Genomic DNA, 56,449 nt, shown 5'->3' on the forward strand with positions numbered 1-56,449 from the left:
AAAAAAGCATTGCTTGGCGCGGCCCGCTGGGCAACGCACCAGGCTGAGCGGCCTATCGGCAATATAGGGCAGCATGGCATCGACCACCGCCGCGTAATAGGCGGCGAGGCGCGCCTTGGTCACCCCCTGCTCGGGAAACAGCACCTTGTCAGGGCTGGAAAGCTTGACGCCGGCCTTTGCGGCGGCGGCGATGCCGTCTTCATCCGAAAGCGTCATGGACTTGCCTCCCTTGAGCTTGGCGGGCCGCTCCAGCGCGATGTTTCTGGCCGGCTTGTCCTCGCGCAAACCGAGAAACGAAGGATGCCGCAGCGCGCCGTCCGGTGTGATTTCAGTATAGGCGATTTCGGCAAGATGGCGCGGGGAAACCCAGCGGGCGCCACGCGACATAGGCCGGGGAACGCCCGTCAACGGCGCTGTCTTGCGCGCGTCGGCTTCGAGCATTTTCTGCAATTGAGCGCGCAGATCATCCGAAAAGCCGGTCCCCACCCTGCCCCGATAGACCAGCTTGCCGTTTTCTTGCGTCGCCAGCAGCAGCGAGGCGAAGGCGCCCCGGCGCTTTTCAGAGGGCGTCCAGCCCACGATGATGAACTCCTGGCGGAGCGTGCATTTGATCTTGAGCCAGGATTTTCCGCGCCCCGGGCGATACGCCGCATCGGCGCGCTTGGCGATGACGCCCTCATGGCCTGCCTTACAGATGGCATTGAACACCTCCTCGCCCTTGCCGGCGATGTCGGGCGAAAGCTGGATCGGATCGTGCCGCGTTCGCCCGCCCAAAAGGCCTTCGAGCTCCTTCTTGCGCTCGGAAAGCGGCTGGGAGCGCAGGGATTTGCCGTCGAGTTCGAAAAGATCGAAGGCAAAATAGATCAGCGGACCGCCTTCGGAGAGGTGCTTTTTGAGCGTCGAGAAGCTGGTCTTGCCGTCTCCATCGAACGCGCAGATCTCGCCATCGATCAGCGCGCTCGACTTGGTGAGGCCGGAGAATGGCGCGACCAGGGGCGCGAATTTGTCGGTCCAGTCGAGACCATTGCGGGTGTAGAGTCGGACGGTGTCGCGGGAGACGGCGGCAAGGCAGCGATACCCGTCATATTTCATCTCGAACAGCCAGTCCCTGCCCGAGGGTACGGTATCGACAAGTGTCGCGAGCTGCGGTTCGGCGAATTTCGGCAGCGGCTTGTCGCTCTTGCGCGGTTTCGTGGCCGGAGGCTTTCCGGCGGCGATGGCGTCCATGGCGCGGCCGGTGGAAACGCTTTTGTCGGCCTTGAGAATCCCTTCCCCGTCGCCGGTCGCGTATTCGTCGTGCTCCTTGATGAGCAGCCAATTTTCGCCCTTCTCGCCCGGCCGGGGCTTCATGCGCACCAGGGCCCAGCCGCCCTTCATCCGCTCGCCGTCGAGGCGGATCTTGAGCTTGCCGGACTTGAAACCCTTCCTGGGGTCCTCGATGGGCTCCCAGGTGCCGAAATCCCAAAGCATCACCGTGCCGCCGCCATACTGACCCTTGGGAATGGTGCCCTCGAAGGTCGCGTAATCGAGCGGATGATCCTCGGTGCGGACGGCGAGGCGTTTGTCGGCGGGGTCGGTGCTGGGGCCGCGGGTCACGGCCCAGCTTTTGAGCACGCCTTCATATTCGAGGCGGAAATCGTAATGCAGCCGGGTCGCATCGTGCTTTTGCACAACGAATATGTTGCCCGAAGCCGAGCGCGCACCACCGGAGGGTTCGCTGGTCTTGGTGAAATCACGCTTGGCGCGGTATTCGTCGAGCAGGTCGCGGGCACGCGCCATAACTAGCTGGCTTTCTTGCGCGGCGAAGATTTCGCGGTTTTCGACGCGGCCTTGGATTTCGAACGGCTGCCGGTTCCTTCAAGGCTCGATTTCAACGCGTCCATGAGGTCGATGACGTTGGTCTTACTCTGGGCGGCCGTCGGCTCGTCGGTGTCGGTGGTGATCTTCTTGCGGCTCTTGGATTTGAGCTTCTTGTCCACGAGAGCCCGCAAGGCATCGGTGTAATGATCCTTGAACTTGCCGGCCTCGAAGGGTGCTGTCTTGCGCTCGATCAATTGCGTTGCGACGTCGAGCAAATCCTTTTCCGCCTTGGCTTTCGAAATGCCGGAAAAGAACGGGTCGGCTTTTCGGATTTCATCTTCGTAGTGAAGAGTTTCCAATAATAGACCGGTTCCACAGGGTTTTATCGCGCAGATATATTCGCGCCCGCGCATGGCGATCTGTCCCAGGCCGATTTTTTCGGAGGCCCGGAGCGCGTCGCGCACGACGCGGAATGCGTCTTCGGACAGTTCGTCCTGGGGGACGACGTAATAGGATTTGTCGAAATAGATGGGATCGATCTCGCATCCGCCGACGAACTGGACGAGTTCCAGCGTCTTGCGCGTTTCGAGCTTTACCGCGTCGATCTCCTCATCATCGAGCAGCACGTAATCGTCCTTCTCGTATTCGAAGCCCTTGAGAATGTCGTCGGCATTGACCGGGCCGATGCCGGGCACGACCTTTTCGTATTTGACGGGCTTGCCCGAAGGCTCGTGAATCTGCCGGAACGAAAGCCGCGCGCCGGATTTGGAGGCCGAATAAAGTTCCACCGGAATGGCCACGAGCGACAGTCTGATCTGGCCCTTCCAGACGGGGCGAGCTGAAGGCATGGAACGGTCCTTGAAACGCGAATGACTGGTGGAGACTCAATTCACTTCCGAGACCGCCGGTTCCCTGCGTTCGGACGCCCCGTGCAGCGCGATATTGATGCACGACACTTCCGGAACGGAGACCGCTTGTTCGAGTTGATCTGAAAGTGCAGTCGAGGAGGTCAACATGGACACCGCACGCGAAGACACCATCCGCAAAAGAGCGCATCAAATCTGGGAAAACGAAGGACGCCCCGACGGGCGCGACCACGCGCATTGGGAAGAAGCCGAGCGGGAAATGGCCGATGGCCGCCTGAATGGTCAGCCGGACACGGGCAACGATCTCCAAAACGATCCCGACATTGGCTACGCCGGTGGGGCATCCGCCCTGGAAGGCGACGTGATGAACGACCCCGAGCCCGACGGCAGCGTCAATCCCGGCCGCCGAGGGCGGACGAACAAGTAGATCAGCCGGAGTCCGCCGTATTTAACCTATGTTAATGCGGCGGACTTTTCATGCTATAAGCTCCTTGGACACAAGGAGCCGCGCAATGGAAATCCGTAAGACTGTCGCGCAATCAGTGCGCGAGGAAGTGGATCGGCATAAACGGCGGTTGCTCAAGCTCGAAGAGAGCACCACCCGTATAGCCGGCACCCACAATTGCCCCGATCCCAGCCTGATCAGGCTGGCCCTGCTGCGCCGGAGCATGGCTTCGCGGACGGTCGTCAAGCTTTAGAGCGCCCGTTGGCGAATTGCGCCAGCCATCGGGCGGCGATACATTCCTCCGTATCGAGGCCAACCCGACGCGGCCGCTTTTCGCGGATCAATGCCATATCCTGGGCAAGACTGCCCTGCTCCCAGCGCTCGAACACGGCTGGATGGATGTAGCAGGCGCGGCATACGGCGCGCGTGTTGCCCAGCTTGGCCGAAACTGCGTCGATGACCGCGTTGAGCGCCTTGGCACGGCCCGATTTGGTTTCGGGAACCTCGGTTTTCGCCAATAGGGTCAGCGCCCGCATCGTGCCGCCCCAGGTTCGGAAATCCTTGGAGCTGAACCGCTCGCCGATCGTGGCGCGGATATAGGCGTTGACGTCGTTCGAGCCGACATCGTGCAGGGCACCCTCCTCGTCGCGATAGCGGAACAATCTCTGGCCCGGCAAGTCCTCAACGGTCTTAAGGATCTTCGCCATCCGGCGGTCCGCGCCCCCGACATCCCAGGTCTTGCCCGATTTGCCGTTGAACCGGAACCGCAGCCGGGACCCGGAAATATCCAGATGCCGGTCGCGCAGGGTGGTGAGCCCGAAGCTCTTGTTGTCCTTGACGTAGCTGTCGTTGCCGACCCGGATCATCGTGTTGTCCAGCAGCCAGACGATGCTGGCCACGACTTTTTCGCGCGGAACGCCGCGAAGGCGCAGATCGGCATCGACGGCCTTGCGGATCTTGGGGAGACTGTCGGCGAAATCGGCCAGAAGGGTATATTTGGCCATGCCGCGATCAGCATGCCATTGGTCGTGATAGCGATATTGCTTTCGCCCCTTCTGGTCCCGGCCCGTCGCCTGAATATGCCCTTCTGGATCGGGGCAAATCCATACATCGGTCCACGCCGGGGGAATGGCGAGCGCCTTTATCCGCGCAATATCGCTCGCCCGGTTGACCGAACGCCCGCTGTCGCGAACATAGCTGAAGCCCTTTCCGTGACGGCGCCGGGCGATGCCCGGCTCGTCATCGTTCACATAGCGGAGGCGGCCATTGGAAAGACCGGGATCAATCGTGGTCATTTACGGTCAGCTGCTCGGGAACTCACCACCATCCACATGGATAGTCTGGCCGGTCATGAAGCGGCTGTCCTCGGTGGCCAGCAGCAAAAAGGCCGGCGCGACCTCGTTGGGCTGGCCGGCGCGCCCCAGCGGCGTCGATGCGCCGAACTCCTTGACCTGCTCTGGTGGGAAGCTGGCCGGGATCAGCGGCGTCCAGATCGGCCCCGGCGCGACCGCGTTGACGAGGATGCCCTTATCGGCGAACCGGGCGGCAAGGGAACGGGTGAGAGCGACGATAGCACCCTTGGTCATCGCGTAGTCCACCAGTTGCGGATGTCCGCGATAGGCGACGATGGAGGCCGTGTTGATGATCCTCGCTCCGCTTTCGAAATGGTCGATCACCGCCTGCACCATCTGGAAATAGCCATAGATATTGGTTTCGAACACGTGCTTCATGGCTTCGGTGTCGAGCTCGGCGATATCGTCGCGAACGTGCTGTTCGGCGGCGTTGTTGACGAGGATGTCGACGCGACCATAGGCGGTGAGCGTGCGCTCGGCGACGTCCTTGCAGAAATCGGGATCGCCGACGTCGCCGGCGATCAGCAGCGCTTCGCTGCCTTCGTCCTCGACGAGCGCCCGCGTCGCGTCGGCGTCTTCATGCTCTTCGAGATAGACGATAACCACCTTGGCGCCTTCGCGCGCAAACAACACACTGACGGCGCGCCCGATACCGGAATCGCCGCCCGTGATGATGGCCACCTTGCCCTCCAGCCGTCCGCTGCCGGGATAGAACGGCATGTATTCGGGCTCGGGATGCATCTTGTCTTCACGGCCCGGTTGCCGAGTCTGGCGCTGGGCGGGCTGATTGGCCATCGGTCGTTCTCCATCGCGAGAATATCTCGTGCTGGCAATGCGCTGGCGATGGGTTCGTTCCTCGCCTTGCGGTACGTCAATGGGCCCGGCGGAACCCCGCGTCGGCCAATTCCGTTGCCCAGTCGAAAATCTTGAGGAGTGCAACGATGACCGACGGGGCCATGAGCAATTTCGATCTCGAAGGCCGGCTGGCCGCCCAACGGCAGGTGCTGCAATGGCTGCTCGAGCGGCACGTCCGATCGCCCGAGGATTTGCGCGATCTCAAGGCCCATATCGATGATTCCATTCCGCCGCGCGACCATCAGGAAGACCCCGGCGCGGTGCTCACCGAAGGCTATGTTGCGCTGACGGCGGCGGGAATCGAGGTGCGCTCGCTGCTGGAGCCGTTCGAAGCGCGGTTTGGGCGTGGGGCGAAGATTGGGGAGTGAGCGGCGTTGCCACAAACCCAACTTGTCATTCCGGGATTTATTCCCGGAATCCAACGCAGCGAAGGCTACGCGCTTCTGGGATTGGCGCTTGCATCGCGGGCAGCCACCCGGGAAAGCAGGTAATCGACCTCTTCCTGCGCCTTTGCGGTCAATACGCCAGCCGGCTTGCGCTGGAAGTCGGTGGACATCAATCCGCGCTTATGGAGCACATATTTGCGCACGGCGAGGCCGACGCCCTGCTGCTGCTCGTAGCGGATCAGCGGCAGATGGGCGTCGAACAGGTCGTGGGCGGCATCGCGATTGCCGGCAGCTTGGAGACGGACGATATCGGCGAGCGCGTCGGTGAAGGCATAGCCGGTCATCGCCCCGTCGGCGCCGCGCTCCATCTCGAAATCGAGGAACAGGCCGCCGTTGCCGCAGAGGATCGAAATCTCCCGCATGCCGCTTTCGCTTTGGAATTTGCGCAGGGCGCTGATCTTTTCCAGCCCCGGCCAATCCTCATGCTTGAGCATGACGCACGACGGATGGGCGTTGACGATGTCGCGGATCACCCCGGGGGTCATGACCACGGTGAGCGTCAGCGGGTAATCCTGAAGGACGAAGGGAATGTCCTCGCCGATCGCCTCGACGGCGGAAGCGTAGTAGCCCCTGATCTGGTCGTCGGTACGCAGGTTCGACGGCGGCGCGATCATCACGCCGGCAGCGCCAAAATCCATGGACTCGCGGGCCAGGCGCCGCATGGCGGCAAAGCCGGGAGCGGACACGCCGACGACGATAGGCAGGTCCGAGCGCCCGACCACCTGCCGCACGATCCCAACCGATTCCTCATATTCGAGCTTGGGCGCCTCGCCCATTATACCCAGAATGGTGATGCCGGTGGCTCCCGCCTCGGCGTAGAAATCGGTGAGCCGGTCGACCGATTTGATGTCGACCGATAAATCGTCGAGAAAGGGCGTCGTGGCGATCGCATAGACGCCCTTGGCGGTGTGGTCGAGCGGCATGGTCAGGACTGGGCCTTGAAGGTTTCGTAGCGCTTTTTGGTCTCTTCGTTCATCGGATAAAGCCCCGGCAGCGGCACGCCGCGATCGACCTCGGTCATGATCCAGGCTTCCATGGCTTCCTGCTCGGGCGCTTCGGCCAGCACCTCGTCGAGCAGCGCCTGGGGGATGACGACCGCGCCATCATCATCAACAACTATCGTGTCTCCGGGGATGACGGCAACCCCGCCGCAGCCGATCGTCTCCTGCCAGCCAACGAAGGTGAGGCCCGCGACCGAAGGTGGCGCGGAAATACCGTTGCACCAGACAGGCAGATTGGTGGAGTGGACCCCGGCGGCGTCGCGCACCATGCCGTCGGTGATGAGCGCAGCAACGCCCTTCTTGGCCATGCGGAAGCAGAGAATGTCGCCAAAGATGCCGGCATCGGAAACGCCCATGGCATCGGCAACGACCACGGCGCCCTCCGGCATGTCCTCGATAGCAGATCGGGTGGAGATGGGCGAACCCCAGCTTGCCGGCGTAGCCAGATCCTCGCGCGCTGGAACGAAGCGCAGGGTGAAGGCGGGACCGACGATACGCGGCAATCCCGACCGGATCGGCCTGGCGTTGCGTATCCACACATTACGCAGGCCCTTTTTGAGCAGGACGGTAGTGAGAGTTGCCGTCGACACGCCCTTGAGCGTTTCGATGGCCTTGGGGTCCAAGGTCATTTTGTTTCTCCTAAATACTGGCGATCAGCCCGCCATCGACCCGGATCACCGAGCCCGTGAGGTACGAAGCGCGCTTGCTGGCGAGGAACGCGACCACATCGCCATATTCGGCGGGATCGCCATAGCGGCCGAGCGGGATGGAGCCGGTGCTTTCGGCGGAGACGTCCTCGACCGCCCTGCCCTCGCGCTTGGCCTTCTGCTCGTCGAGGAATTTGATCCGTCCCGTCGCGATGCGGCCCGGCAGGACGATATTGGCAGTGATGCCGTCGCGCCCGACCTCGCGAGCCAGCGTCTTGGACCAGCCGACCAGCGACAGGCGCAGGGCGTTCGAAATGCCGAGGTTGGGAATGGGTGCGACGACGCCCGAGGAGGTCGAGGTGACGACGCGGCCCCATTTGCGCTCCCGCATGCCGGGCAGCACCGCATCAGTGATGGCGATGACCGAAACCACCATGGCGCGGAAGTATTTCTCCCAATCCTCAGGGGGTTGACCGGACGCTGGTGTGGGCGGAGGCCCGCCCGTGTTGTTGACCAGAATATCGATCGGGCCGAGATCAGCTTCGATTTTCCCGATATTGGCGGCAATAATCGAAAGATCGGCCATATCCCATATCAAGGCTTTCGCAGTGCCGCCGGTCGCGACAATAGCGTCGACGGTTGCCTGCGCCGCCTCGGCATTGATATCGGCCACCGCGACCTTGGCGCCCTCGGCTGCCAGCGAACGGGCGATGGCACCACCCAACCCGCCGCCCGCGCCGAACACCAACGCGGTCTTGTCTGAAATTGATAGGTCCATGGACTCCCTCCGTGTGATGCGCATCTTGCCCGAGCGAGAGCTGAAGAAAACAAGCGCAAGGCTTGATTGAGAACAAAGAAATTATTTGTTTTGAGCCGATTTGGCGGGAACGGATTCCACGGCCTCTATGACCACGTCGATAAGGCGGCCAGCAGGAGAACTTTGCGGCCAGAGCATGCCGATAGCCCGCGCGGAGCGTGGTCGGGGGACTGGAAGCCGGATGAGAGAGCCGGTTTCGTCCCAGGGCACGGACCAGTCGGGCACGAGCGAAACGCCGAGCCCCGAACGAACCATTACGGCGATCGCATCGAGGGAATCGAGTTCGAAACGCTCCCTGGGTTTTATGCCCGCATCGCGAAGATACTGGTCGGGCAGCCGCCCACCCCAATTGTTGCGGTCGTAGCGGATCAAGGGTTCGGTTTTCAAAAGCGCGAGCGGGTTGGCGTCGGCGTGTTCCGGGCGGCAAAGAACCACCAGGGGTTCGCTCCGCAACGTTTTCCAGCGCAGCGATTTGGCGACCTCGAAGGGCGGCTGGACCAACAGCGCGGCATCGATCTTGCCATCGAGCAGCGCGCGGTAAAGATCGTTCGAGGTACCGGGGAGTAGGAAGGCGTTGACGTCGGGAGCGGTTGCGCTCAGCGCCCGCAACGCTTCGGGCAGAATGCCCGTCAGCGCCGTGGAGATTGCGCCGAGACGGATATCGCCCGCGACGTTGTCGAGCTGGGCGAGGCTGGAAAGCGAGCGAATATCGACCAGAATCTGGCGACCTTTTTCGAGGATAGCGTACCCGGCCTGCGTAGGTTTCACCCGACGCCCGGCGCGGATGAGCAATTGGGCGCCCACTTCGTCTTCGAGCGCCTGCATACGCTGGGCGACGGCGACCGGGGTTATGCCCAGCCGGCGGGACGCCTCGGCCAGCGAACCGAGTTCGGCCACCAGAACGAACGTTTCAAGAAACCGCGTTTCCATGCCCCTCACCCTCGCGCACTCCATGCAGCCGATCGACGATCATCGATGCAATCGGCATTGCCGACGTGGCGGCCGGTGAGGGTGCGTTGCAGACATGGAGCATACGCCGCGATTGCAGAAACAGAAAATCATGGACAAGCGTGCCATCGTCGAGAATGGCCTGGGCGCGGATGCCGGCACCCGGTTCGCCTAAATCGTCGAGCGTTAGGCTTGGGCAGTATTTGCGGCATTCTTCGAGGTAATGGCGGCGAAATAGTGAATTGCGGAATTCGGTGACCCCCGATTTGAGATTCTTGACCGCCATGCGCCAGAAACCGAGATGGCTGGCGAGGGAGACGATGTCGGTGAGGTTGGCGCTTCCCTTTTTGTAACCCTCGCGTGAAAAGCCGAGCACCGCATTGGGGCCCACCGTCACGCGGCCATCGATGGTGCGGGTGAGATGGATGCCCAGGAACGGCAGGTCGGGATCGGGCACGGGGTAGATGAGGTGCTTGACGATATCCGATTTCGAACGCGGCAGGGTGTAATATTCGCCCCGGAACGGCACGATCCTGTGCTTTACGTCCATGCCGGCGAGACGGGCGATCCGGTCGGATTGGAGCCCCGCACAACCGATGAGCATACTGGCCGTGATTGTGGCGCCTTCCTGCGTACGAACATGAACGGACGGTCCCTCTTCGGCGATACCGACCACCTGGGCGCCGAACCTGATCTCGCAAGCCCGGTCGGCGAGTTTGCGCGCCATCGCCTCGCAAACCTGCCGGTAATCGACGATGCCGGTGGCGTGGACCAGAAGCGCGCCGAGACCGGCAATGTTGGGTTCGAGTTCGCGCAAACGTGCCGCTGAGACGCTCTCATAGGCGATGTCATTGTCCCGCGCCCGCTTTTCGAGACCGGAAAGCCGTTCCAGTTCGAGCGGATTGGTCGCGACAAGCAGCTTGCCGCAGGTTTCGAACGGTATGCCGTTCGCCTCGCAGAAGGCCTTGGTGGCCTCTGCGCCGGCGCGGCAAAGACGGGCCTTGAGCGAGCCGGGTTGATAGTAGATGCCCGCATGTATCACGCCGGAGTTGTGGCCGGTCTGGTGCGTTGCAACCGCCCTCTCCTTTTCCAGAACCACGATCCGGGCGGACGGATCGCGCTCGCTGAGTTCGAGCGCGGTCGCGAGCCCGACGATGCCGCCGCCGATGACGCAATATGTATAGTCCATAATTCACCGTTCGGTAGTGAGGGACCGCTCAGGATGAAGACGACTCTTCGAGCAGTGCATTAGATTTTCCTCCCATCATCTTGCGGACGATCGGAAGCGCGATGACGAGGATGGTGAGTATGAAAAGCGCCAGAGCAATGGGTCGTTCGATGAACACCAGAAGATCGCCCTGCGACTGGATCATCGTTCGGCGAATATTGCGCTCCAGCATCGGGCCCAGGATGAGACCGAGGACCAGAGGGACCGGGGGATAATCGAGCTTGAGAAGGATCAAGCCGAAAATGCCGGCCAACAGTGCGATGGCGAGGCCGGACATCGAATAGTCGATGGCAAAGACGCCGAAGACGATGATCGCGAAGACGATAGGATAGAGAATGGCTGTTGCGATGAAGAGCAGTGCGGCCAGCATTGGGGTGAGCAGCAGGGTGAGGAACACTAGCATCAGATTGCCGATCCAGAAGCTGCCGAAGACGGCCCAGATGAAATCGCCATTATTGACGAACAGCAGGGGTCCGGGCTGGAGGCCCAGCATCAGCAGCCCTGCCATCATCACCGCTGTTGTCGCCGAACCGGGGATGCCCAGGGTGAAGAGCGGGATCATGGAAGCGTAGGAAGCGCTGTTGTTGGCCGATTCGGGCGCGGCGATGCCCTGGACGAGACCCGTTCCGTATTTTTCCGGCGTCTTGGACATGCGCTTGGAAGTGGCATAGGCCATCATGGTGGCGGCCGTGGCGCCGATGCCCGGAAGCACGCCGACGAAAAAGCCGGTGACCGAGCCCTGGAGCAGATCTTTCCAGGACAGAACCGCATCCTTGATGCGCGGGAAGAGGCTCGAGAACTTGAACTTCGCCAGCCCCGAGGTGACGTTCTCGTTGAGGCTGGTGAACATGGCGGTGAGACCGAACAGGCCGACCGCGACCACCGAAAAATCGACGCCGTCGAACAGATCCATGGAGCCGAAGGTGAAGCGGATGGGACCCGCGATCGGGTCGAGCCCAATCATCCCCACCCAGAAGCCGATGGCCAGCGCGACGAAGCCCTTGATCGGGTTCCGTCCACCTAAAACGCTGACGAGCGACAGGGCGAAGATCATCATTGCGGTCATTTCCGTTGGACCGAAGGCTAACGCGGCGCTGGCGATGGGGACCGAAAGGGTCACGAGGCCGATGAGACCGACCAATCCCCCGATGAAAGAGGCAAAGACGCTCATGCCCAGTGCGCGCCCCGCCTCGCCATTCTTAGCCATGGGATAGCCGTCCATTACGGTCATCACCGAGGGCGGATCGCCGGGAATTCCGAGCAGGATCGAGGTAACGGCGCCACCGAACATCGAGCCGTAATAGATGCCTGCAAGACAGGCCAATGCGGGCACGCCCCCCAGACTGATGGCCACCGGCAACATTATGGCGACACCCGCCGAAGGACCCAACCCCGGCAGAGCACCGATCAGCAAACCGATGACGACGCCGAATAGGGTGGCCAGCAAGGTGGTGGGGGTAACGGCCTGAATGATGCCGTCGAAAAGGAGCGAAAAGACTTCCATGACAACCTCCCTACCCTAGAGTCCGAATGGCCCGGTCGGCACCGGGATGCGCAGCCACACGCCAAAGGCCAGGCGTAGAAAAAGGGGAAACAGGACCGCGACGGGGATTAGACGGAGGAGAAATTTCGGCTCGAGCGTGGGGCGGATGATGAAGCCGGCGGCCAGCATGAAAGCGATGACCGACAGGGTCAGCCCCAGATAGGGGGTCGCCACGATGACCAGCGCCAGGGCGGCGGAGATCAGCACGATCTTGACGATGTCCCGTCTGTCCACGCCTCCTGAAAGGGTCTCGCTGCCCCGCAGGTTTCTCACGAGGTTGACCACGCTGAGAACGACGATGGCACTCCCGATCAGAACGGGAAAAAAGCCGGCGCCGGGCGTGGTTCCGTTCATGTAGCCATAGTCGAAGCCCGACCAGACAATGTAACAGCCGAACGCGATGAGAAAGATCGCAAAGAGCTGATCGACACGCGTGATGGACATTATTCGGTTCCTCCCAGATCGATAGGCTCGGCCATATGCCGAGCCCCAAGGGGACCGGGCGCGCGTCCGCACCCGGCCGGCGGATCAGATGATGCCAAGCTCGGTCATTATTGTTTCATAGCGCTGATGCGTCTGTTCGATCAGGGCTCCGAACTCCTCGGAACTGAGGAAGGCGGGGGAATCGTGATAGCGCTCGATATACTGCTCTCGCCACTCGTCGCTCGTGGCCACCTGTTCGAGGATGTTTTCCCAATAGGCGACGACGTCTTCCCCCACATTATCGGGCATGACGAGGCCGCGTAGCTGAACGTGCTCGATGTCATGACCGAGCTCGACGAAGGTCGGAACGTCGGGGAAAGCGTCGACGCGTTCGGCCGAGCTTATGGCCAGCGGACGCAGCGCGCCTGCCTCGGTTTGAGCCATCAATTCACTCGGGTTCATGAAGACCAGATCCACATGACCGCCCAAAACGGCCGCCAGCGCTTCACCTTCGCCATCGAAGGGGACTGCATCGATCTGAACGTTGAGGGCATTGGACACCATATTGGCCAGCAGCGCGGCATCGGAAACGACGCCGACGGTAGCGGTGGTCAACCGATCGGCCCCGGCAATATCCTCAAAGCTCTCATAAGGCGAGTTCGCCGGCACGGCCAGGATATAGGGCGAATAGGAAATGGCCGCGAGCGGGGTGAAATTTTCATAGCTCACCGGCGAAGCGCCCAAGAGCGGCGTCGTGAAAAAACTCACGCTAACCGTGGCCAGCACATAGGGGTTGCCATCTTCCTGAGCGACCGAGCCGTAACCGACGGCGCCGGAACCGCCCGGGCGGTTCTCGGGCAGAATTTGGACCGGAAGCAGATCCATCTCACCGATGACGCTAGCGATGGTGCGGGCAAGCGTATCGCTGCCGCCACCAACCCCGAACGGAATGATCATCTGAATGTCGCGTTCGGGGTATTCCTGGGCCACGACGGAGCCCGTCAGCGCACCAAAAGCCACGATAGCGGTCGCGGCCAGACGGTGCCTATTGCTAAAGATCCTCATATTGGTTCCTCCTTGTGCGGGTGGCCGGAATGGCTGCCCTTCCTCCATGGCGCGGACCATTTCAGCCGCGCCCTACAAGCCCGTGAACGGGCAAGAAGACGCCGCCCTCCCCGGCGGCATCTTCCTTTTTTGGTCATGCGCTTTTTTGCGCCTCAATGGCTTCGCGCAGCAGATAGCCGTGAGCATCGCGCCCCTTGAGGCGGCTGTCTTCGGGGTTCTTGACCTCCCCATCGCGAAGCGCGTCGTAATTGGGTGTAAAGCCCAAGCCCGGACGGTCGGGGATGGTCATCTTGCCATTGATCGGATCGGGGGTGCCTTCGAAGAAGTGCTTGCCGGTCATCCACATGCCGTAGTGGAATTCGACGGGGCCGCCGTTCATGACACCGGCGAGGATGTGCATGTTAAAGATCGGCCAGCCGCCGCCATTGGCCATGGGCAGGTTGAACGCCTGAGCCAGATGGGCCGCCTTAAGGGCTTCGGTGTAGCCGCCATTGTAGAGAACATTAGGCTGAAGCACGTCGACGGCGTGGTGCATGACAAGCTCACGGAAGCGCCAGCGCCAGCCTTCCATCTGCCCTGCGGCGATAGGCACCTGCACGCGGGAGCGCAGATCGGCCAGCGCGCGGGCATCGTTCTGCTGGATCGGTTCTTCGAACCATTTGAGATTGCAGTCTTCAACCGCCTTGGCGAGCATGAACGCGTCGTGCGGGTTAAACCAGCAATTGGCATCGATCATCAGATCGACATCGGGGCCGATGGCATCGCGCGCTGCCTGCACGCGGCGAACGTCATCCTTCCAGGTGCGGGTGGGCTCGCCTCCGACCACCATCTTGAGCATGGTGTGCCCATCGGCCAGGAATTTCTTGGCGTAATCGGCGATCTGCTGTTCGTCGAAGAAAGGGTAGCCGAACGTGGCGTAAGTGTAAGCCTCGCGCGAATAGCCGCCCAGAAGTTCGGAAATCGACTGGTTGGCATCCTTGCCGCGCAAATCCCAGCAGGCGATGTCGATGGCCGAAAGCGCATTGACGATGACGCCGGTATAGGCGCGGTTGTTGAGCTGCTTCCAGACCTTTGAATGGATCGCCTCGGTATGGCGCACGTCCATGCCCTTGATGAGCGGGAAGATGTGCTCGCGGATGCAGGGCATTGTCGCCCAAGGCAGGAACGAGCCGGTGACGCCCATGCCCTTACGGCCATCCTCGAGTTCGATTTCGACGAAAACGAACATGCGGGTTTCAATCGATTCCCCGATGCCGGGCAGGTCAATTTCGTGCCGGTGCAGGCTCGTGGTTATATTGGCGATCTTCAAAGTCGGTCTCCTCTCATTTTTGTATTTCTTCTTCAAGTGAAGCCAGCCAGCGTCGCTTGCCGTGATTCACGTGTTCCTCACCCAGCCGGCGCGCCCCTTCGGCATCGCGCCCGGCGATTGCCTCAACGATTGCGCGGTGTTCTTCATTGGTTTGGGCCGGTGCATGCAGCGAGCGGCGCAGGAAATGCGTCTCGCGGATCAGATCGTCGTAGATGCGGCTCGAGCAGGCATGGTCGGCCATCTGAGCGATGAGATTGTGGAATTCGAGATTGGCCTTGTAGTAGGCGACTATCGCATGCCGCCCGATCGCTTCGTCCATCCGCAGGATCAACCTGTTGAGTTCGGCAACGGAAGTATCGGTGGCCCGCTCGGCAGCGCGGGCGCACATGAGCCCGGTCAATAGCGCCCGCACATCGTAATTTTCGCCGATTTCAGTGTGTGACATCTCCCGCACGAAAACCCCTCGCGCCGGAATGGCGACCAGCAGGCCCGCCTGCACCAGTGCCCTTGTCGCCTCGCGAACCGGAGCGCGGCTCACGCCGAGTTGCTCGGCGAGACCATATTCATTGATCCGGATTCCCGGTTCGAGCTGCCCCGAAAGCACGAGACGCTCGATTTCGCGATAGACCTGAGAAGCCAGGCTTTCAGCGCGCTGCACGCGTTGAACGGATTTTGTAGTCATTTATACCATCCAATCCGTCGCCAATATACTGTCGACAATTTTTCATTGGATGATGAAACGCCTGCGGTTGTCAACATTTAGCCCGCCCTGCTCATCGCTCGGCGAAAGTGCCAGCGGGCGCCGGACTCCTCGGCGATCTCTTTGAGCCTGCGATGAAGTCCCGGCCCGATCGGGATGCCCTCCGCGCTGCGCTTCGCCTTGACCGCCCTCTCCGGATCGCCCGCGACCAGCACCGGTCGATCGGAATCCACCGCAGGGGTCGCGCGCAAATCGTCGCTGAACCGGCCGACAGAGGCTTTGAATTCGTCCAAGGGCCGAAAGAGTTCCGGATCGAGCGCCAGAAAGAAATGCCCCACATCGAGGCCGTATGGCTGCCTGGAGTGCATGGGATCGGTGATGAGCGTCGAGCCCGAAAGGCACGCGGACAGAATGTTGACCATAGCTGCCAGGCCATACCCCTTGTATCCCGCGCTTTCGGCGGCTCCGCCGAGCGGAGACAGAAACCCGCCATTCATCACTTCGGAGGGATCGAGCGTGGGACGTCCTGAGGGATCGAAGCCCCAGCCGGGAGGCATCTGCTGGCCTTCGACGATCTTGTTGCGCACCTTTCCCGAAGCAACGGTGGTGGTGGCCATATCGAGCACGAAATGCCGCCCATCGGCGCTGGGCGCGGCGAAGGACCAGGGATCGGTGCCAAGGCGGGCCTGCGAACCTCCGGTCGGCGGCACCCTCACCCCAAACACCGTGGTGGTCGCCATGGCGATCAGGCCGCGATCGGCGGCGCGCGTCGTATAGAACCCCAGCGCGCCGAAATGTCCGGAATTGCGGACAGAAACCACGCCGACGCCATTGGACGCCGCCTTGTCGATGGCGATGTCTATGGCCTGGGTGGCCGTCGCATGCCCCAGCCCGCCGTCGCCGTCGAGCAGCGCGCTGATGGCAGTTTCCTTGATGATCCGGGGCGCCGGCGCGAAGTTGATGGGCCGGCTTTTGCGTCTTTCGTCATATTCGACGAGCATCGCGATGCCGTGGCTTTCTATGCCGTGGAGATCGGCCCAAGCCAGAACGCTGGCCGACGCCCGAGCACGCTCGGCGGACATCCCCCACGCCTGGAAAATGGCAGCGGCCTGATCCTCGTGCGTCTGGTAGTCGTGAACGATCACCCGTAGTTCTCCCCGCCGTTATTCGGCTTTTATGGCGGGAACGGTGCCTCAGCCCAAAGCTAAGGAAAAGAATGGCCGGGATTAGTTCAAAACTAAGTCAGACTTAGCTCTCATTGGGATCGCGCAGGATGAGGTTTTCCTTGAGGGGGACGATCTGGCGTTCGATCATCCGGTGCACATATGGGGGTTCGCTGCCGCGGTGGAGGGCGCGGAGTAGGACGGCATTTTCGGCGTCGGCCTTGGTGCGGCGCTGCTGGTGGCGGACGTAGTCGATCCAGGTCGGGACGTGGTAGGATTCCACCCAGATCTCCGGCCGTTCGAGATCGCGCAGCAGGCCCCATTGGCGGGCGCCGTCGCGAATGCGGATGCGGCGCCGGTCGGCCATCAGGGACAGGAACTGGCCGATATCGGCCTCGTCGATCTCATAGTCGATCATCACCATGATCGGCCCGCTGCGCGGCTGGAGATGAAGTTTCAGAAGCGGCTCATTGAAGGAATTGAGCGGGGAGAGGTCGCGCGATTCGAATTTGGGGAGCGGCAGGAGAAGGCCGATGAGGGCGCATACGGCCAGGACGCCACCGGCCATCACCAGCGCCCATGAAAGATCGGACGCGTCGGCGATCTTGCCCCAGCACCAGCTTCCCGCCGCCATGCCGCCAAAAGTGGCGGTCTGATAGAGCGCCAGCGCCCGCCCGACCACCCAGCGCGGGGTCGAGAGCTGGATGGAGACGTTGAAGAGCGACAGGGTCAGAACCCAGCACGCGCCTGCCGGAAGCAGGGCAAGATGGCTGAGAAGGACATTGCTGCTCAACCCCAGGGTGACGCAGCTTATCGCGAACCCGATACAGGCGGCGCGGACGATGGTTTCGTTGGAAAAGCGCGCCCTGATTCTGGCATTGACGAAAGCACCGCCGATCGCGCCGAGGCCGAAACTGCCCAACAGCGTGCCATAAATCAGCGGCCCGCCATCCACATAGGTCGCGGCCAACGACGGCAGGAGGGCGAGGATGGCAACGGCGGCAAAGCCGAAAAGCGCGCCGCGCAGCAGGACGACAGTGAGATTGGGCGAAAGCCACACATAGCGCAATCCGGCCCACACGGCGCTGCCCAGCCGTTCGCGCGGCAATGGATTGGCCAGCGCCGGCCTCTGCCAGCGGAACAGTGCCCAGATCAGGGGCAGATACGATATCGCGTTGACCGCGAAGGCGGCCGCCGCGCCGGCCACCGCGACGATCAGGCCGCCCACCGCCGGGCCGACGCTGCGCATCATATTGAAGCCCAGCGAATTGAGGGTGACCGCGCCCGGCAAATCCTTGCGGGGCACGATATCGCCCACCGAAGCCTGCCATGAAGGATTGAACAGCGCCGTACCCGCGCCGATGAGGAAGGTGAACGTCAGCAGCAGCCAGGGATTGAGCAGCCCCATGAACGCAAGAACGGCCAGAGCGAGGGAGACGACCACCATGCCGATCTGGGCCACGATCATGATGATCCGCCGGTCGAAATTATCGGCCAGTGCACCGGCAACGAGCGAAAAGAGCATGACCGGCAGGGTGACCGAAGCCTGGACCAGGGCGACCATGTCGTGGGATTCGGTGAGCTCGGTCATGAGCCACCCTGCCCCCACCGACTGCACCAGACCGCCCAGATTGGAGGCCAACGTCGCGATCCACAAGATCCGGTAGGTCTCGTGACGAAAAGGCGCGAGAACCGAATTATCCCTTATCCGAGGCTGGGGCTTCTCAACGTCCGGCGCCGACACGCTAAATCTCCATACATGATCGTTCCGCGCCCGCGTGATCCGGACGCTTTGTCAATTCAATCGCTTGCAGGGCAGTTCCCAGCCTCCCCTTACGGGATTGCGCATCTTTGTGCGCAAGGCAAGGCATATCGATGGTCGGCGCGGGTAACGCTGCTATCAATTTGCCGGAGCGTTCTCCAGAAGGCTTTGGGCGTTGACCGAATCCGTGACGAGAACCGTTGCGAAACCCTGAGCGAGCACGGCGCGCACGATATCGATCTTATGACTGCCGCCGCCGGCGATGACCCGGTGCCGGATGCGGGCGAAATCGCCCAGATCGGGGGAGAGAACCTGATCGTTGATCGGATGATCGATGGCGTCGCCACTGGCGTCGAGATAGCGGCCGGCCAGATCGCCCACCGCACCTCGGGCCCGCAACTCCTTTGCCGTGACCCCATCGGGCAGACCGTAGCGGACTTGCAGCGAGCGTTCGGATACGTCGCCAACGCTGAGATAGGCCATGTCCACGTTGCAGAGCGTATCGAACATACGGCGAAACACGGTCTGCGAGATGATCGCCTCGCGCGATTCCGCCGATTCCGCGTAGATCGGCGCGACGAGGTATTGGCAGCGACCCGAAAATACCTTGGCAAAGCCGCGCACGATTTCGAAGGTGTTGATTTCCGAGCCGTGCGTCAGCCCGCCCATCATTGAATGGATTTCCATGTGCGGGCGATTGACCGGCGTCATGAAATGGACGGTTTCGCGCAGCGTCGATCCCCAGCCCACGCCCAGCGAGCCGATGTCTTTCGCCCCGATGAATCGATCGAGCCATTGTGCCGCCGCGCGGCCCAAAATGGTGTGCAATTGCTCCATATCGGCCGGCGTGGGCACGACGATGGCGTCCTCAAGCCCGAAGCGCTTGCAGAGCTGGTTTTCGAGCGCGGCGCAATCGGCCAGGACGCCGTTGAACGACACGGTGACCAGCCGCTCGTGCAGGGCCGTGGCCAGCATCTCGTTGACCCGGCGTCGCGTGAGATTGAGCTGATCGGCGATCTGCGCCTGGGTAAGCCCTTCCATGTGATAGAGCCAGGCGGCGCGCGCCATGAGTTCGTCCTGCATCGAGCCTTCCACGATCCGCCGTAACAAATGTCACGCACGTGTTACAAATGTGAACTACGTCCTCAGTGTCGCCGCCGCGAGAGGAAATGGCAAGCCGGTTCGATCGGCAGCAGCCAGCCCAGACTCACCCGGCCCAGCTTTGCCCATCGAGGATCACATAACCATGAATTTTCTCAAGAACATGCTTGCCGGGACCGCCCTCGGCTCCGTTCTCGTCCTTGCCGCCGGCCCGGCACTGGCCCAGGACCGGGTGCAGATCGAATGGTGGCACGCGCTCAGCGGACGGCTGGGTGAAATAACCCAGCAGACCATCGACAATTTCAACGCCTCCCAGGACCAGTACGAAGTGGTCGGCGTCCACAAAGGCGGTTACGAGGAAACCATGGCGGCAATGGTCGCCGCCTACCGCGTCGGCCAGCAGCCCACCCTGCTCCAGGCCGCCGAGCGCGGCTTCATGACCATGCTCAATTCCGGCGCCGTCGTTCCGGTCAACCAAGTGATGGCCAGCCAGGGTTACGATACCGATTGGGGCGATTTCATCGCACCTGTCGCCAGCTTCTATGTGGTCGACGGCGAGCCTGCCGCCCTGCCCTTCAATTCGTCCACTCCGATCTTCTGGTTCAATCAGGATATCTTCACCCAGGCCGGTTTCGACGCCCCCGGCGAGACCTGGCAAGAGGTCGACGAACAGCTTTACGCCATCAAGCAACAGGGCCTCTCCGATTGCCCGATGGCGCTGCCGAGCGATTTCCAGTGGAGCCTTCTGGAGAATTATTCCGCCGTCAACGACATGCCGTTCGGCACCAGCGCCAATGGCTTCGACGGGCTGGACACCGAATTCGTCTATAACACCACCGGTCTTGTCGAACATGCCGAGCGGATGGCCCGTTGGGTAGAAGACGGCATCCTGCACCCAGCCGGCGAGGGCATGAGCTCGACCCAGATGTTCGTTTCGGGCACCTGCGCCACGCTCATCTCCTCCACCGCCAGCCACGCCTCAGTGGAATCGGGTGCCCAGTTCGATTGGAACGCCACCTTCATGCCCCATGAAGAGGGTGTCGAACCCATGAACAGCACCATTGGCGGTGCCGCCCTGTGGGTGGTCGACGGCAAATCCGACGAAGAATATGCCGCCGCTGCCGCGTTCCTCGACTATGTCGCCAGCACCGAAAATCAGGTCTGGTGGAGCGAGCAGACCGGCTATGTGCCCGTGACCACCGCCGCTTACGAGCAGATGGTCTCCAACGGCTATTTCGAAGAGCATCCGACCCGCGAAATCGCCATCCTCCAGCTCTCGCGCGGCGAACCCAACGAAAACTCTCGCGGATTCCGCTTCGGCAACCACAACCAGACCACCGCCATTCTGATCGAGGAGATCGAAGCGATCTTCACCGGCCAGAAGAGCGTACAGGAAGCGCTCGACTCCTCGGTGAACCGTGGCAACGACATCCTGCGCCAGTACGAGCAGCTTCATGCTGGTCAGTAGCGACAGCAAGTCCTTTGGGGGTGGCGCGCGCCTGCGCCTCCCCTTCCCTGCCTTTACCCGGCTGGGAGCGCGCCTTCTTGCGTCCTCGAGCGAAGGCCTCAAGGCGGCCCATTATGGCCGCACGTGGTCTGCGCTGGGCCTGCTTGCACCGCAGATCCTGATCCTGCTGTTTTTCTTCTATATCCCCGCCTACAAGGCGCTTTCGCTGGCATTCGTGCAGACCGACCCTTTCGGCCTGACGACGATTTTCGTGGGCCTCGACAATTTCGCCCGCCTGTTCGCCAGCCCGCAATATCGCTTCAGCGCCGGGCTGACGCTGGTCTTCACGATCGTCCAGAGCCTCATCACCCTCAGCTTCGCCGCGCTGCTGGCCTTTGCCACCGACCGGATCGTGCGCGGCAAGACACTGTTCAAGGGCATCATCCTGCTCCCTTACGCCATCGCGCCTGTCGCCTCGGGCACGATCTTTGCGTTTATGTTCAACGCTAATGTCGGCCCTGTCGCCCATTTCCTCCACGATATGGGCCTGCCCTGGAACCCAGCGCTCCGTCCGCTCGATGCGCAGATTCTCGTGGTCCTCGCGGCGGTCTGGAACCACATCTGCTATGATTACATCTTCCTGGTCGCCGCCATGCTCGCGGTGCCCTCTTCGCTGATGGAAGCGGCGGCGCTCGATGGCGCCCGGCCCGTAAGGCGGTTCTTTACCATCACCCTGCCGCTCATCATGCCCACCTTCTTCTTTCTGATGATCATGAACCTGATCTACGGGCTGTTCGATACCTTTGGGCTCATCGACACCATGACGCGCGGCGGCCCGGCGGCCTCGACCAGCACGCTCGTGTACAAGGTCTATCAGGACGGTTTCGTGCAGCTCAATCTCGGGTCCTCGGCCGCCCAGTCGGTGGTGCTGATGGCCATAGCCGTGCTGTTCACCGTGCTTCAGTTCCGCGCGGTCGAGCGCCGCGTCAACTACGGAGTGTAGCCATGGTCGAACGCAGCCCCTGGCTCACCGCATTCTGCTATCTGGTTCTCATCATCGGCGCGGCTATGGTCTGCGTGCCGCTCTACATGTCGTTCGTCGCCGGATCGCTCGATTACGTGCGGCTGCAGCAGACGCCCTTCCCGGTGCTGCCGGGCAGCCACTTCATCGAAAACATCGTCACCGCCTGGAACCGGGTGGATTTCTCCCGGCTCTATTTCAATTCCATTGTCGTCACCGTGGGCATCGTGGCGGGCAAAATCGTCATTTCGCTGATCGCGGCCTTTGCCATCACATATTTCCGCTTTCCCTTCCGCATGACGATGTTCTGGCTGATCTTTGTCTCGCTGATGCTGCCCATCGAAGCGCGGATCATCCCCACCTATGAGGCCATCGCCGATGTAGGTGGGCCGCTGCGCGAGCTGTTTCGCGTCATCGGTATTTCCTGGCTGGTCGAGACGATGACCGGCTATCGCGTGGACATGGCGCTGAACTGGAATTTCATCAACTCCTATCCGGGGCTGATCCTGCCGTTGATCGCCTCGGCCTCGGCGACTTTCCTGTTCCGGCAGTTCTTCCTCACCATTCCCGATGAATTGTGCGAAGCGGCAAAGCTCGACAATGCCGACCCGTTCAAATTCTTCAAGGACGTCCTGCTCCCGCTCTCGACCACCAATATCGCTGCCTTGGCGGTGATCCTCTTCATCGGCAACTGGAACCAGTATCTCTGGCCGCTGCTGTTCACCACCGATCCCGAAATGCGCACGGTGGTGCTGGGCCTGCGCCAGCTCGTGCCCGGACCCGACGAACCGCCGGCATGGAATCTGTCCATGGCCGCCGCCTTCTTCGTGATGCTGCCCCCCGCCTGCGTCGTCATCTTCCTGCAGCGCTGGCTCACGCGCGGCATGATCGACGCCGGAAAATAATCTTTATCTTCAAGGATTTCTCCAATGACTCTCATCATCGGCCATCGCGGCGCCCGCAATCTCTGGGCGGAAAATTCGCTCTCCGGCTTTGAAAACCTCCGAGAGATGCCCGTCGAAGGCGTCGAGTTCGACCTGCATCTCGACGCGGCCGGAGATGTCATCGTCATCCATGACGCGACGCTCGACCGCACGACCGAGGGGACCGGTCCGGTGAACGCTTTGGCGCGCGGCGCGCATCGTGCCATAAATCTCAAGGGTAGCGAGAGGGGCGACGTCATCCCCACGCTCGATGAGGTGCTCGAGATTTATGCGGGGACCGATTTCGAACTGCATGTGGAACTCAAGGCAGACGGCAATGGCATGCCCTATCCCGGCCTCGAAGCCAAAGCGGCAGCGGCGATCGACAGGTTCGGTCTCGCCCAACGCAGCTTTCTCACCAGCTTTTCGGTTTCCGTTCTGGCGCGGGCGCGCGAGGTCGCGCCCCATATCCGCACGCTTTGCTCCTACCACGGCCCCGATGCGGAACGCGAAGGGGTTCTGGCCGGGCTGCGGGCTCGTCTCGCGGTCGCCGATGTGATCGCTGTCGAAAAGAAGCTCCTCGCCGATTATTGGGACCTGATCACCGCCAACGCGCCGCTCGACCGCCTCGGAGCCTGGGTTCCTAACCAGCGTGCCGATCTCGACCGCTGGCTTGATTGCGGCCTGCGGCAGGTCACCACCGACAATCCCGACATCGCCCTTGTCGCTCGCGAGGCCCTGAACCATGCTCCTGCGTCCTAACCGCCGCCGTTTTCTCCAGGCGGGTCTGGCAGCCGCCGCCGTCTGGCCCATGCTCGGCACCGTCCGCGCGGCGACCTTCGAGGCCGATCCGTTCGCTCTCGGGGTTGCGTCGGGCTGTCCGCGCGCCGACAGCGTCGTGCTCTGGACCCGGCTCATTTTCCCCGACACCGAGCCCGACCCCTTCGTCAATCCGTTCACCTTCGTAGAAAGACCACAGCATCCGCCGCTGGAGGTGGCCTGGGAGATTGCCCATGACGAGGCGTTCACCCGGCCCGCTCTTTCGGGGATCGATATGGCGGTGCCCGAATTCGCCCATTCGGTGCACGTCGAAGCGCGCGGGCTGGAACCCGACCGCTGGTATTTCTACCGTTTCCGCTGCGGCGATGCGGTGAGCCCTGTTGGTCGTACACGGACGGCGCCGGCGGCGGATGCCGACAATGGCCGATTCAGCTTTGCGTTCGCCTCGTGCCAGCAATTCGAACAAGGCTGGTACACGGCCTATCGTGACATGGCCGAACGCGACCTCGATCTCGTCGTCCATCTGGGCGATTACATCTACGAGGTGAGCTATGGCGCCCAGCATGTGCGGAGCCATGGAGGTGGCAACCCCAGCCTGCTCTACGAATACCGCGACCGCCACGCGCTCTATAAATCGGACCCCGACCTGCAACGCGCCCATGCGAATTTTCCCTGGCTGGCGATCTGGGACGATCATGAGGTGGTCAACAATTACGGCGGGTCGCTCTCGCCCACGGACCGTTACGCTCCGGCCTTCCTGCGCCGCCGGGCGGCCGCCTATCAGGCCTGGTACGAGCATATGCCGGTGCCGCCGATCGCCGCCGCCAATTTCGACGAGTTCAGGATCTACGGACATTTCGGTTTCGGCAGCCTGCTCGACATGACGCTTCTCGACGCCCGGCAATACCGTTCGCCAGAACCGGGAGAAGAGGTCCTCGAGGCGGTAACGATGTTGGGCGCGGCCCAGGAGCAATGGTTCGATACGACGATGGCCGCTTCGCGCGCCAAATGGTCGGTCATCGGGCAGCCGACGCTGATTGCTGAACGCGACCTCGAGCCGGGGCCGGACACGCGCTATGCGATGGACGCCTGGGACGGATACCGCGAGGGCCGCGAACGGTTGATCGATACGCTCAAACGCGAGGATATCCGCAATCCGGTGGTGATCGGCGGCGATCTGCATGCGTTCTTTGCCGCCGATCTGCACGAGCGGGCGGGCACCGATAGGGGCCGGGTGATCGCAACCGAATTCGTCACCGGATCGATCACCTCGAACCCTCCGGACTCCGAAGCGCTCGATGGCGTCATAGCGGAAAATCCGCATCTCAAATTCGGCGACAGCTCGCGGCACGGCTATTCGATCATGACCCTTTCACACGACACGGCGGAAATCGATCTGGTCGCGATATCGGACCGCAAGGACCCCGACGCCACCGCCTCGGTGTTCCAGCGCTTTGCCGTGCTCGACGACATGCCTGGCGTCAACCGCCTCTGATTTTCAATGCGCCCATAAGCGGTGCAAGCAAGAACGCGATAATGGACATTCCCGAACTTATTATTTTCGACTGCGACGGTGTTTTGATTGACAGCGAACCCGTCGCGAGCCGCACGCTCGCCCTCGCCCTGCAACGCGCCGGCATCACTATTACGGCGGAAGAATCGCACATCGTATTCACCGGCAACGCCGAAACCGATATCCGCCGCATCTGCATCGAGCGATACGGGCTGGCCGACGTCGAGGCGGTTTTTGCGCGGTGGCACGAAGACCTTTACGCCGAGTTCGCGGTTTCCCTTCGTCCCATGGCGGGGATGCTCGATCTCGTATCAAACCTGAAGGCCGCAAAATGCGTGGCGTCCAACAGCGGCTTTGCGCGTCTGGAGGCGAGCTTGGGGCGGACGGCGCTTTGGCCGTTCTTTTCACCCAACATTTTCAGCGCCGAGGCCGTGGCTCGTCCCAAACCGGCGCCGGACCTGCTGCTTCACTGCGCCGAGGCGTTCTCGGCGACGCCGGCGCGTTGCGTCATGATCGACGACAGTCCCCACGGCATCACCTCGGCGCTGGCGGCCGGCATGGTGCCGATCGGTTTCGTCGATGTGAACGATCCCCGCCCCGGCCGGACCGATATTCTCGCCAGCGCTGGAGCGGCCTATGTGGCGGTTGGAGCCGGGGAGCTTTCCGACATTCTTGGCCTGCTAGACAGCGAGCAGTTTCCGGCAAGAATGGCTGCGTTCCAAAGCTGATTTTCATCATCGCAATGTTGGCATTGACTCCAATATCGCATCTGCTTATACGTATTATCAGCTAATACGTATAAGCGAGCGGATGGAGGAGATCGCTTGGCGCGTCGTATGACCCAGAAGGAGATCGCAAAACGAGCCGGCGTCAGCCAGGCGACGGTTTCGCTGGTGCTCAATGGAAATTCCGACGACCGGCGCCGCATCCCTGAGCAAACGCGGGAGCGCATCCAGAAAGTCATCGCCGAAACCGGTTATGTCGCAGACCCGGTGGCCCGCCGCATGGTCAAGGGCCGCAACAACATCCTGGGCGTCTTCACCTACGAACCCGCCTTCCCCAGCGCCCAGGCCGACTTTTTCGCGCCCTTCCTGTTCGGCATCGAAGAAGCGGCGCAAGAGGCCGGCCACGACCTGCTGCTGATGACCTCGGCAGGCAAAGGCGGGGACGGACGCAAACGGATTTTCGGGGAAACCAATCGTCTGCGTCTCGCCGATGGTTGCATCGTTCTGGGGCGCGAGTTCGATCTCGAAGAGCTGGAAAAGCTCGTGCAGGGCGATTTCCCCTTCGTCGCCATCGGGCGGCGTGATGATGCCGGTGGGCCGGTGCCGTTCGTGGGCGCCGATTATGCCGCCGCCACCGCCTCGCTGGTCGAGCGCGCACTGGAGTTTGGACACACGAGCTTCGCCTATGTCGGCCCGGACGAAGGCGCTGAATCGACCCGCGATCGCTGGATGGGCTTTCAAAGAGGTATCGATGGACGGGGTGAATTGACGCTCCACGTCCCCTTCGCCGAAAGCGACGTCGAGGACCTGTTGTCCGAGGTTCGGGCTTCGGGAGCCAGCGTCGTGTTCTTCACCGAACTGGCGCAGGCCATTCCCTTTCGCCGCGCCGCCCTCGCCGCCGGACTGAACGTTCCGGGCGATCTCTCGATCGTAGTTCTGGGCAGCCATATCCGGCCCGGAGACACGGCAACCCAATTCACCACCTACGCCGTTCCCAGAGAGGAAATGGCTCGCAAGGCAACGCTCGCCCTGATCGCCCGGCTCGAAGGCCGCAACGACATCGAACAGATACTGCTCCCTTGCGGGCAGATCGAAGGCGACACCCTCGGACCCATCGAACCAAAGAGTATATCGTGAAAGACTTTTCTGCTGACATCGCCATCATCGGCGGCGGACTGGGCGGCGTGGCCGCCGCGCTGGGTGCCTTGCGCTCGGGGCGCTCGGTGATCCTGACCGAGGAGTTCGACTGGATCGGCGGGCAGATGACCAGCCAGGCGGTCCCCTCCGACGAGCATTCATGGATCGAGCAGATGGGCGGCACGCGCAGCTTTAGGCAATTGCGCGGGGCGATCCGGCAGTTTTACCGCGATCATTACCCGCTCAACGAAGCGGCGCGCGGCTGGGAAGATCTCAACCCCGGCGCAGGCTGGGTGAGCCGCATGTGCGTGGAGCCGCGGGTGCCCACGGCGGTGATGGAAGCCTGGCTGATGCCCTATATCGGCATGGGAAAACTCAAGCTTTTCAAGCCCTATCGCCCCATTGCCGCCGAAACAGATGGCGACCGCGTGCGGTCGGTAACCCTGCGCCACGTCCAGACGGGCGAGAGGACCGTTGTCGCCGGCAAATATGTGATCGATGCGACCGAGTTGGGCGATCTGCTGCCGCTGACGGGCACCGACTACGTCAAGGGCTTCGAAAGCCAGGCGGAAACCGGCGAGCCCAGCGCGCCGTCCCAAGCTCAGCCCGACAATCAGCAGGCCGTGTCGATCTGCTTCGCCGTCGATCATGTCGATGGCAACCATGTGATCGACAAGCCGAAAAATTACGACGAATGGCGGGCCGTGCAGCCTGATTTCTGGGGTGGACCGCTGATCGGGTTCAAGGCGCCCCATCCGCGCACGCTCGAAATCGTCGACCGCAGCTTCACCCCCAACCCCGACGACGATCCCCTGTCGGTCGATGCCGATCAGCGCCGCAATGCCGGCGATGCCAATCTCTGGACGTTCCGGCGCATCGCGGCGCGGCGCAATTTCTTGCCGGGCGCTTATGAATCCGACATCTGCCTCGTGAACTGGCCGATGATCGACTATTTCGAAGCTCCGATCATCGATTGCACCGAAGAGGAATATGCCCACCGGCTAGGTCGGGCCGCCGAACTCTCCTATGCGGTGTTCTACTGGCTCCAGACCGAAGCCCCCCGCGTCGATGGTGGCCAGGGCTTCCCCGGGTTGCGGCTGCGCGGCGATGTGACCGGCACCGAACACGGGCTGGCCATGGCTCCCTATATCCGCGAGAGCCGGCGTATCCGTGCGGTGACGACGATCACCGAACAGGATCTGTCCTATGCGGTGCGCGGGGACGCGGGCGCCGTCAGCTATCGCGACAGCGTGGGCACCGGCATGTACCGGATCGACCTGCATCCCTCGACCGGCGGCGACAATTATATCGACGTGCCCTCGTGCCCGTTCGAAATCCCGCTCGGCGCGCTGCTGCCGCGCGAGAAATCCAACCTGCTGCCCGCCAGCAAGAACATCGGCACGACCCACATCACCAATGGCTGCTACCGACTGCATCCGGTGGAGTGGAACATCGGCGAAGTGGCGGGGCTTCTGGCGGCCTACTGTCTCGACAACGACACCTCGCCCCATGCCGTGCAGGCCGATGACGGCCAGCTCGAAGACTTTCAGACCCATCTTTACCAGAACGGCGTCGAAATCCGCTGGCCCGAAATCCGGGCCTATTGACGCCAAACCATCATCTTGAGGAGGAAATGATGAATACCAGGACATTGTTGAAATCAGCCACCGCACTTGCCGGCCTGGCCCTGCCGCTGGCGGTGTTCGGACCGGCATTGGCGCAGGAAGACGTCGATCTGCGCATGACCATCTGGAGCGCCAACGAGGCGCACCTGACGATGCTCAACGAAATCGCCGACGGGTTCGCCGCTGAAAATCCTGGCGTCACCGTCACCTTCGACTCCCTGCCCTTCGATAGCTACACCACCACGCTGACCACCCAGATCGCCGGCGGCAACGCGCCCGATCTGGCGTGGATTCTGGAAACCACGGCAGCCGATTTCGTCAACTCAGGCGCCCTCGCCCCGCTCAACGACGCATTCGCCACAACCGAAGGTTACGAGCTCGAGGACGTGACCGAACAGGCCACCGCCCTCTGGCGCGCCGATGGCGAGCTGTACGCCTATCCGTTCTCGACCTCGCCCTTCGCGCTGTTCGTCAACAACGACCTGATCACCGAAGCGGGCGCGCAGACGCCGGCCGAACTGATCGCGGCAGGCGAATGGACCTGGGACAACGCAATCGATGTCGCGGCGACCGTGGCCGACACCGGAGCCAACGGCCTGATCGTCCGCGACTTCAACTATCAGATCTGGCAGAACCTCGCTTCGATCTGGCGCGGCTGGGGCGCCGACCCCTGGAGCGCGGATGGGGCGACCTGCACTTTCGCGGACGCCGAAATGGTCGATGCCATGAGCTTCATCCATTCGGCTATCTTCGAGACCGGCGCGATGCCCGGACCCGGCGAGAGCGTGGATTTCTTCACCGGCGACGCGGCGATGACCATCACTCAGATTTCCCGCGCCTCGCTCCTGCCGCAGGGTGACGACGCGTTCGATTGGGATCTGGTGCCGCTGCCTTCCGGGCCGGCCGGCGAATATGCGGTGATCGGCCAGGCCGGTATCGGCGCCTTCCAGATGGGCAGCAATGTCGATACGGCCGTCAAATTCCTGGCCTATCTCTCCAATCCGGAAAACAGCGCCAAGCTGGCGCAATATTTCCCGCCCGCCCGCCAGAGCCTGCTCAACGCCGAAACACTGGGCGCGACGAACCCGCTGCTGACGCCCGAACAGCTCGAAACCGTTGTGATCGGCGGGATCACCAATGGCGTCGTGCTGCCGGGCCATGCCGGGTTCGCCGAAATCCAGCAGGTGGTGCGCGCCGAACTCGACGCGCTGTGGCTGGCCGACGCCGATGTGGAAGCCGTGCTGACCTCGGTCTGCAACCGCATCGCCCCGATGCTCTGAGCGTGTGAGAGACGATGACTGTCGCGGCCAACTCCACGTCCAGACCAGCGCGAAAACGTCCGTTCTGGACTATGGAGCGCCGCGACAGCCTGGCGGGCTATCTGTTCATCGCGCCCCAGATGATCGGGATCACGGTGTTCGTTTTGATCCCGCTCGGACTGGTCTTCTGGTATTCCCTGCACGAGTGGAACGTCCTCGCCCAGACCTTCCGCTTCCAGGGACTGGAAAATTACCGAACCTTGTTCGCCGACCCCGGCCTCGTGCAAGTGCTCATAGCCACCGGCATCTTTTCGGTGGGGCTGGTGATCTTCAACATGAGCCTGGCGCTTTTGCTGGCCGTTCTGCTCGACCAGAAGCTCAAGGGCATCACGTTGTATCGAACTCTGTTCTTTTCGCCCGTGGTGGTCTCGCTGGTCGCCTGGACGATCGTCTGGGGCTTCCTGCTCCAGAACAATGGCGGCATCAATGCCCTGCTTGGGGCCTTCGGGATCGAAGGCCCCAACTGGCTGCGGCACCCCACCACCGCGATGATCTCGGTGATCGTGGTGCAGGTGTTCAAGAATGTCGGACTCAACATGGTGCTGTTCCTCGCCGCCCTGCAGGGCGTGCCGCGCGAGCTCTATGAAGCGGCGCGGGTGGATGGGACGCCGGCGTTCAAGCAGTTCATGCGCATCACCCTGCCCATGATCAGCCCCACGGTCCTGCTGACCTCGATCATCACCATCGTGGGCTCGCTGCAGGTCTTCGCCCAAATCGCGGTTCTGACCCAGGGCGGGCCGGGCATGTCGACGACGGTGTTGGTCTACTACCTCTATCAACAGGCCTTTCAGTTCCACAAATTCGGCTATGGCGCGACGCTATCGATCGTCCTGTTCGTTATCGTCGCGGTCCTGACCTTCATCCAGTGGCAGATGCGCCGGAAGCTGGTGTTCTATGAAGACTGATCTCTCGCCGCGCATGAAGGTGCTCGTCTATGGGCTGATGACGGTCCTGCTCATCCCCTTCGTCTTTCCGACGTGGTGGATGGTGACCTCCTCGGTCAAGCCGATCTCGGATATCTTCGCCTTCCCGCCCGATATCTTCCCGCGCCGCTTCGATTTCTCGACCTATGGCCGCGTGTTCGACCTGCAACCCTTCGCCCAGCAATACTGGAATTCGGCCTATATCGCGGCGCTGGTGACGGCGGGAACGATGCTGTTTTCCTCGATGGCCGGCTATGCCTTCGCGCGCATCCGGTTTCCCTTCGCCAACACGCTGTTCATGATCGTGCTGATCGGGCTGCTGATCCCGGCCGAAGTGACCATCGTGCCCCTGTTCCAGATGTTTCTGGCCTGGGACATGATCAACACGCACTGGCCGCTGATCCTGATCCCCATCTTCGGGGCGCCATCGGTCTTTGCCACCTTCGTCATGCGCCAGTTCTTCATCGCCCTGCCCAAGGAGTTGGAAGAAGCCGCGCGGGTCGATGGGCTGGGACGGTTCAAGATCTTCTGGACCATCGCCCTGCCCCTGGCCCGGCCGGCGCTGGGCGCAGTGGCAATCTTCACGTTCCTCCACTCTTGGAACCTCTATCTCGAACCCATCGTGTTCCTCTCCTCGCCGGAAAAATTCACGTTGCCGCAGGCATTGACCCAGTTCACCGACGCCTATGGCGGCGCGCTCTGGAACGTGCAACTGGCGGCGGCCACCATGACGGCTCTGCCCGTCCTCATCGTCTTCATCATCGCCCAGCGCCAGTTCGTCGAAGGGCTGGCCCATTCCGGGCTCAAGGGTTGAACATGGCCTCAGTCACGCTTTCCAACGTCAAGAAATCCTACGGCAAGGCCGCGGTCATCCACGGCATCGACATCGATATCGCCGATGGCGAGTTCGTCGTGCTGGTGGGGCCGTCGGGGTGCGGAAAATCGACGCTGCTGCGCATGCTGGCGGGGCTGGAGACCATCACAGACGGGACAATCGAGATCGGCGATAGCGTCGTCAACGATCTCGAGCCCAAGGATCGCGACATCGCCATGGTGTTCCAAAACTATGCGCTCTACCCACATATGACGGTGGCGCAGAACATGGGGTTTTCGCTCGAACACCGCCGCACGCCCAAGGATGTAATCGCCGAGCGCGTGAAATGGGCGGCGGGCATATTGGGGCTGGACGAATATCTCGACCGCTACCCGCGCCAGCTTTCCGGCGGCCAGCGCCAGCGCGTCGCCATGGGCCGCGCCATCGTGCGCGACCCCAAGGTGTTCCTGTTCGACGAACCGCTCTCCAACCTCGATGCCAAGCTGCGGGTGGTGATGCGGGGCGAGATCAAGGCCCTGCATCAAAGGCTCAAGACCACCACCGTCTATGTCACCCACGACCAGGTGGAGGCCATGACCATGGCCGACAAGATCGTGGTTCTGAGCGGCGGGCGCGTGGAGCAGATCGGTGCACCGCTCGACCTCTATGATCGGCCTGCCAACCGGTTCGTCGCCGGCTTCATCGGCTCGCCTTCGATGAATTTCATCGATGGAACGGTTGGCGAGAGCGGATTCAAGACCGACGGCATCACCTTGCCCTGCCCCTCCGGCTTGCCAGCGGGAACGCGAGCCACCTACGGCATCCGCCCGGAACACTTCGCGCTCTCACCCGAGGGCATCAAAGCGGAAATTCTGGTGATCGAGCCGATGGGTTCGGAAACCCAGGTGACCATGAAGCTCGGCGAAACCTCGGTGATCGGCCTCTTCCGCGAGCGAATCTCCGGCCAGCCCGGCGACACCATCGGGGTATCCATCGACCCCGCCAAGGCGCATCTGTTCGACGCAGCTACGAGCGAACGTATCGGTTGAGATTCTTCAATGCCCGCGAGGCGTTGACCGCCCGGGATTTCTCGCCTTTGCAAACCGTGGCTCGGGCATTGTTGCTGGGTGGTTCCTTTTTCAGGCGCCCTCGAACGGAAGCTCCAGAAAGGCCTCTCGGTTGTTGTCGCAAAGGCCAAAGGCGTTCGCCCGACCCCGCGCATCATACGCCGACCCTAGGGTTTCGATGATTTCGCCCGATGCCGTCTCATAGCTGAAATACAGGAACCCCTGACAATATCGGCTGCCTTCCAGCGGACGCCGGCACACGAGCATGGTGCTGCCTTCGACGTTAGCCGGGCGCAAATCGCAGCGAAATCCATTGGCAAGAAGAGGCGCGACACGATCGGCCAGCGGCGCATCGGCCGCCACGAAGGGCGCAAAGACCTCCGTCAAATTGTCTTCTCCGCCTTCGGACGCTTGCACCAAGGCTTCGAACAACTCACCTTTTGCGAGAGGCTCCTCGTAAAAGACGCTGCCATAGAAGGCCGCGCCCCCTACCAGCCCCGCCGCAAGGATCAACACTCCCCCCACCATCGCTTTGCGCATTTGCAAGCTCCTGTTTTTTGCATTGCCTATAGGACGGTGATGCGGGCCTGCATCTTGGCTCGAGCAGGCATTTTTATGCTGCAACAAAAAAATCTCCATAACGGACCAATGTCTCCCACACCTGCATCGTCTTATGAGCACAACAGGACATCAGGCGGAGGGACAGTAATGAACGATACGGCGTTTACGCCCCAAGTTTAGGTGAAAACGAACCGGAAAAGTTCGCAGATTTTCCCGATTTCACCCTAGCGGTCATTTCTGACCGGGACGGCAATACTTCCAGATTTTCCAGAACAATCCGGAGTGGCATCACCGCCGCATCGGAAGGTCTTCCAGTGCCCGGATTCGGGCATTGGCAGAACGGGGCCCTGCCCCACCACATCAACCAAGGAGAAAACGATGTTGGACCAAAACCACAAGAGCAATGACGGCCTGATCGAACTCGATCTGGCGCAGATCGAACTGGTCGCCGGCGGTAATCCCCGCGCCGTCGCTGGCGCGGCACGCCTCGGCTGGCGCGTCGGGTCGGCGATCTACAATCGCTACGACACCCAGATCCTCGATGCCATCGAGTGGGTCCTCAACTGATCCGTTCCATCATCCCTTCAGGAGAAACGAAAATGAAAATCATCCCCACAGAACAGCTCTCGCAGATCGCGGGCGGCACCACCTGCCCCAAGCCCCTGCCCATCCCTCCGCAGCGCCCGCCCCGCTTGGGCTTTCCCCCGCAACGGCCCGTCCCCATCCTTCCGGGCAAGCCGGACGTCCCTCCTCCCTCCTGCCCTTCGGTGCCGCTGCTCTGATCGGCTCTTTCGACATTCAAACAAAGGAGAATGAAAATGCGTGAACTCAAGACCAATGAAATCCAGGCCGTTTCCGGTGGCGTAGGTCCCGGTGGGGCCGTTCTGGGTGCCGTAATGGGTGGCGTTGGCGCCGCCGCGGCCGGCGGCAATGCCGGCCAGATCGCCGGAGCCGCCCTTCTGGGCGGGGTCGGCGGCTTTTTCGGCGCCATCGCGCTGGGCGGCTATGGCGCCGCCGTCACCGGCATGTTCGGCACAAAGGCCGTGCTGGTGGGGGGCGCAGCCGCAAGTCTGATGACTCGCTAAACCGCTCGATGATCCAGGATGGCGCGCACGCTGCGCCATCCTTTTGAGGAGAACGTACGATGTCGCTTTTTCGCGCCGAATCCCTGCAAGCCAAACGCCACGCATGGCTGGGCAAGCCCATTGTTCTGTCGGGTCTGCCCACCAAAATCTTTGCATGGTTTTCGGTGCTTTTCGTCATCGCCGCGATCCTGTTCCTGACGTTCGGCAGCTACACCCGCCGCGTGCAGGTCGAAGGCATCGTCATGCCCATCGAGGGCATAACCCGCATGACCGCCCCACAAGGCGGCTGGGTGATCGACATCGCCGTCGCCGACGGCGAGTCGGTGCGCCGGGGCGATGTGCTCTACAGGATCGGCGTCGATATCACCACGGCTCTCGGCAACACCCAGGATGCCATCAGCGACATCCTCGACGCCAAGCACAGCGAGCTCGAAGCCGCCATCGAGCGCCAGAGCGCGTTGGACGAAACCGAAAAACAGCGCCTTTCCCAGCAGATCGAAACACTGGAAGCCCAGCTTCCACAGATCGAAGAACAGATCGCCCTATCGGAGGCCTTCACCACGCAATTGCGTGAATTCGCCGACCGCCAGATCGACCTGCGCGACAGGGGCATCTCGGTCTCCGGCGAAGTGGAAGGGCGCCTGCAGGCCTATCACGCGGAACGCGCCCGGCTGCCCCTGCTCGAGCGCGAAAAAACGGAATTGACTGGCGAACTCAACCAGTTGCGCATGCAATTGGCGAGCTTTGATCTCACCAGCGCCGACCGGATCGGGCAATTGCGCCAGCAGCTCCTCGATGTCGAACAGCAAATTTCCGAAGGCGAAGCACGGCGCGAAATCACCATCACCGCCCCGCGCGACGGCATCGTCACCGCCATTTCCACATTGGCCGGCCAGACCGTCACCGCCGGCAGCCCGCTGCTGACCATCGTGCCCACCGAACAGCCTTTGGTGGCACAATTGATCGTGCCCTCCAGCGCCATCGGCTTTCTGCGCGAGGGCGGTGATGTCCTCCTGCGCTATCAGGCCTTCCCGTACCAGAAATTCGGCCAATACCGGGCCGAGATCGCCGAAATCTCCCGCGCCACACTGCGCCCCGAGGAAGTCGCCCAGATCGGCGGCCCGGGAACCGGCGAAGCATCTTTCTATCGGGTTCTCGCCCAGCCCGAACTGGCCTTCGTCAGCGCCTATGGCCGCGAGGAGCCACTCCAGGCCGGCATGCAGGTCGATGCGCACCTGCTTGTCGATACCCGCCCTCTCTACCAATGGATTCTCGAACCGATCTACGGCCTGCGCGGCAGCGTCGCCACGGCCGCCGAACTGTGAGGTAAAACGCCATGTCTCTCGAACTCAGCCGCCGCATCTCCGCCCGCTTTGCCCGCACCACCCCCGTGGTACTGCAAACCGAAGCCGCCGAATGCGGGCTGGCCTGCATGGCCATGATCGCCGCGCGCTACGGTCACCGGCTCGATATGCCCGCCATGCGCCGGCGCTTTTCCGCTTCGATGAAGGGCGTCACCATGCGCGACCTCATCGGCATCGGCGCCGATCTGAAACTCGCCACCCGCGCGCTGCGGCTCGAACTCGACGACCTCTCCAAGCTTCGGCTCCCTTGTGTGCTGCATTGGGAGCACAATCATTTCGTCGTCCTCACGGCGGTCGGCTCGCGTTCGATCACCATTCACGATCCCGGCTTCGGGCGCCGGCAGGTCCCGCTCGCCGAAGTCTCGGCGAAATTCACCGGTATCGCGCTCGAAGCCTGGCCCACCGACCAGTTCGAAAAGCGAAACGAAAAGGTAGCGATCAGGATCGGCGATCTGGTGCGCCGCACCGCCGGCATAGGACGCGCGGCGATCCAGATCCTCGCCATTTCCCTTCTGCTCGAACTGGCCGTCATCGCCGCGCCCATCGGCTTCCAGCTCATCCTCGATGAAGTGGTCGTCGCCGCCGATCAGGACCTGCTGACCATCATCGCCCTGGCGCTGGCCATCCTTCTGGCGTTGCAGGTGGTGGCAGGTTTTGCCCGAACCTGGATGACCATGATCATCGGTTCGAGCCTCGCCCTGCAATGGAAAGTGAGCCTGTTCGATCATCTCATGCGTCTGCCGCTGCGCTATTTCGAGCGCCGGCACGTGGGCGATGTCGTCTCGCGCTTCGGCTCGCTCGACGCAGTGCAGCGCACCCTCACCAACGAGGCGGTGCGCGCATTGCTCGATGGCGTCATGTCGATCGCGCTCGTCGTCATGATGTGGCTCTATGGCGGCTGGCTGATCTGGGTGGCCCTCGCCAGCGTCGCCCTCTATGCCCTCATGCGGATGTTGACCTACAGCCCCTATCGCGCGCTGTCCGAGGAAGCCATCAGCCAGACGGCGCAGGAAAATTCCCATTTCATGGAATCGGTGCGCGGCATTGGCAGCCTCAAAGTCCTGAACCTCGAAACGCGCCGGCGCGAAGGCTGGATCAACCATCTTGTCGAGCGCGTGAACGCCGAATTGCGAGTGCAGAAATTCGATGCCTGGTTCCAGGCGGCAAGCGCGGCCCTGTTCGGCATCGATCGTCTGCTGATCATCTATTTCGGCGTAAGCGCGGTGATCTATGGCGATCTGTCGGTGGGCATGTTCGTCGCCTTCCTCGCCTACAAGGATCAGTTCGCCAGCCGCATCAACGGCTTCATCGACGTGCTGCTCGAATTCCGGATGCTTTCGCTGCACGGCGAACGCATCGCCGATATCGCGCTCTCCGAACCCGAGGAAGCCGACGAACGCCTCATCGCACGGCCAGCCATCTCGGGTCTGACCTACAAGCCCGCATCCCTCGACATCCGCGAACTGGGTTTCCGCTACGCCGATAACGAACCTCTCGTGCTCGACAATCTCTCCTTCCGGGTCGAAGCCGGCGAGTGCGTCGGCATTGCCGGCCCCTCTGGCACCGGCAAATCGACGCTCCTCAAGCTCATCGCCGGCCTCGCCACCCCAACCTCCGGCCAGGTTCTGATCGATGGGAAATCCCTCGACGCCATGGGGTTGGTCAACTACCGCCACCGGATCGGCTGCGTGTTGCAGGACGACCGGCTTTTCGCCGGCTCGATCCACGAAAACATCGCCGGCTTCGATCCTTCCATGGAACCGGACTGGATCGCCGAATGTGCGCGAATGGCCGCCGTGCACGACGAAATCATGGCCATGCCCATGGGATATGAAACGCTGGTTGGAGATATGGGGAGCACGCTCTCGGGTGGACAGCGCCAGCGCATCGTCCTCGCCCGCGCCATCTGCCGCCGTCCGGGCGTCTTGCTTCTGGACGAAGCGACCAGCCACCTCGACCCGGACAATGAACGCCGCATCAACGAGGCGGTCAAAGCCCTGCCCATGACGCGGCTGGTCATCGCCCACAGGCAATCGACCCTGGACGCCACCGACCGGGTGCTGTTTCTTACTCCCGATTCCCAGACCGAAGCGGCGTGATGGAAGAAAAATCCCCTCGCCGCCCAAAGTCTTCCGGCCGTCTCGCGTCTTATCCATGAATGTACCAATATGACCCGCGAACGAGGAGGATCAGGATGAAGTCCGTCGCCGGCTGGAATGCCATAACGCTTGCAGCGCTCGCCCTCACATTCCCCTCCGCCGTTCCCGCCCGGGACACCGGGTTTGCCGTGCAAGCCAACGCATGGTGCCGCGAGGTCATCGACGCACGCGATTATCGGACGTTCGAGGCGGCGGAAAACGAAGCATTGGACGTGCTGATCGCTCAGATACGGGGCGGTGAACCGCCCAGCGCCGCCTCAGCCGAGCGCTTGATGACCCTGTTCGAGGCCGTCAATACCGACATCGCCGAAGCGCTCGACGGCATCTCGGCACTTGCCCCCGATCAGGGCGAGCAGGCGGACGCCCTCGCCACGGTCACCGAGTACGCACAAGCCGAAATGGAGGTCCGCCGGATACGTCTCGGCTTCCTCGGCGATCTGGATAGCTGGCAATGGCCGCCGATCGACGGCCTGGGCGTCACCTATCCCGATAGCGACACCTATGTCGCGGCCCTCGATACGCTCGGATTTCGCAACCGCGATTGTCATCACGTCTTTTCATCGCTCGGCAATCCGCCCGACCATGCTTCCTTCATTTCGGCGGTCGCACCCATCTGCTCGTCCATTGTAGATCGGCGTCTGACCAACGGCTTTCATCAATGGCGCGATGTGAGCATCGACGCCTTCATGGCCGCCACCCAGGGCCGACCTGTCGATCCCGAAGCCATACCCGCGCTGCGCGCGCTCGCCCAGGACTGGATCTCGGCCGCCGACGCCCTCGCCGAAATCGACGCCGCTCGCTCCCCCGACCCGCAGCTTTGGGAACAGGCGCTCACCGACATGACCCAGCGCGCCAAAACCCTCTACTGGCGGGCCGATATCATTGAAACCGGAGACGTTTCGGCCATACCCGGCTCTTCTCGTTGGCCGTCGGGATCTCCTCAATTCGAGGACCTCGCACTGGGCGAGACCAGTTGCATGGCTCTGCGCGAGCACTTCTAGAACCGGCAAACCGGCGCCCTGCGCCAATCCCCGCAACCAACCGAGGTGCGAAATTCTGCTCAGGATGAGGCCTTCCTTGACAATTCTTCCCGTCCTATCACGCTGCCTGAAACTCGATATATGCCACCTTAGGGAGATTTATATTTGTGGCGGGCGACTGATCGGCCCCATGGATGATTGGGACGCCAAGGCGTTGAGCGAGGCGATGAACGTAGCTTTGAGCGGAGAGCAGAGAGCGCCGGCACGGCACGCCCCAATGCGAGGAACATGAGGGATGGGCATGAAACGGTTGGTGGTGATTGTGCTCACGGCGGCGACGCTGCTGCTTGCGGCATTTCCCGGTCGTGCGGACGTAGCGGGCGAGGCCGTCAAAAACGCAGTGGAGCTTTATGATGGCACGATAGAGGTCGAAATCTTTCTCCCCGACAGGGATCGCCGCGTGCATTTCGATTGGGGAGACGCGACGGCCAGCTTCGCACCGCAAGACGACGGGCAAATGGCGGTCGCGGTCAATGGGAGCATCGAAGACGAAAACGATGTGGGTTTTCACCTGCTTTTGGAGCCTTGGGGCGATAGCGGCTGGCAGGGCGTGACCGACGAATGGACCTTCGCGATCTCATCGGCAGGGAAAATTTCCGGACATGGACAAAGTATCGGGCAGCAGGTCAGCATTGCCGGGACCCGTACGCCCGATGACATCGCTCTCGAATTGATTGTGACCATCACCGACGACGCTATCGAAGCGGGATTGTCGCCGGGGACGCGGTTTGTTTTTGAATACACTCTGCGCCGGCAAGGCGCGTCTGACGACGGAACGGCCGAGTGCGCCCGCATTGGGTGGAGGATGCAGGTGACGCCCAATTTGTGGGGCGGCGCGATGGACATGATGTCGGTGCCTTACTGCATCGAGGAGGAATAAGAATGCTCGGCCCCCGCAAAGTCGGGTGCGGGGGTTCCGGCGGTCGACAGGCATGTCGCTGTCCTTGGGCCTTGTTCAGGGGCTTTGAGGGATCCGATCTCGCCAAATTGGCCGATTTTTTTGCGGGCGGAAAAGTCCCGCACACCTTTGACGCCGGAACGCGACCCACGCCGCAAAACTCAAAGGATGCTGAGCGACCATGCCATCGTGCCCGAAAAGATGATGAAGCATAGCCAGATGAGACCATGGAACAGGTTCGCGATACGCCATTTGCGCCAGACGCAAATTGTCACAATGATGGCGAGGATGGCATAGGCAGCGAAATACAAGATCAGAGCCCATAGACCGATATTGGCAGCGGTGGCCTTTTGGGTCCCGCTGAAAGCGGAAAGACCCATGATCCACATCAAGCCAATGGCGGGAGCTGCCAGCGCTGCCAGCAGTGGCGGGAAGACGACGAAAGCCTGCACCAATCTTTTCATGGGTTCAGAGCGACATAGCCGTCGCGCAGGACGGTGATCATGTCGATTTGCTGGTTGATGTCGTCCACCAGTTCCCCCATGGCGTAGTTGGTACGTCGTGGCGAACAGTCATCGGCAACGGGCGCTGGCCGACGCAGGTCGACGGCCCGTTCGTTAATCTCGTCCTGCTGGGCTTTCGGGAGGACCGAGAACAAGGAGACCAGAGCGTCGTAATCGATACGATGCCGGCCCTCATGGCAGACATCGGCGTAATCGATATGCTGGTGCGCGTCATCGAGCGTGAACACGGACCGGTTCATGAAATCGCGGACGAGCTCGTCGCTATTGCCTCGCTCCACGATACTGCCCACGATATTGCGGTTCTCATCGCTGAGTCCGCCATAGGCAAGCGGAGGAAGGTCGGAGTCGGGAGTGAGCCAGCTCTGTGGACGAACGATGTCCAATGAGGCGACCAGTTGCAAAGCACACAGCAATCCCGCAATGATCGCCACAATTTTGCGGGCCTTATCGCTGGGAGCGGATGGCCGCAGGACGGTAAATACCAACCACAGCCCCACAACCGCCAGCACCACGCCCAAAAGATTGAACTGGTCATCCCTGACGGTGGCGCCGTTGAGGGTAACAGTCTGGGAACTGCCCAGAAAAATGAAATAAGGCAGTACTGCGAGCAGTATTGCGATCAGCGGCGTCTTGAATCGTGAAAACAAACTTGCCTCCCCTTAATAATCAATTTGCGATCAGCATTCGCCGATAATGCGTGCAATATCCAGCCCGTCCTCAACAGGACGCGCCTCAACGATGAGGCAATGGTTTTCGGAATAGGCGTCGGCGACCCTGGCAGCGATCGTGGGGTCGGCGCTGATGACTTGGGGCTGGGTCTGGTCGTGCCGCGGAATGGGAAAGCCGCGCTCACCTGTTTCGGGCGAAATGGGAAATATCCCTCGCCACGGGCAAGGGGCCATGTAACACATCACGCCCGTCCGTCCGATGCCCCAGAGGGTGTAGCCGTCCTCAGCACTCAGCTGAAGGGAATTGGCCGATATGGCTGGCGTGGTAAGGCTTGAGAGGGTTACCAGGCAAAAGAGCAGTTTAATCGCATTTGGCATCTCGAGGTCTCCGTATCGCTTCTTGCTGTAAGACGATGGATGTCCTCGAAGTCTTGGTCGACGCGGACCGATTTTCGTGCGGTGTGGCCACGCCAATCGATCCGAAGGATATTCGAGGGCCTTTCGATCCGTCACGCTGAACGCGGCATGGCAATGCTGCATGGTTCATTGCACCGGTCGGGCAAGGCCAGCGAATTCGTCGACCGGAACGGAAATGCCGTTCTCTTAGTCAGTGATATCGATGATCCCACGGGTTGCCTGCGCGAAAAAGGCGAAAGCCCACCGGTTCATCATCGGGCTGGGATAGATGTCATCGTGTCCCAAGCGCCGAGCGAGGTAATTTATATTCCCGTAAGAATACGCGAGTTGGCAAAACTCTCAGCCCGCAAGATATGATTGATGACGATCGACCGCATTCGGTGAACATTGTTTCGCGACGCAGCCTCGGCCGCGTCGGGTTGGTTCTCGCGCAAGGCTCCGATGAGGGGACGAAAATCGATAGGGGCTTGTGAATAATGGCGACGGGCTACCACCACGCGGTCGAGCCGCTCGGTGATCTGTTGGGTTATCGAGCGACAGGCCGCCCCGTCAAAGGCACGCGGCATAGCCATCAGATACGGCGTTTCGATGCGCCAGGCATCGGCACAATTGCGGATCAGCTCCGGGCTGACCTGAGAACGCACATCCCCGCGCTCCCCAACGAAAACAGGCCTTTCCCCACACTTTAAAGGAGCGCACGGTGAAAAGACGGCCGTCAGCCAGAAGTGTCGAGAGCAACGCCCGCCCCGCCCCCGTGCGTCAGTTCCCCCAATGCATCGACAGCATCGACCTCGGATCCGTTGATGACCGTGTCGGCACCGAATTCCTTGGCTCGCGGCAGCCGTTCGCTCGACGGATCAAGAGCAGCCTAGCGCTCACTAGTCTCCACCGGAAATAATTACCTTCTTGCCGCTCCATACGAACTTCACATCAGAACCCATAGCCTCGCTGATGGATCGAATATAATCGATCACCTCCTCACCCCTGGGTGTGCCCTGCTCGACCACTTCGGGCTGTTCTTCGGTGTTGATCCAGCATGGGATAAACCCGGCCGATGTTATGCCCTGCTTGGTCACGTCGAGGCTGACGATCATGGTGTTGCGGGCGTCGGCGCTGTAGCGGAAGTTGCTGTGGGGATCGCGGTCGTCGGGAGGAGGTTCGCGCCACGCCTTACGGAAGGAGTGGCGGTCGTGCATGTTGATTCCCGTGCCTTGGGCGATGGTCGCATTGTTGGGATCGGCGTAGACAATCACGAAGTGATTGATGCCGTGATAGATCGGCTTGCCTTTGTAAAATTCGATGCCCCTCAGGATGTGGGCGTGATGGCCGACGATCGCATCGGCACCCTCATCGATGGCGGCCCGCGACACGATCCGCTCGTATTCGGCGATTTTAGCAGGGATGCGCAGCATTCCCTTGTGCAACACCACAATGACGATATCGACCGATTTGCGCAGGTCCCGAATGTCCTGCCGCATCTGTTCGAGGTGGTCGGGATGAGGGAAGGAGAATTCGGCCGGCCGGCTGCCGGGGCTCGAATATTCGAGTTCGTAATGGGTCATGATCTGGATATATGCCGAACCGGCCTTGAGCGGCGTCGCCCAGGATTCGCGCGGCCCCACGCAGTTATAGGCGAGCACTCCGATCCGGACGTCGCCGCGCGTGACGATGGCAGGCTTCCTCGCATCGAGCAGATTCAGCCCCGCTCCGGCGGTCTCGATCCCCCGGCTCTTCAGCCCAGCCAACGTATCCTCGACCCCATTGGGTCCCTGATCGAAGATATGGTTGCTGGCCACCGTGGCCAGCGCGATCCCGGCCCGCTTTACCGCATCGAGATGTTCGGGCCTGGCGGCCGGCGCCGGCATTTCGATGGCGCATACCTGCCCGCGGTCGGTGTGCGGCCACTCCACCTGCCCGATGGCCAGGTCGGCCTCGTTTAGCGTGTCCCTCACTTTGTCGAAATAGAAGTCCGCCTCGGGAGCGCCCAACAGGAGGTCTCCCACGATCATGACGTTGGTCTGTTGTTCGGTCACGCTTGCTGTTCCTCAATATTCGGATTCGATGGTTGCGGGCGGCGCCGGGACAGATCCCGGCGCCGCCCAGTCATGCGCAGGAGGTCACTCGCCCCATACAAATCCGGTATTGGTCTTGAAGGTCTCCCAGATAGTCCTGTCGTTCATGATGTACTGCTGAGACCCTTCGACTGTGGATGTGGTCACATCGAAGCCGCGTACGCTGAGGTAGTCGGTGGTTTTTTCCATTTCATTGACGGCGTTAAAGGCCGCATTGAGCGCCTCAAGCACTTCGGGCGGCGTCCCGTTGGGCGCGATCATCATGTAATAGGTGTAGGGATCGAGCGCGGAAAGCTCGGGATTGCCGAGTTCGGAAAGCGAGGGAACATCGGGCAATAGAACCGAGCGGCGCGATCCGGTAATGGCCAGCGCCTTGACGTTGCCCCCTTCGATGGAGGGCAAGGACGCTTCGATTGGGCCGATGCCGATGTGGACCTCGCCCTGGATAAGGGCGGTGTTGATCTGTCCCGCCCCTTCATAGGGGATATGGGCGATATCAACATCGACAATCGATTTCAACAATTCCATCTGCAAGTGGCTCGACGAGCCGACACCGGACGATCCGTAGTTGAGGCTGCCTGGATTTTGTCTCGCGTGTTCGATGAAGTCGGGCAGAGTGTTCTGCTCGATCGACGTCGTCGCCGTGAAGACTCCCGGGGCCGTCGCGACGAGGGAAAATGGAACGAAATCCGTCAACGGATCATAAGGCAAATCGTCCCGCAGCACCGGTCCGGACGACAGAGCGCTTGCCGCCGCCAACATGATCGTGTGGCCATCGGGTCGGGCATTCATCAACTGGCTTATCGCCACATATTGCGATGCGCCGGGGCTATTGATGACGATGACCGGCGTGCCCAGCGCTTCCGTCAATTCAGCGCCGTAGTAACGGGCGAGCAGATCGGAGCTGCTTCCGGCAGCAAATCCGATGATCAACTCGATCGGCCTGGCGGAAAAATCCTGAGCCGAAGCCTGAGAGGCCACCGCCAATGAGGTCACGGCCAAGGCGTACGTAAGCACACGTCTTCTCGAAATCATTAGTCTCTCCTCCCTTTTGCCCGTTTCGGGCGTTGGCGGCAGATCGACTTCTCGAGCGGGGTCTGCAACTGCCGCAGCAGCATCGTAGCGCATGGCAACTAAAAATGAAACTCATTTCATTGAGTGATCCAACCATTTACCTAGGCTGCGAGCCAAGACGTGTCAAAGCCCCCACGGAGGGGGCCGGGGCTGGTCAAGGGTTTAAATGGAAAGGCCGTTGGCCCAGGCGCGCGCCCGGGCCTAAAAGAGCTGCTTGCCGCCGCTACATGCGATCGGTACGACCGCCGTCCACGAACAATGTCTGGCCCGTCACGTAACTGGAGTCGTCCGAAGCAAAAAACAGGATAGAGCCGCACAGCTCTTCAAGCGTGCCCAGGCGCCCAAGCACCACGGTCCGCTTGCGATGCTCGAGGTGCTCCTGCACTTCCTCGGGACTACGGGTCGTCGATGAAATTCCGGTCAGGAACGTTCCGGGGGCGACACAATTGGCGGTCACGTCATAAGGACCGAGTTCGCGCGCGAGCGTCTTGGTCAGCATGATGACGCCCGCCTTGGCGGCGGCATAAGCGGCGCTGCCGCCTGGCGAACCGCCGGTTCCGTGTGGGGCCGCTCCGGTTCCCAAGGCCGACGAAATGTTGACGATACGGCCGTAACGCCTGTCCTTCATGTACGCCGCAGCCGCTTGAGCACAGAAAAACACGCCCTTGAGGTCGACATTGAGAACCGGGTCCCAATCCTCGCCAGTCATGGACGGAAACGGACGGTAGCGGGAAATGCCGGCATTGTTGATAAGGATGTCGAGCTGGCCGTGGGCCTCCACGATCTTGGCGACGACCTCCTGGACCTGATCGCGATTGGAGACGTCCATGACCCGGCCGACCGCGTGACCACCCGCGGTCTGGATCTCATCTACGGTCGCGCCAATTCGATCTTCGTTCAGATCGGCGATCACCACCAGGGCACCTTCCCGGGCGAACCGCTCCGCCGCGGCCTTGCCAATTCCCGATGCCGCCCCTGTAACCAGCGCCACCCTATCCGTTAAACGCATGTAATCCTCCTCAAAATTCGCGCGATGAGCCCCGGAGCCCAGCCAACGCCCTGACCGCCCCCGAATGCGAGGCAGACGCTGGCGGGGAGGATAAGCGATACAGTCCTGATGTAAAGAGAAAGTTTCGACTATCAGAACTTTGATCATTCATCGAAACCATCGCTCCGAATTGCAAAATCGTGCCAATGAATGAAATGTGTTCCATTTTCTATATATCGTGTTATCGTGGCTACGCGGGGAGAATTGCCGCAAGCTGTTGCTGCCTATGCAACAGCCAATTTCGAAAGGGAGAGGAAAGAATGACAAAGAAGCCACTGCTACTGCTGGCCGCGCTGGTCACGGGCCTCGCTGCGACCCCGACGGCCGCAACGGCGCAGAGCTATCCGGAACGCCCCATTGACCTTGTGCTGGGCTTTGCCGCCGGCAGCGCCACGGACACGATTGCGCGCTATTATGCGATGCAGCTGGAAAGCGAGCTTGGACAGCCCGTGGTGGTGAAAAACGCTCCCGGAGCCTCGCAATACGTGGCGATCAGCCAGCTTACGAGTGCGCGGCCCGACGGTTACACACTGATGGTCGCGACGGCCAGCGCTCTTTCGCAGGGTCCCGGTGTCCGCGACGACCTTCCCTATGACCCCTTGACCGATTTCCAGCCCGTGGCGCTGCTCGCCACCACGCCGGGCATCTTCGTTACGACGCCCGGCCTGTCGGTCAACACGATGGAAGAGTTCATCAGCTACGCCGAGGAACATCCCAACGAGCTAAACTACGGCTCTTCGGGCCTGGGCTCGGCCAGCAATTTGCAGATCGAACTTTTGAAGTCACGTGTCGGGATCGATATGGTCCATATCCCCTACGAGGGATCGACGCAGATCATGACAGCTATCATCCAGGGCGAGGCACAGTTCGGCGTCGGCCCAATCGATGGCGCCCTGCCCTCGATCCAGGGTGGACAAGTGCGCGGCCTGGCCATCAGCGGCGACACACGCTCGCCGTTGCTGCCGGACGTTCCCACTCTCTCGGAACTGGGAGGCTACGATCTGGACGCTCTCGATCCCTATACCTATTACGTGATCGTGGCCCCCAACGGCACGCCCCAGGAGATCGTCGACCAGGTCAATGAAGCCCTGAACAGGATTTCGTCCTCCGACGCGGCACAGGAATATTTGGGCAGCAAGGGCTTTATTCCCGAAACCCGGACGGCGGCCGAAGCGCTGGACTTCATGCGGAACGACACCCAAACCTGGATCGACTTCCGCGAGGCCACGGGCTTTACCTTCGCGAACTAAGAGAGCGATAAATGACGAGCGGCGGGGCGAGACATCGCCCCGTTTTTTCGTGCGGCCGACTTAGCGATGTAGTGCGAAGGAAGCCATGCCGCCATCGACGCGTATGGTTTCGCCGGTCACAAATCCGGCCTGCGTGGAGGCGACAAAACACACGACGCCTGCCAGCTCGGCATGCGTGCCCAGCCGTCCAAGCGCCGTCATCCCCAAACGGCGGGTCGCCTCCTGGGGCGTGTAGGCTGTCTTTCCCTGACGATGGGATGAATCGATAAGCGCCGGCGCGATGCAGTTGACGGTGATGCCGTCGGCGCCGACTTCGCTCGATAAATGCCGCATGAACGCCTCGACGCCCGACCGGAACACTGTCGAAAGAGCGTGGTGAGGCATGGGCAGCGACACCGACGCGGAGGTGATCGCTACGACCCTGCCCCAACCGTTGCGGGCCATCAGCGGGCAGGCCATTTGGCTGACCTGAACGACACCGGCCAGCAGCGTTTCGTAGGATTGGTCCCAGCGGGCCTTTTCGTCTTCGCCTAACGCGGAGCGCAAGGGGGCGGGCGGACGCCCGGTGTTGAGAACCACCACATCGAGCCGGCCGAAAGTGGCGTCGATATCCTGGAACAAGCCAATGACATCGACCCGTTCGGTCATATTACCGGCCACCGCCAGCACCCGCACGCCGGTCTCGGCACGCAAGCTGTCTGCGAGCGCGGCAAGCTTGTCAGCGGAACGCGCGAACAGAACGATGTCTGACCCTTCGTCTGCAAGCGCCCTGGCGACGCTAAGGCCGATGCCGCCGCTCGAGGCGGTCACCAGAGACACCCTTCCGGCCAGACCCAAATCCATTAACCTTCCCCCGTACGTCTGCGAAAGCGACGTCGCTTACGCCGTGACTATAACTTCATCGCCTTCCACGCTGAAGGCATGTGGCAAGTCGACGGAGGCCCATTCGATGTAGTCGAGCACTTCCTTGAACAGCGGTTCGCTGGCCTGGAGCGCCCTGGGACGGTACTGGCCATCGATATGAATCGGCAGGAACGACACGCGCTCGATGCCCGTGGCGCCGAACGTCGCCTTGGCCAGCAAGGCATATTTGGTATCTGTGCCATAAGGCATGAAGGGATAATCGGGATCGAGGTCCATGTGGTTGCGGATCGCGCCGTGAGCCCAGGCCGGCTCGCGCCAGCCATCAGCGGCGTTGGGCTTGGTCATGGCGAACACGCCGAGGCTGTAAAATATGGCCTTGCCGTTATAGACCTCGATGCCCTTGGGGATATGGGGGGCGTGGCAGACGATCATGTCGGCACCGGCGTCGATCAGCGCATGCGTCACGGCAATCTGATAATCGGCAATGACACGCGGAAGCCGGATCACGCCGGAATGATAGGCCACGACCAGATGATCGACCTCGGCGCGCACCTTGCGCACCGTTTCGAGCAGCCGATCCAGACCCTGCTGCTCGGGCGCGGTGCGGATGCGGACCGGGGCGTGGGCGCCACGGTGCTCGTAGATAACGTCTACCTTCACGTTGAAGACGCCGGGCTTTCCGTCGCCAGCGTCCGCCTTGCCGACCGATGTGCACCCAAGATAGCCGATGCGCATGCCATCCTTTTCCAGAATGACCGGACGGGACGCATCCAGAAAATCCCGTCCGGCACCGGTCACCTGAATGCCGCGCGAACGAAACAAATCGACCGTATCGACCATGGCTTCGGGACCACTATCATAGGCGTGGTTATTGGCCATGGTCACGCCGTCAAAACCGGCGTTGGTATAGAGATCGGCCATGCCGATGGGCTGCGCCACCTGCGGTGAATCGGTATCGTCCGTGGTCTTGGGCGAATAGGTGCGCATGCAATTGACGAGGCGAAAATCGGCCTGCCGCAGCGTGGGAACGATCAGTTCGGTATAGCTTTCGACCGGGAAACCGTCATTGGGGCCATGAGCCGGGCCGCAATCCCCACCAATCAATACAGTCGCAGCCATCGGCGCCTCCATAAGATGAATATTCGAAATGGAAATGGTCGGGCGGCACCCGTTGGGTGCCGCCGATGTCAGGAAAGAGCTTCAACCGGACGGCTGCGCCTGGACTTGATGAACGAGGTCAGAGTCCAAATCAAAATCACTGAGGTGACCAGCAGGATGCCGAGGCTGATCGGGCGCTCGATGAAGGTCGCGAGATCGCCGCGCGAGAGCAGCATCGCCCGCCGGAAATTCTGCTCGAGCAGGGGTCCCAGAACGAGGCCCAGGAGCAGCGGGGCAGGCTCGAAGCGCAGCAGATACATTCCGTATCCCATCAGGCCAACCAGGGCCACGAGCAGCACGTCCATCTCGTTGTTATGAACGCTGTACACACCGAAAAGGATAAACACGAGGATGGCCGGGAACAGCACAGCGGGCGGAATCCGCAGCATGGAGACCCAGATACCGATCATGGGGATGTTGAGGATCACCAGCAGGATATTGCCGATGAGGAAGCTCATCACCAGTCCCCAGAAAATCGCCGGCTCCTGGGTCATCATCATCGGGCCGGGCTGGATGCCGTGAATGATCAGTGCCCCCATCATGACGGCCATGGTGGCGCTGCCCGGAACACCCAAAGTCAGGGTGGGAATAAAGGCTGACTGGGCCGCGGCGTTGTTGGAGGCTTCCGGCGAGGCAATGCCCTCGATCGCCCCCTTGCCGAAGCGAGAAGGGTCCTTGGAGACACGCTTTTCGACGGCATAGGAGAGATAAGAAGCCAGGGTGGGCCCGACGCCTGGAAGCGCACCCAGGACGACGCCGATCGCCGAGCCGCGCGCCATCGGCATGCCGCTGCGCCGCACGTCGTCCTTGGTGGGGATCATTGATCTGAGCGTGATCTTGTCATTGGGTGTGGCGTGCTCGGAGGAAGAAATATGCTTCATCACTTCTGTGACGCCGAATACACCCACCGCGATCACCACAAGGCTGATCCCGTCGTAGAGGAAGATATGGCCAAAATCGAAACGGGCAATGCCTGTATTGGTGTCGATGCCGACCGTGGACAAAAGCAGGCCGAAGACCACCATGGAAAGCCCCTTGAGCGGCGACCCCACCGTGACGGCAGAGGAAGCGACCAGACCGAAGACCATGAGCGCGCAATATTCGGCGGCGCCAAAGCTCAGGGCGACCGAAACGATGATCGGGGCGCACAGGATGAGCGCTATAAGGCTCACCAGCCCTCCAACCAACGAACCCGCGGCGGTGGTAAAGAGGGCAACGCCAGCACGGCCCTGCTGCGTCATCGGATAACCATCGAGGCACGTAACCGCGTTGGCTGTGGAGCCTGGCATATTGAGCAGGATCGACGCCGTCGAGCCCCCGTATTCGGACCCATAATACACCCCGGCGAGCATCACGATCGCGGATGTAGGGTCGATATGGTAGGTGATCGGCAGCAGCATCGAGATTGCCGCCAGCGGGCCGATGCCCGGCAGGACGCCGATAAAGGTGCCCAGGAACACGCCTAGTAGGCAGTAGAGCAGAACGGTCGGCTGAAGACTGGTGGCCAGACCGAGAACAAGATTATCGAGGATTTCCATGTGAGGTCGCCTTAGATTTCGTTCACCGGCCGCATCAATAGAGGCGGGGCCAGACGGGGATATTCATTCCCAGAAGCCGCACGAAGAGCACATAGGTGAAGGCGGCGACGACAAGAGCGAGAACCACTCTCCAGAGCCAGTTGAGCTTGACCGCCAAGCCGGCGATGAGAATGGACAACATGACCGCGAGCACGACGCCGACATAATCGAGCACGAGCGCGAAGGCGACGATGCTGGCCGTGACGATAGCTGGGTCCCTCAGCTTCACCTCGATAGCGTCGCCGGCCCGCAAGAAGGCAGGGATCAGGATCGCCACCCCCAGAATCACGAAGCATACAGAAAGGATGAGCGGAAACATGCCCGCTCCCATATTTTGCAGCGTGCCCAGGCTGTAGTTGGTACTGTTGAACGCGAAAAATGCGCCCGTCAGAATCACCGCGATTCCGCCGATTATGTCGCGCAAATCATATCTATCCATGTTTCCTCCCTCGCGGCGGGGCCGCAGTCATCAGGCAATTTTGCCTGAAGGCACTCATGATTTCTGCCAAGCCCACCGTCCGATCCCGCTAGCGAGATTTTTCCGAGGACGACTGGCTTTCCCGAACCCATGCCGACGGATCGAACCCTCCAAGCTCAACCCGGTAAACTGCACAATTCGGTAACACTATCAGTTCCGATAATCAATACCGGTTCCATTTTTATGAGAAGCGCTGTTAGGATTGAAGTGTGCTTGGTCGGTTGAAAAGATTTGGATGCAGCACGCTGGCCATGACCGAAACCACGAAAAACCGAGCGCAAACGCTGGCATAGCCGATCACAACATCGTATCTCTAGTCGAGGAGGATATCGAAAGTGCCGGACATTTAAGCCCTATACGGCGGCTCACGCGCCGCCGGATTGCAAAGCCGATCATTGATTCTACCCCTACGCTCGCGGGGAAATAACGAAAGATACTACGCCTTGCGCAACGACATGATGAGATCCGTTCAACGAATTCTGGCTATTTTCGAAAGCTTCAGCGCCGACCGCCCAAGCCTTACCCTACAGGAAATCGCCAACCGAATAGACCTGCCGAAATCCACCACGTTTCGGATCGTGCACAGTCTCGAAAAAGCCGGCTACATCGTGAAGCTGGAAAATCTCAGTTACTGCCTCTCGTTCCGTTTTGTGCGTCTAGCGGGACTGGTGATGAGCACTATGGGCATCCGCGACATCGCAGGACCGGTGCTGACCGAACTGGCTGAATCAACGGGCGAAACCTGTTCCATCCACATGATTGTGGGCAAGGAACGCGTTTGCCTCGACTCGGTCACAGCCTCGTCTCCCCTGCGCAGCGTAGTTCAACCGGGTGAACATGTGCCACTTAATGCCGGCTCGGCGACCAAGGTGCTGATCGCCAACATGCCCGAAACCCAGGCTCAGCCGCTGGTCGAGGAAGTCGCCAAAACCAGCGGGCGCACCGCAAAGCTAATCAACGAGGAACTGGCCCGCATCCGGGAAGTGGGCTACGCGACGTCGCATGGTGAGCGTCTTCCGGGCGTCTCTGCGATCTCTGCTCCCATCTACGACATCAAGGACGAAGTTCATTATTGCCTGTCGGTGGGCGGACCCAGCTTCCGCGTACAGGCAAAGGAAGCCGAACTGATCGGCAAGGCCGTCGCTGCCGCGGGCGCCATTTCCTTCCAGTTGGGCGGCGAAATGAACCTGCTCCAGACGACAGACGCAAGCGAAGACGATCTGGGCTAAAGACGTGAGCGCTTATGGCCATGCGCCGTGGCGTCCCTCGACCTCTCCATTCCGGAAGAGTTCGGCCAGGAAATCGATAAAAGCACGACTCTTGCGGGTAATGCCCCTGGCGTGGGGATAGACAGCGTAGACCCCGGTGTCCATTTCGGTCGGACTGACTTCATATTCGTGAAGGACACGTTCCAGCGTGCCATCGGCGAGCGCCGCCCGTACCGTATATTCCTGCAAGACCGCCAGCCCCATGCCTCCCGTTACCGATGAGAGCAGAACCAAGCTTGAATTGGTGCGCAAATTTCCGCTCACCGTGACGTCGATCTGCTCGTCGTCCCGAGTAAAGCGCCAGAAGTCTTCGTAGATTGAACCCTGGTACAGAAGGCAGTTGTGATCAGCCAGATCCTGTGGGTTGTTAGGCACGCCATGCTTGGCCAAATACGCGGGAGTCGCGCAGACTACACGTCTGCTCGGGGTCAGCCGGCGGGCGACCGTGCGAGAATCCTCAAGGTGTCCAAGCCAGACGGCCACATCAATTTTGTTGGCAACCAGATCGAGCCGCTCGTCGCTGAGCATGATCTCGATGACCAGCCCCGGATGGTCTTCCAGGAACTTTGGAATGGCCGGCAGGATTATCCGGCTGGGGGAAACGCGGAGACAGACCCGCAGCAGACCCTTTACAGTCGTCTGGAAGGACGAAGCTTCCTGCTTGGCCGAGCGAAGTTCGGCCACCAGGAACCGCGCTCGCTCATAAAAGTTTTCGCCGGCTTCGGTGAGCGAATTGCTTCGCGTCGTCCGGTTGAGGAGCCTGACGCCAAGGTCGTCTTCCAGCGCCTTGACCTGCCGGGCTACGGAGCTGACTGTAGTGTCCTTGCGCCGGGCGGCGGCGGAAAAGCTGCCGCATTCGATAACGTCGATGAAGGTCTTGATATTGGCCAGCTCATCCATCAGGAACACGCTCCTTCATTGCGCCAAATGCCATAATACAGGGCTCAACGCGGAATTCTTTGCATATTCACTCGATATACGGCAAGGACTTTGGCGTTCTGCGCAACAATAAAGACCTTTGTTCGATTGAAGCCGCGATCACCTCCCCTTAGTATGAAAGGCGAAGCTACGCCTTGTGCGACCTTGAGCGAGGATGGGAGGAAAAATGCTAAAGCCGCTGGACGTTCTGAATCTCTATCCCGCGCACCAGAACACTCTGTGGTCGCTGTTTGAAAGCCGCGTTTCAGTCGATCCAAGCCGGCCACTGCTGCGATTTGGTGACCGGCACTATTCCTGGGTCGGTTTCGCAGAAGAAGTCGAGCGGGTAGAGGCGCTATTGCACATGCGAGGCGTCGGCCAGGGCGACCGTGTCGCCATTGTTGCGGCCAACAGCGATGCCCATGTGGTACTCCTTTTTGCGCTCGCCCGGCTGGGCGCCGCCATGGTTCCTTTAAATCCAAGTTTCGGCGTTTCCGAGTTGACCTACATTCTCGGCCATGCCGCGGTAAGCGGCGTGGTCGTCGCCGAAGTAAATCTGGAGACGGTTGGCGCCGCGCTGAAGGCCGCTGGCCTCGAGCCTTGGCTGCTGCAAACGGACGGATCGCCCGATCCCGCCATGGCGTTCGATGCCGAGGCGAAGGCAGATACCCGGCAGGAGCCTGCAGGAACGCCCGACGACACCTGCCTCATCATCTATACGTCCGGGACGACCGGATTGCCCAAAGGGGTGATGCACTCCCAACGCACCTATGTGACTTGCGCCGAAGTGTCGTCGGGCCGCACCGGCTTGCAACCCGACGACAAGGTCCTGACCATTCTGCCGTTCTTCCACGTAAACGCGCTTTTTTATTCCATAGGATCAATCTTTGCCGCCGGCGCGAGCGGCACGATTCTGCCGCGCTTTTCGGCAAGCACATTCTGGGACAGCGTGGTCGAAACGCAGTCCACCCAAGTCAACATCATCGAAGCGGTCGGCAACATCCTTCAGAAGCGCCCGCGCTCCGAATTCCGGTCGGATCACAAATTGCGGGTGGTCTATGGCGTTCGCGAGGCCTTTACGCGCACGTTCCGAGAAGAGTTCGAGGTGCCCCAACTGGTCACGGGGTTCGGCATGACCGAGTGTCCTGGCGTGGTCTGCAATCCCTTGGACGGCCCCAAAAAGCCCGGCAGCATCGGCGTTCCGGCAACCCATCCCGACGCGTCCCGTCCGTGGACGCAGGCGCGGGTGGTCGATGACGATGGCAACGACCTGCCCAGCGGCGAAGTCGGCGAGCTCTGGCTCAAGACCCCTACCCTCATGCAGGGCTATTTCAAGGACCCCGAGCACACCGCCGCCGCATTCCGGGACGGCTGGTTCACCACCGGCGATCTGGTGCGCCGGGACCATGACGGCTTTTTCTATTTCGTCTCGCGCAAGAAGGACATCATCCGCCGGCGCGGCGAAAACATCTCCGGGGCGGAGCTCGACCGGGTTATCGGCGAACATCCAGCGGTCTATGAAGCGGCTGCCATCGCCGTTCCCGCCGAACTGGGCGAGGACGAAATCCTGGTCGCCATCGTGCGCAAGGCAGGCGCGACGGTGGAAGCTGAAGAGATCGCCGATTGGTGCCGCCAGCGGCTGGCCGCGATGAAGGTGCCGCGCTTCATCGCGTTTGTCCCCGAATTGCCCTATACGCCGACCCACAAGGTTTCCAAGGCGGCATTGCGGACCGATCAATCGCTTCGCAATCGCGCAACGGACCTCGAAAAGGTCCACTGAATCCGGGGACACGACTGCCTTCGAAATGAGAACCCCCCAAGCGCTACAGCCCTTCAGGCATTCGATCTTTCGATCCGTATGGCTGGCGAACCTGGCGTCGAATTTCGGTGGCCTGATCCAGACTGTCGGTGCGGGCTGGATGATGGCGGTCATTGCCGGAACGGCGGACATGGTGACGCTGGTGCAGGCGGCGGCCACCCTGCCCATCATGCTGTTCTCGCTGCTTTCGGGCGCGATCGCCGACAATTTCAACCGGCGGACGGTGATGCTGCTCGCCCAGTTGTTCATGTTCGCGGTGTCCGCGCTGCTGGCCGTCGCCACCTATGGGGGCCTCATGACGCCCTGGCTGCTGCTGGCCTTCACGTTCCTGATCGGCTGCGGGCTGGCGCTGAACAATCCGTCCTGGCAGGCCTCGCTGGCCGAGATGGTTCCCAAATCCGACCTGCCGGCGGCCATCGCCCTCAACGGGCTGGGGTTCAACATCACGCGCGGCGTCGGCCCGGCGGTGGGGGGCGCGATCGTGGCCGGCTTTGGCGCGGCCATGGCGTTCATGGTCAACGCGCTGAGCTACATCCCGCTGTTTTTCGTGCTTTGGCGCTGGAAGGCGCCGGAGCGGGCCACGGCGCTGCCGCGCGAGGCCCTGCTGCCGGCGATGACCGCCGGGCTCCGCTACGTGGCCATGTCGCCCAATATCCAGGCGATATTGCTGCGCTCATTCGTCTTCGGCTTCTCGGTGATTTCGGTGCTGGCGCTGCTGCCGATCGTCGCCCGGGACATGCTCGATGGCGATGCGCTGCTCTATGGAATGCTCTTCGCCGCGTTCGGCATCGGGGCCGTGTGCGGCGCGCTGGTCAGCGGCCATCTGCGCGCCCGATATTCGACCGAATGGGCGGCCCGGCTCGCCTTCCTGGGCTTTGCGGCCTGCGCGCTCATGCTGGCACTCGTCCCCTGGGCGTGGCTGATGTTTCTGGCGCTGGTGGTGGGCGGCGCCTGCTGGGTCATTGCGCTTTCCATGTTCAATATCAGCGTCCAGCTGTCGACGCCGCGCTGGGTGGTGGGGCGGGCGCTGTCGCTTTACCAGACCGCCGTGTTCGGCGGGCAGGCCCTCGGCGCCTGGACGTGGGGGGTGACCGCCGAGGCGCTTGGCCCCGAATACGCGCTGGCCATCGCCGCCGCGTCCATGCTGGCCGGCGCCGCCATCGGGGTGGGACGGCTGGCGCTGCCGGCCCTGTCCTCGGCAGATCTCGACCCGAGCAACCGCTGGACCGAGCCCAAGCCGGCATGGGCGCTCACCCCGCGCAGCGGCCCCGTGATCATCAAGATCGACTATGTGGTTTCGGCCGGAAACGTACCGGCCTTCCTGGAGTTGATGGTGGAGCGGCGGCGCATAAAACGGCGCGATGGCGCGCGGCACTGGATGCTCGTACACGATATCGAAAACGCCACGGTGTGGACCGAGAGCTATGCCTTTCCGACCTGGC

56 protein-coding genes and 1 pseudogene (2 of these 57 running past the window's edge) are annotated in these 56,449 nt (G+C 61.5%); 26 read left to right on the forward strand and 31 right to left on the reverse strand.

Features of this window, described 5'->3' with window-relative positions; genetic code table 11:
* Together ligD and ku are read right to left on the reverse strand one after the other, a co-directional pair.
* A protein-coding gene (ligD, locus tag V4T21_RS08765) for a DNA ligase D (protein WP_332715568.1) crosses the window boundary here: on the reverse strand, positions 1-1,779 show its 5' portion. 684 nt of this gene lie to the left of the window's left edge; the window shows 1,779 of its 2,463 coding nt (coding positions 1-1,779); its start codon is at positions 1,777-1,779; its stop codon lies off the left edge, out of view.
* A gap of 2 nt (positions 1,780-1,781) precedes the next feature.
* On the reverse strand, positions 1,782-2,648 hold the full coding sequence (gene ku, locus V4T21_RS08770) for a non-homologous end joining protein Ku (protein WP_332715570.1): 867 nt from the start codon (positions 2,646-2,648) through the stop codon (positions 1,782-1,784).
* 166 nt (positions 2,649-2,814) lie between these two features.
* Between ku and V4T21_RS08775 the strand changes: the two genes are divergently transcribed.
* Positions 2,815-3,093, forward strand: coding sequence for a DUF2934 domain-containing protein (locus V4T21_RS08775; protein WP_332715572.1), 279 nt, complete (start codon positions 2,815-2,817; stop codon positions 3,091-3,093).
* A gap of 85 nt (positions 3,094-3,178) precedes the next feature.
* Positions 3,179-3,364 (forward strand): hypothetical protein, encoded by a 186-nt coding sequence (locus V4T21_RS08780; protein ID WP_332715575.1) that lies wholly within the window; start codon positions 3,179-3,181, stop codon positions 3,362-3,364.
* On the opposite strand, the gene V4T21_RS08785 is transcribed toward V4T21_RS08780, so the two are convergent.
* Together V4T21_RS08785 and V4T21_RS08790 are read right to left on the reverse strand one after the other, a co-directional pair.
* Positions 3,354-4,406: a DNA topoisomerase IB gene (locus V4T21_RS08785; RefSeq protein WP_332715577.1), complete on the reverse strand. Its 1,053-nt coding sequence runs from the start codon at positions 4,404-4,406 to the stop codon at positions 3,354-3,356. The two genes, V4T21_RS08780 and V4T21_RS08785, sit on opposite strands and share 11 nt — an antisense overlap.
* Before the next feature lie 6 nt (positions 4,407-4,412).
* Positions 4,413-5,258 carry a glucose 1-dehydrogenase gene (locus V4T21_RS08790; RefSeq protein WP_332715579.1) on the reverse strand — a complete coding sequence of 282 codons (846 nt, stop codon included), beginning with the start codon at positions 5,256-5,258 and terminating at the stop codon, positions 4,413-4,415.
* A gap of 146 nt (positions 5,259-5,404) precedes the next feature.
* Between V4T21_RS08790 and V4T21_RS08795 the strand changes: the two genes are divergently transcribed.
* On the forward strand, positions 5,405-5,686 hold the full coding sequence (locus V4T21_RS08795) for a hypothetical protein (protein WP_332715582.1): 282 nt from the start codon (positions 5,405-5,407) through the stop codon (positions 5,684-5,686).
* Between the two features lie 65 nt (positions 5,687-5,751).
* Here V4T21_RS08795 and V4T21_RS08800 read toward each other — a convergent pair whose 3' ends face one another.
* The 13 genes from V4T21_RS08800 to V4T21_RS08860 form a co-directional block, all read right to left on the reverse strand.
* Positions 5,752-6,687, reverse strand: coding sequence for a dihydrodipicolinate synthase family protein (locus V4T21_RS08800; protein ID WP_332715584.1), 936 nt, complete (start codon positions 6,685-6,687; stop codon positions 5,752-5,754).
* A gap of 2 nt (positions 6,688-6,689) precedes the next feature.
* Positions 6,690-7,394 carry a ribonuclease activity regulator RraA gene (locus V4T21_RS08805; RefSeq protein WP_332715586.1) on the reverse strand — a complete coding sequence of 235 codons (705 nt, stop codon included), beginning with the start codon at positions 7,392-7,394 and terminating at the stop codon, positions 6,690-6,692.
* A gap of 10 nt (positions 7,395-7,404) precedes the next feature.
* Positions 7,405-8,190, reverse strand: a complete 786-nt coding sequence (locus V4T21_RS08810; RefSeq protein ID WP_332715588.1) for an SDR family oxidoreductase — start codon at positions 8,188-8,190, stop codon at positions 7,405-7,407.
* 81 nt (positions 8,191-8,271) lie between these two features.
* Positions 8,272-9,159, reverse strand: coding sequence for a LysR family transcriptional regulator (locus V4T21_RS08815; RefSeq protein WP_332715590.1), 888 nt, complete (start codon positions 9,157-9,159; stop codon positions 8,272-8,274).
* Complete coding sequence (lhgD, locus tag V4T21_RS08820) at positions 9,140-10,369, reverse strand: L-2-hydroxyglutarate dehydrogenase (protein WP_332715836.1); 1,230 nt, start codon at positions 10,367-10,369, stop codon at positions 9,140-9,142. The genes V4T21_RS08815 and lhgD overlap by 20 nt, the downstream gene beginning before the upstream one ends.
* A 25-nt stretch (positions 10,370-10,394) precedes the next feature.
* Positions 10,395-11,909, reverse strand: a complete 1,515-nt coding sequence (locus V4T21_RS08825; protein WP_332715592.1) for a tripartite tricarboxylate transporter permease — start codon at positions 11,907-11,909, stop codon at positions 10,395-10,397.
* A gap of 15 nt (positions 11,910-11,924) precedes the next feature.
* Positions 11,925-12,392 (reverse strand): tripartite tricarboxylate transporter TctB family protein, encoded by a 468-nt coding sequence (locus tag V4T21_RS08830; RefSeq protein WP_332715593.1) that lies wholly within the window; start codon positions 12,390-12,392, stop codon positions 11,925-11,927.
* Between the two features lie 84 nt (positions 12,393-12,476).
* Positions 12,477-13,436, reverse strand: coding sequence for a Bug family tripartite tricarboxylate transporter substrate binding protein (locus V4T21_RS08835; RefSeq protein WP_332715594.1), 960 nt, complete (start codon positions 13,434-13,436; stop codon positions 12,477-12,479).
* A gap of 133 nt (positions 13,437-13,569) precedes the next feature.
* Entirely contained in the window at positions 13,570-14,745 is a 1,176-nt protein-coding gene (locus V4T21_RS08840; protein WP_332715595.1) for a mandelate racemase/muconate lactonizing enzyme family protein, read from the reverse strand.
* A gap of 13 nt (positions 14,746-14,758) precedes the next feature.
* On the reverse strand, positions 14,759-15,427 hold the full coding sequence (locus V4T21_RS08845; RefSeq protein WP_332715597.1) for a GntR family transcriptional regulator: 669 nt from the start codon (positions 15,425-15,427) through the stop codon (positions 14,759-14,761).
* 77 nt (positions 15,428-15,504) lie between these two features.
* Entirely contained in the window at positions 15,505-16,590 is a 1,086-nt protein-coding gene (locus tag V4T21_RS08850; RefSeq protein ID WP_332715598.1) for an Ldh family oxidoreductase, read from the reverse strand.
* 103 nt (positions 16,591-16,693) lie between these two features.
* The gene (locus V4T21_RS08855; protein ID WP_440589642.1) at positions 16,694-18,316 is read right to left on the reverse strand and encodes an MFS transporter; all 1,623 of its coding nucleotides are present in this window, start codon (positions 18,314-18,316) and stop codon (positions 16,694-16,696) included.
* 192 nt (positions 18,317-18,508) lie between these two features.
* Entirely contained in the window at positions 18,509-19,453 is a 945-nt protein-coding gene (locus tag V4T21_RS08860) for a sugar-binding transcriptional regulator (protein WP_332715602.1), read from the reverse strand.
* Between the two features lie 163 nt (positions 19,454-19,616).
* Here V4T21_RS08860 and V4T21_RS08865 point away from each other — a divergent pair, with 163 nt between their 5' ends.
* The 12 genes from V4T21_RS08865 to V4T21_RS08920 all read left to right on the forward strand — a co-directional run bounded on the left by V4T21_RS08865 (position 19,617) and on the right by V4T21_RS08920 (position 32,747).
* A complete protein-coding gene (locus V4T21_RS08865) occupies positions 19,617-20,939 on the forward strand; it encodes an extracellular solute-binding protein (protein ID WP_332715604.1) in 1,323 nt (440 codons plus the stop codon).
* Positions 20,926-21,921, forward strand: coding sequence for an ABC transporter permease subunit (locus V4T21_RS08870; protein ID WP_332715606.1), 996 nt, complete (start codon positions 20,926-20,928; stop codon positions 21,919-21,921). Before V4T21_RS08865 ends, V4T21_RS08870 begins: the two co-directional genes overlap by 14 nt.
* 2 nt (positions 21,922-21,923) lie before the next feature.
* The gene (locus tag V4T21_RS08875; RefSeq protein WP_332715607.1) at positions 21,924-22,844 is read left to right on the forward strand and encodes an ABC transporter permease subunit; all 921 of its coding nucleotides are present in this window, start codon (positions 21,924-21,926) and stop codon (positions 22,842-22,844) included.
* Positions 22,845-22,868: 24 nt separating this feature from the next.
* Positions 22,869-23,624 carry a glycerophosphodiester phosphodiesterase family protein gene (locus V4T21_RS08880; protein ID WP_332715609.1) on the forward strand — a complete coding sequence of 252 codons (756 nt, stop codon included), beginning with the start codon at positions 22,869-22,871 and terminating at the stop codon, positions 23,622-23,624.
* Entirely contained in the window at positions 23,608-25,137 is a 1,530-nt protein-coding gene (locus tag V4T21_RS08885; protein WP_332715611.1) for an alkaline phosphatase D family protein, read from the forward strand. The genes V4T21_RS08880 and V4T21_RS08885 overlap by 17 nt, the downstream gene beginning before the upstream one ends.
* Positions 25,138-25,178: 41 nt before the next feature.
* Positions 25,179-25,883 (forward strand): HAD family hydrolase, encoded by a 705-nt coding sequence (locus tag V4T21_RS08890; RefSeq protein WP_332715613.1) that lies wholly within the window; start codon positions 25,179-25,181, stop codon positions 25,881-25,883.
* 96 nt (positions 25,884-25,979) lie between these two features.
* Complete coding sequence (locus V4T21_RS08895) at positions 25,980-27,017, forward strand: LacI family DNA-binding transcriptional regulator (protein ID WP_332715615.1); 1,038 nt, start codon at positions 25,980-25,982, stop codon at positions 27,015-27,017.
* Complete coding sequence (locus tag V4T21_RS08900; protein ID WP_332715617.1) at positions 27,014-28,624, forward strand: FAD-dependent oxidoreductase; 1,611 nt, start codon at positions 27,014-27,016, stop codon at positions 28,622-28,624. Before V4T21_RS08895 ends, V4T21_RS08900 begins: the two co-directional genes overlap by 4 nt.
* A gap of 29 nt (positions 28,625-28,653) precedes the next feature.
* Entirely contained in the window at positions 28,654-29,922 is a 1,269-nt protein-coding gene (locus V4T21_RS08905) for an ABC transporter substrate-binding protein (protein WP_332715619.1), read from the forward strand.
* A gap of 14 nt (positions 29,923-29,936) precedes the next feature.
* Positions 29,937-30,866 (forward strand): carbohydrate ABC transporter permease, encoded by a 930-nt coding sequence (locus V4T21_RS08910; RefSeq protein ID WP_332715621.1) that lies wholly within the window; start codon positions 29,937-29,939, stop codon positions 30,864-30,866.
* Positions 30,856-31,698 (forward strand): carbohydrate ABC transporter permease, encoded by an 843-nt coding sequence (locus tag V4T21_RS08915; RefSeq protein WP_332715623.1) that lies wholly within the window; start codon positions 30,856-30,858, stop codon positions 31,696-31,698. The genes V4T21_RS08910 and V4T21_RS08915 overlap by 11 nt, the downstream gene beginning before the upstream one ends.
* Before the next feature lie 2 nt (positions 31,699-31,700).
* Positions 31,701-32,747 carry an ABC transporter ATP-binding protein gene (locus tag V4T21_RS08920; RefSeq protein WP_332715625.1) on the forward strand — a complete coding sequence of 349 codons (1,047 nt, stop codon included), beginning with the start codon at positions 31,701-31,703 and terminating at the stop codon, positions 32,745-32,747.
* Between the two features lie 90 nt (positions 32,748-32,837).
* On the opposite strand, the gene V4T21_RS08925 is transcribed toward V4T21_RS08920, so the two are convergent.
* The gene (locus V4T21_RS08925; protein ID WP_332715627.1) at positions 32,838-33,404 is read right to left on the reverse strand and encodes a hypothetical protein; all 567 of its coding nucleotides are present in this window, start codon (positions 33,402-33,404) and stop codon (positions 32,838-32,840) included.
* Positions 33,405-33,704: 300 nt separating this feature from the next.
* Here V4T21_RS08925 and V4T21_RS08930 point away from each other — a divergent pair, with 300 nt between their 5' ends.
* The 7 genes from V4T21_RS08930 (at position 33,705) to V4T21_RS08960 (ending at position 39,854) form a co-directional block, all read left to right on the forward strand.
* Positions 33,705-33,893 (forward strand): hypothetical protein, encoded by a 189-nt coding sequence (locus V4T21_RS08930; protein WP_332715629.1) that lies wholly within the window; start codon positions 33,705-33,707, stop codon positions 33,891-33,893.
* Between the two features lie 32 nt (positions 33,894-33,925).
* Entirely contained in the window at positions 33,926-34,108 is a 183-nt protein-coding gene (locus V4T21_RS08935; RefSeq protein WP_332715631.1) for a hypothetical protein, read from the forward strand.
* Between the two features lie 36 nt (positions 34,109-34,144).
* Positions 34,145-34,411 carry a hypothetical protein gene (locus tag V4T21_RS08940; protein ID WP_332715633.1) on the forward strand — a complete coding sequence of 89 codons (267 nt, stop codon included), beginning with the start codon at positions 34,145-34,147 and terminating at the stop codon, positions 34,409-34,411.
* 59 nt (positions 34,412-34,470) lie between these two features.
* On the forward strand, positions 34,471-35,736 hold the full coding sequence (locus V4T21_RS08945) for an HlyD family secretion protein (RefSeq protein WP_332715635.1): 1,266 nt from the start codon (positions 34,471-34,473) through the stop codon (positions 35,734-35,736).
* Positions 35,737-35,747: 11 nt separating this feature from the next.
* Positions 35,748-37,874, forward strand: coding sequence for a peptidase domain-containing ABC transporter (locus V4T21_RS08950; RefSeq protein WP_332715637.1), 2,127 nt, complete (start codon positions 35,748-35,750; stop codon positions 37,872-37,874).
* A gap of 95 nt (positions 37,875-37,969) precedes the next feature.
* Positions 37,970-38,935, forward strand: a complete 966-nt coding sequence (locus V4T21_RS08955; protein WP_332715639.1) for a hypothetical protein — start codon at positions 37,970-37,972, stop codon at positions 38,933-38,935.
* A 280-nt stretch (positions 38,936-39,215) separates the two neighbouring features.
* Positions 39,216-39,854, forward strand: coding sequence for a hypothetical protein (locus V4T21_RS08960; protein WP_332715641.1), 639 nt, complete (start codon positions 39,216-39,218; stop codon positions 39,852-39,854).
* A 179-nt stretch (positions 39,855-40,033) separates the two neighbouring features.
* Here V4T21_RS08960 and V4T21_RS08965 read toward each other — a convergent pair whose 3' ends face one another.
* The 8 genes and pseudogenes from V4T21_RS08965 to V4T21_RS08995 form a co-directional block, all read right to left on the reverse strand.
* On the reverse strand, positions 40,034-40,324 hold the full coding sequence (locus tag V4T21_RS08965) for a hypothetical protein (protein WP_332715643.1): 291 nt from the start codon (positions 40,322-40,324) through the stop codon (positions 40,034-40,036).
* An 8-nt stretch (positions 40,325-40,332) separates the two neighbouring features.
* A complete protein-coding gene (locus tag V4T21_RS08970) occupies positions 40,333-41,043 on the reverse strand; it encodes a hypothetical protein (protein ID WP_332715645.1) in 711 nt (236 codons plus the stop codon).
* A 30-nt stretch (positions 41,044-41,073) separates the two neighbouring features.
* Positions 41,074-41,442: a hypothetical protein gene (locus tag V4T21_RS08975; RefSeq protein WP_332715647.1), complete on the reverse strand. Its 369-nt coding sequence runs from the start codon at positions 41,440-41,442 to the stop codon at positions 41,074-41,076.
* Positions 41,443-41,783: 341 nt separating this feature from the next.
* The gene (locus V4T21_RS08980) at positions 41,784-42,125 is read right to left on the reverse strand and encodes a hypothetical protein (protein ID WP_332715648.1); all 342 of its coding nucleotides are present in this window, start codon (positions 42,123-42,125) and stop codon (positions 41,784-41,786) included.
* Between the two features lie 71 nt (positions 42,126-42,196).
* Positions 42,197-42,334, reverse strand: a pseudogene (locus tag V4T21_RS19180) (zinc-binding dehydrogenase); the annotation flags it as partial.
* A 25-nt stretch (positions 42,335-42,359) separates the two neighbouring features.
* On the reverse strand, positions 42,360-43,514 hold the full coding sequence (locus tag V4T21_RS08985; protein ID WP_332715650.1) for a CapA family protein: 1,155 nt from the start codon (positions 43,512-43,514) through the stop codon (positions 42,360-42,362).
* Positions 43,515-43,598: 84 nt separating this feature from the next.
* Positions 43,599-44,681 (reverse strand): Bug family tripartite tricarboxylate transporter substrate binding protein, encoded by a 1,083-nt coding sequence (locus tag V4T21_RS08990; protein WP_332715653.1) that lies wholly within the window; start codon positions 44,679-44,681, stop codon positions 43,599-43,601.
* Between the two features lie 169 nt (positions 44,682-44,850).
* The gene (locus V4T21_RS08995) at positions 44,851-45,636 is read right to left on the reverse strand and encodes an SDR family NAD(P)-dependent oxidoreductase (protein ID WP_332715655.1); all 786 of its coding nucleotides are present in this window, start codon (positions 45,634-45,636) and stop codon (positions 44,851-44,853) included.
* A 299-nt stretch (positions 45,637-45,935) separates the two neighbouring features.
* Here V4T21_RS08995 and V4T21_RS09000 point away from each other — a divergent pair, with 299 nt between their 5' ends.
* Entirely contained in the window at positions 45,936-46,925 is a 990-nt protein-coding gene (locus V4T21_RS09000; RefSeq protein WP_332715658.1) for a Bug family tripartite tricarboxylate transporter substrate binding protein, read from the forward strand.
* Positions 46,926-46,985: 60 nt separating this feature from the next.
* Here V4T21_RS09000 and V4T21_RS09005 read toward each other — a convergent pair whose 3' ends face one another.
* The 4 genes from V4T21_RS09005 to V4T21_RS09020 all read right to left on the reverse strand — a co-directional run bounded on the left by V4T21_RS09005 (position 46,986) and on the right by V4T21_RS09020 (position 50,963).
* The gene (locus V4T21_RS09005; RefSeq protein ID WP_332715661.1) at positions 46,986-47,768 is read right to left on the reverse strand and encodes an SDR family NAD(P)-dependent oxidoreductase; all 783 of its coding nucleotides are present in this window, start codon (positions 47,766-47,768) and stop codon (positions 46,986-46,988) included.
* 36 nt (positions 47,769-47,804) lie between these two features.
* Positions 47,805-48,908 carry a CapA family protein gene (locus tag V4T21_RS09010; protein ID WP_332715664.1) on the reverse strand — a complete coding sequence of 368 codons (1,104 nt, stop codon included), beginning with the start codon at positions 48,906-48,908 and terminating at the stop codon, positions 47,805-47,807.
* A 68-nt stretch (positions 48,909-48,976) separates the two neighbouring features.
* A complete protein-coding gene (locus V4T21_RS09015) occupies positions 48,977-50,485 on the reverse strand; it encodes a tripartite tricarboxylate transporter permease (RefSeq protein ID WP_332715666.1) in 1,509 nt (502 codons plus the stop codon).
* A gap of 34 nt (positions 50,486-50,519) precedes the next feature.
* Complete coding sequence (locus tag V4T21_RS09020) at positions 50,520-50,963, reverse strand: tripartite tricarboxylate transporter TctB family protein (protein WP_332715668.1); 444 nt, start codon at positions 50,961-50,963, stop codon at positions 50,520-50,522.
* Between the two features lie 482 nt (positions 50,964-51,445).
* Here V4T21_RS09020 and V4T21_RS09025 point away from each other — a divergent pair, with 482 nt between their 5' ends.
* Positions 51,446-52,231 carry an IclR family transcriptional regulator gene (locus V4T21_RS09025; RefSeq protein WP_332715671.1) on the forward strand — a complete coding sequence of 262 codons (786 nt, stop codon included), beginning with the start codon at positions 51,446-51,448 and terminating at the stop codon, positions 52,229-52,231.
* A 12-nt stretch (positions 52,232-52,243) separates the two neighbouring features.
* Here V4T21_RS09025 and V4T21_RS09030 read toward each other — a convergent pair whose 3' ends face one another.
* Positions 52,244-53,170: a LysR family transcriptional regulator gene (locus V4T21_RS09030; protein ID WP_332715673.1), complete on the reverse strand. Its 927-nt coding sequence runs from the start codon at positions 53,168-53,170 to the stop codon at positions 52,244-52,246.
* Between the two features lie 205 nt (positions 53,171-53,375).
* Here V4T21_RS09030 and V4T21_RS09035 point away from each other — a divergent pair, with 205 nt between their 5' ends.
* A complete protein-coding gene (locus V4T21_RS09035) occupies positions 53,376-54,968 on the forward strand; it encodes an AMP-binding protein (protein WP_332715675.1) in 1,593 nt (530 codons plus the stop codon).
* 25 nt (positions 54,969-54,993) lie between these two features.
* Positions 54,994-56,449, forward strand: partial view of an MFS transporter gene (locus tag V4T21_RS09040; RefSeq protein ID WP_332715678.1) — the 5' portion only. Its footprint extends 173 nt past the window's final position; the window shows 1,456 of its 1,629 coding nt (coding positions 1-1,456); it begins with the start codon at positions 54,994-54,996; the stop codon falls past the right edge of the window.

This window comes from Pelagibacterium mangrovi (assembly GCF_036662815.1).
GTDB classification, from domain to species: domain Bacteria; phylum Pseudomonadota; class Alphaproteobacteria; order Rhizobiales; family Devosiaceae; genus Pelagibacterium; species Pelagibacterium mangrovi.

What these genes read in the sequence shown, in the direction of transcription:
- V4T21_RS08995 (WP_332715655.1), bottom strand. Translation starts at nt 45,636, where the DNA reads ATGCGTTTAACGGATAGGGTGGCGCTGGTTACAGGGGCGGCATCGGGA.
- V4T21_RS08880 (WP_332715609.1), top strand. Translation starts at nt 22,869, where the DNA reads ATGACTCTCATCATCGGCCATCGCGGCGCCCGCAATCTCTGGGCGGAA.
- V4T21_RS09010 (WP_332715664.1), bottom strand. Translation starts at nt 48,908, where the DNA reads ATGGCTGCGACTGTATTGATTGGTGGGGATTGCGGCCCGGCTCATGGC.
- V4T21_RS08950 (WP_332715637.1), top strand. Translation starts at nt 35,748, where the DNA reads ATGTCTCTCGAACTCAGCCGCCGCATCTCCGCCCGCTTTGCCCGCACC.
- V4T21_RS08910 (WP_332715621.1), top strand. Translation starts at nt 29,937, where the DNA reads ATGACTGTCGCGGCCAACTCCACGTCCAGACCAGCGCGAAAACGTCCG.
- V4T21_RS08875 (WP_332715607.1), top strand. Translation starts at nt 21,924, where the DNA reads ATGGTCGAACGCAGCCCCTGGCTCACCGCATTCTGCTATCTGGTTCTC.
- V4T21_RS08885 (WP_332715611.1), top strand. Translation starts at nt 23,608, where the DNA reads ATGCTCCTGCGTCCTAACCGCCGCCGTTTTCTCCAGGCGGGTCTGGCA.
- V4T21_RS08940 (WP_332715633.1), top strand. Translation starts at nt 34,145, where the DNA reads ATGCGTGAACTCAAGACCAATGAAATCCAGGCCGTTTCCGGTGGCGTA.
- V4T21_RS08800 (WP_332715584.1), bottom strand. Translation starts at nt 6,687, where the DNA reads ATGCCGCTCGACCACACCGCCAAGGGCGTCTATGCGATCGCCACGACG.
- V4T21_RS08960 (WP_332715641.1), top strand. Translation starts at nt 39,216, where the DNA reads ATGAAACGGTTGGTGGTGATTGTGCTCACGGCGGCGACGCTGCTGCTT.
- V4T21_RS08815 (WP_332715590.1), bottom strand. Translation starts at nt 9,159, where the DNA reads ATGGAAACGCGGTTTCTTGAAACGTTCGTTCTGGTGGCCGAACTCGGT.
- V4T21_RS08930 (WP_332715629.1), top strand. Translation starts at nt 33,705, where the DNA reads ATGTTGGACCAAAACCACAAGAGCAATGACGGCCTGATCGAACTCGAT.
- V4T21_RS08780 (WP_332715575.1), top strand. Translation starts at nt 3,179, where the DNA reads ATGGAAATCCGTAAGACTGTCGCGCAATCAGTGCGCGAGGAAGTGGAT.
- ku (WP_332715570.1), bottom strand. Translation starts at nt 2,648, where the DNA reads ATGCCTTCAGCTCGCCCCGTCTGGAAGGGCCAGATCAGACTGTCGCTC.
- V4T21_RS08935 (WP_332715631.1), top strand. Translation starts at nt 33,926, where the DNA reads ATGAAAATCATCCCCACAGAACAGCTCTCGCAGATCGCGGGCGGCACC.
- V4T21_RS09005 (WP_332715661.1), bottom strand. Translation starts at nt 47,768, where the DNA reads ATGGATTTGGGTCTGGCCGGAAGGGTGTCTCTGGTGACCGCCTCGAGC.
- V4T21_RS08835 (WP_332715594.1), bottom strand. Translation starts at nt 13,436, where the DNA reads ATGAGGATCTTTAGCAATAGGCACCGTCTGGCCGCGACCGCTATCGTG.
- V4T21_RS08915 (WP_332715623.1), top strand. Translation starts at nt 30,856, where the DNA reads ATGAAGACTGATCTCTCGCCGCGCATGAAGGTGCTCGTCTATGGGCTG.
- V4T21_RS08785 (WP_332715577.1), bottom strand. Translation starts at nt 4,406, where the DNA reads ATGACCACGATTGATCCCGGTCTTTCCAATGGCCGCCTCCGCTATGTG.
- V4T21_RS08830 (WP_332715593.1), bottom strand. Translation starts at nt 12,392, where the DNA reads ATGTCCATCACGCGTGTCGATCAGCTCTTTGCGATCTTTCTCATCGCG.
- V4T21_RS08795 (WP_332715582.1), top strand. Translation starts at nt 5,405, where the DNA reads ATGACCGACGGGGCCATGAGCAATTTCGATCTCGAAGGCCGGCTGGCC.
- V4T21_RS09020 (WP_332715668.1), bottom strand. Translation starts at nt 50,963, where the DNA reads ATGGATAGATATGATTTGCGCGACATAATCGGCGGAATCGCGGTGATT.
- V4T21_RS08810 (WP_332715588.1), bottom strand. Translation starts at nt 8,190, where the DNA reads ATGGACCTATCAATTTCAGACAAGACCGCGTTGGTGTTCGGCGCGGGC.
- V4T21_RS08860 (WP_332715602.1), bottom strand. Translation starts at nt 19,453, where the DNA reads ATGCAGGACGAACTCATGGCGCGCGCCGCCTGGCTCTATCACATGGAA.
- V4T21_RS08865 (WP_332715604.1), top strand. Translation starts at nt 19,617, where the DNA reads ATGAATTTTCTCAAGAACATGCTTGCCGGGACCGCCCTCGGCTCCGTT.
- V4T21_RS08975 (WP_332715647.1), bottom strand. Translation starts at nt 41,442, where the DNA reads ATGCCAAATGCGATTAAACTGCTCTTTTGCCTGGTAACCCTCTCAAGC.
- V4T21_RS08905 (WP_332715619.1), top strand. Translation starts at nt 28,654, where the DNA reads ATGAATACCAGGACATTGTTGAAATCAGCCACCGCACTTGCCGGCCTG.
- V4T21_RS08870 (WP_332715606.1), top strand. Translation starts at nt 20,926, where the DNA reads ATGCTGGTCAGTAGCGACAGCAAGTCCTTTGGGGGTGGCGCGCGCCTG.
- V4T21_RS08790 (WP_332715579.1), bottom strand. Translation starts at nt 5,258, where the DNA reads ATGGCCAATCAGCCCGCCCAGCGCCAGACTCGGCAACCGGGCCGTGAA.
- V4T21_RS09035 (WP_332715675.1), top strand. Translation starts at nt 53,376, where the DNA reads ATGCTAAAGCCGCTGGACGTTCTGAATCTCTATCCCGCGCACCAGAAC.
- V4T21_RS08925 (WP_332715627.1), bottom strand. Translation starts at nt 33,404, where the DNA reads ATGGAGATTTTTTTGTTGCAGCATAAAAATGCCTGCTCGAGCCAAGAT.
- V4T21_RS09030 (WP_332715673.1), bottom strand. Translation starts at nt 53,170, where the DNA reads ATGGATGAGCTGGCCAATATCAAGACCTTCATCGACGTTATCGAATGC.
- V4T21_RS08945 (WP_332715635.1), top strand. Translation starts at nt 34,471, where the DNA reads ATGTCGCTTTTTCGCGCCGAATCCCTGCAAGCCAAACGCCACGCATGG.
- V4T21_RS09000 (WP_332715658.1), top strand. Translation starts at nt 45,936, where the DNA reads ATGACAAAGAAGCCACTGCTACTGCTGGCCGCGCTGGTCACGGGCCTC.
- V4T21_RS09015 (WP_332715666.1), bottom strand. Translation starts at nt 50,485, where the DNA reads ATGGAAATCCTCGATAATCTTGTTCTCGGTCTGGCCACCAGTCTTCAG.
- V4T21_RS08990 (WP_332715653.1), bottom strand. Translation starts at nt 44,681, where the DNA reads ATGCGCTACGATGCTGCTGCGGCAGTTGCAGACCCCGCTCGAGAAGTC.
- V4T21_RS08775 (WP_332715572.1), top strand. Translation starts at nt 2,815, where the DNA reads ATGGACACCGCACGCGAAGACACCATCCGCAAAAGAGCGCATCAAATC.
- V4T21_RS08920 (WP_332715625.1), top strand. Translation starts at nt 31,701, where the DNA reads ATGGCCTCAGTCACGCTTTCCAACGTCAAGAAATCCTACGGCAAGGCC.
- V4T21_RS08845 (WP_332715597.1), bottom strand. Translation starts at nt 15,427, where the DNA reads ATGACTACAAAATCCGTTCAACGCGTGCAGCGCGCTGAAAGCCTGGCT.
- V4T21_RS08890 (WP_332715613.1), top strand. Translation starts at nt 25,179, where the DNA reads ATGGACATTCCCGAACTTATTATTTTCGACTGCGACGGTGTTTTGATT.
- V4T21_RS08955 (WP_332715639.1), top strand. Translation starts at nt 37,970, where the DNA reads ATGAAGTCCGTCGCCGGCTGGAATGCCATAACGCTTGCAGCGCTCGCC.
- V4T21_RS08805 (WP_332715586.1), bottom strand. Translation starts at nt 7,394, where the DNA reads ATGACCTTGGACCCCAAGGCCATCGAAACGCTCAAGGGCGTGTCGACG.
- V4T21_RS08825 (WP_332715592.1), bottom strand. Translation starts at nt 11,909, where the DNA reads ATGGAAGTCTTTTCGCTCCTTTTCGACGGCATCATTCAGGCCGTTACC.